We start from the raw sequence: 40,881 nt of genomic DNA on the forward strand, positions 1-40,881 counted from the left end.
TTTCTCGCCGTCTCTCGGGGCGTCTCAGTGTGCATCCGCTTGGCGATGGTTTCGCGCAATGCAGTGATCACCGCATCCGTGATGCTGGACTTGTCGATCTTGGCCAATTGACGAGCCAGCTTGTCAGCATCCTCATTCCGAATGTTCAAAACCATGATTGTGTAGCTCCGAGCGTGTAGCACACTTTACGCTCGCGTGTAGCTTATTACAAGCAATTTGGCGATTGGGCGGATGCTGCGTTATACAGTGTTTTCTCTTTACACTTGACAATGTAATTTTTCCAGCGCCCTTTAGTGAGGCAGGAGCCGTTTTCCGGCCGGAGTGGGCAGTTGATAGGAGGGATTTTCATGGCAATGCGCCCGAATCGCAGGCAATCCGCGAAGTCTGGTAACAGCGAATCGCGGCCCGACCGTCCAGCCATGCTGGGCAATGTCGCTCTCCAAGTCGAGAGCTATTCCGCAAAAGACAACATCGTTACGGTCACGGGAAAGAATGTCGTGACTGGTGCCCCTTTGACAATTGGCCTGATGTCACCGGCTCGCGCCGCGAACATCATGAAGGCCGGAATTGACGATGACCGTGAGCGTGTCGAGATATGGGCGCAACGTTTGTCAAATCAGGTAGGCTTGGACAGATTCGCCGATCCGAAGGATGATAAGTTTTACGTCAAGCCGGGTGGCGTGCTGCAACTGACCAATGTGCGGCTCGATTTTTCTGACAAGAACTACTATGCCCAAACGGCATTCGGCTTGGTTCCAGACCCGGATTCCAAGGCTGTCTTGAGCGGGACGATCAGCTTGCAGAAGTTCGAGAATGGCTCGATGCGTCTCCAAGTCTATCAGCCTGACGCGGCCGTGGCGCTCGATCCCGCCGATCAGGCGAAGACCCGATCCGCTATTTCTGCGGCCTTTGACCCAAAATCACCAGTGGGCGACGGACTGATGACGCGTACTTTGATGGTCACTGTCTCCCAGCCGAATGAGCGTGGGTACATTGATTTCAACACCTATTTCGCACGCTCTTTCAGCTATGAGGTTGGCACCGGGGATTATCGTCTGTCCTCGAATTTCGGTGACACTCTCGACCGGATGACCCTTGATAAAAAAACTGGCATCGCGATGACGGTTCTTGCGTCAGTTGCGGGCGTACCCTTCGAGAAGATCGCTTCGCGGATTGCTGACGGGCCGGAGCGGGGTGATATCGAGAAGACCCTTCGAGATTACTACGAGGGAGTGAAGGCCGAAGGCGTGAAGGTCTCCATTACGCCGGGCTACACAGTGCCCTTTCTCAAGGCGGCAGAAGAGCACATCGCCAAGCGGGAAGAGATGTTCGCGAATGAAGTCTTCCCCGGCGTGGTTTCCGTTGCAACCCGCCGCGCCGATGGGGAAATGATGGAACGTCCGGCAGCAACGTCCGTTATGGCGAGCAAGGCGCTTCCCAAGCAGCAGCCAGAAAATCCGCCCGAGCTGACAAAGGTTGCTGAACGCGCGCACCGAACCTTGCATGGTATCGAGTTCAAGCGGCCGGATGCCCCTGCGGAATCAAAGAAGACTGCCGAGAAGAGCGCAGAAGCGACTTTGAATCGCGGTCCTTCGCTGAACTTCTAACACCGGGAGGCGTCGATGCCTTCGGTGGTTCTCCCCATACTCGCGAAGGACAATATCGGAGCGGCGTATATCCCGCGCGCGTCGCGTATGCACGCGGGCAATAGTGACCTTCTGATCGTCGTGAACACGGATACCGGCGTGCGGCCTGTTGAGGCTGCATTAAAGGAATACAACGTCCCGATCCTGAATATGATCAAGACGGACGTGGCCACGGCCTTTGTCGTTCGGCCCCCTGATGATCTACGTGCCACTGATTTGTGGTCGCGGATGGGAGTCAGCGCCTCCAATCTTGGTGAACGCGACAGGACTGTCGATCTGGACGATCATGTCGTTCTGATGCGCAGATTCCGCGATTGCCTGAACGGTGCGGGGCTGGCGGCGATGGAAACGCCGCGCCGTATCGGCATGAATCTCGCCGGGTCGGTGGTTTATGAGACGATTGGCGGCCGTGTAGCCGTCAATATGGAAAATCAGCCGCACTATGAGTATGACCGTCTTCCAGACGGGCGGGAGAAGGGCGTTTATCGGGATCGTTTCCTGCGGGCTATCAGCCCTGTTGATCTACGCGGCTGCGCCGAGGGGATCGCCCGCGCGATAGCCACTGGTGAGCAATTCGACCGCAGGAAACTCACGGCGCTTCATTCCGACATCGTAGCTAACCCCAACCAGCAGAGCCTCAACCTCTTCGCATTGCAGGAGGAAATCGAAGCATCGCTTGTGGTGCAGGCGGCGAGACTGGCGGGACAGGGGATCGGGCTTCGCGAGATCGCTCGCGAGCTTAATGACCGCGTAGCGGCCCATGCCGAACGGACGGCAGGCCGCCTCCGGCTGCAACAGTATTCTACGCCGCTGCCCATCGGCGCGGTTGCGGCGGACATTCTCCGGATTCGCCGCGATGATCTGGTGCTCGAACCGACTGCGGGCAACGGAGCGCTTGCCATTGGCGCGGCCGTGGCTGGCGCCCGTGTCGAGGGTTTTGAAATCGATGAAGATCGCGCAGCACGCGGGACAAGGACGCTTCGGGAAGCTGGCGCGTCCGCAGTATCGATCAGTGCCCGCGCATTTCCATTCAAGGGGGAGAATGCGGAGGGCAGAAATTACGACGCCGTACTGGCGAACCCGCCTTTCGAAGGCTTGAAGCAAACTGTAGAGACTGATCGGCATGGCCGAAAGCTGGCAATTAACCGGCTCGATCACCGGATCGTCTATGACTCTCTGGAGTTCTTGAAGGCCGATACCGGCCGTGCTTTCCTCGTGCTGCCCGGTGAAATGAAAACCGAAGGCAAGCTGGAAGGTGCGCTCGACAGCTTCAATCGATATCTGCACGCAACTTTCGAGGTTGCCGGTGCGGCGATGCTAGATGGCCGCCTGTATCGGAAATCGGGAGCTGAGTTTCCAGTCATTCTGTATGCTTTGGGACCAAGGCTCGAAGAGCCTATGTCTGGCGAAGCGGTTAAATCGCTTCCGGCAGAGCTGCCTTATCTGCGGACGACGGATGAGTTGTTCGCGTGGGGCGACACCGCCAGAGTGGCCATGGTCGAGATCATGGAACGTCGCGGTGTTTGGTCGGCCGAAGAGATTGCACAGGAAGAAGCGGCAGCTCGTGCAGCGCCGCTGGAGGCGCAGGAGCCGAGCCCAGCCACCCCACCGAAACCGCGACAACGGCGGTGGTTCCCCCGGCCAGCATCTGTTGAATCATCCGGTATTGGACGGAGCAGGTCTGCTGGTGAGCATGAAGGCGGCCGGAAGCAAGAAACGCCTACCTCTCCGGTGTTAGATGGCCCTGTTGCGGGCGTAGCGCCTAGACCATCCCCGGATACGGCGGAGCTTAGCCCGGCATCGGCGGGGTCTTCCGGCAGTCCGGTGCCGGAGGAAGCTGTTTCGCCGCAGCCTTCGGCTGATTCAATTCCCGCAACGGAGGAGGGGCCAGCAACGCCGCCGATCTTTGCGGCGTCGATGCCGGATGATCTGGACGAGGAAGAAAGCTTCGCCATCACACCGGAAGTGCTCATTGATGACATCGTTTTCGATAACGATCCTTTCCAAGTCACTTATGAGCCTGCCTCGAAAGTGGGAGGCCCGCTGCTCAAGATCCAGAAGGCGCTTGCCGCTCCCGTCGCGGAAGCGCTGGCCGATCTTGAGCGAGTACGGGGGCCGATTGATTCCTTTGTGGCAGATCAGCTCGGCGTGCCCGAAGGAGAACTTGGCACTCTCCTGCACGCGGGGCAGGTGGATGGCGTCGGCCTTGCTCTGCACAAGGCACTTACTGCGAAGTCGGTTATCATTGGCGACCTGATGGGCGTGGGCAAAGGCCGCCAGCTCGCGGCCCTGACGCGCGCTGCCTTAAAGGAAGATCGGCCGGTGCTATTCTTCACGGATAACCCGGCCCTTTTCACGGACTTTGTTGCGCGAGACGTGGCGACGGTACTGCGTACCCGTCCCGCCGATCTCGGCGAGCATATTCGGCCCTACATCGTCAACAGCACGCCAGACGCTTCCATCATCGATCCAGAGTTCGAGGGGGTCCGGCGCGGAGCGCACGGTTATGTTTTCAAGGCGGGGAACGCCGCTTCCAAAAAGGGCAAGGAAATCGACAGCTCGATCAATATGATCCTGTCGTCGTATTCTCAGCTAGGCGCTGTTGGTCGAGAGGCAAAGCTCGAAGCTATCATCGAATGGTTGAAGCGGCAGGACAGGCCGCCGCTCCTGATGATGGATGAATCACACAAGGCTGCTGGCGAAGCATCGAATGTCGGGCGCATGATGCAATCGCTTGTCGAGCATGTGACCGAGCTGGGCGGATCGGTTGCCTATTCGTCGGGCACTGCGCTGAAAGGCGCGCGCAATCTACGGGTCTATGGTTCGGCGCTGCCGGATGTCGGCTTGCCGACTGACAGGCTTGTGGAGCTGATTGAGCAAGAGCCACTTGCCCTGCAAGAAGCTCTGTCCTTTGAAATGGCGCGCGGTGGTGCCCTGATTGCCCGCGAGCTGGACAATACGAACGTGGCGCGCGAGACGCTTTCGCTACAGGACATTGATCCTAATCGCTATGCTCAGGTTCTTGAGAAGGTCGATCTTTTTGCGAACCACATGGCTGAGCTTCTTGCACTCGGCCGGGAGGTCAAGGCGTGGTCGCAGGAGCGAGAGCGTGAGCTTGAAAATCTGGTGAAGGAAACAGCTCATTCGGATTCAGAGCGCCAGCGGGCGCTTGGTCTCGTGAATGTTCACTATCAGTCGCCTGCGTCGCGGTTCCACCATCTGTCGAATTATCTCACGCTCGCCATCAATGGCGTGTTTCTGGAAGATATGGTGCTGCGCTCGATCAGCGAGGGGCGAAAGCCCGTGATCGCGGTTGCCAACACAGGGGACGCGCTATTGCGCGATCTGATCAGCCAGCAGATCGAAGAAACACTGTCAGGCGATGACGAGGTAGCGGTTATCGCTCCGGGCGGCGAAGTCCGCCTGTCGGAGAAGCCGCATCTTGGTCATGTCGTCAAGCGGATGGCCGACCGGCTCCTCACGGTAAAGGAATCAAACGGGTTCGGGGTGACAGTCGATATACGTTTGGAGGAATACGAGGGCTGGCTTGTGGACTTTAATCGGCGGGTCGATGAAGCCGACTTCTCGATGTTGTCACTCTCTGTGATCGATGACTTGTCGGCAGCTCTCGAAAAGCACGGCCTCACACTTGGCGAGATCACAGGGCGGTCCTACACCATTCGGCAAACCGATGATGGTGGGTATGTTGCCACCTCGCGGCAAAAGCCGCTCAAGCATGATGTCGTCTCTGCCTTCAACAACGGTCGGGCTGACGTTCTGTTGTTAAACCAATCAGCCGCAGTCGGTCTTTCGGCGCACTCATCACCCGCAGTTGGCTACGATGTCCGGCCTCGTGAGATGATCAAAGCTCAGATGCAGGCGGATGTGGCGCAAGAACGCCAAATCGACGGGCGCATCAATCGGGTAGGGCAATTGCATCCGCCGCTCTATACGATCCCACAACAGGGCCTTGCATCATCAGACCGCTTGGCGCAGCTCTTCAATCGCAAGAATCGCTCGCTCACTTCGGCGAGCACTGCCACCCGCGAGAATGAGTCGAACATAAGCGAAGCACTCGATCTCCTCAATGAGGTCGGCCAGTTTGTCTCATTCGAGTATCTTTCGAACAATCCCGACATCGCGGAACTGCTCGACATCAATATCGATGTTGATATCGATCCAGAGAAAATCAGGAGCGGCTTTTCGGAAAAACTGATGGGACGAATGATCGCGCTGCCCACTGGAATGCAGCGCGCGATCATGGGCGAACTGGATACAGCGTTTCAGATGCGTGTAGGCCTATTGGACGCTCTCGGAGAGAACCCGTTACGACTGCGGGAGTATGACTGGAAAGCGCAGGTCGAAGAAGTTCGTCAGTTGATCGCGGGCGACAAGGCCGCCGAACGCATGTCTGAGCGCTCGCTTGTCCTCAACAAGATCACTTATCGCGAGGCGGTGAAGCCTATCCGGACTGCGGGCGTTGACGAAGCGATAGTTCGCGGCGAGGGCCGCATGGTTGACGAGATCACCAGACGCCGGATCACGGTCGAAGAGCGTATTGACGAGGTTGCCCCCGGCACTCTCGGTAAGGATGTCTCCTTTGCTGACGCCATATTTGATCGCCTGATGAACCGTGCCGCCGATCTGCGTAGCCTCGGAGCACAAGAGCATAGCGTCGAAAAGGCTGCGGAAGTCTGGTCGCGGCGAGCTGCCGTGGAGGCGGCCGGAGATGCCAAGGGCTTCGATAAGATGGTGATCGAGGCCGGTAATAAGGTTCTATTCCTTCGCGAGATCGCTCCGCTCTTAGAGCCAGGTGCTATTGTCGCTGTAAATCCGTCAACCATTGGCCGCCTCCGTGAAACATCGCTGTTTCAAGCAGCAGTAGATTACATCGAGGGCACGAGCTTTGCTGACGGGGAAATCGCGATACCGGCCGTCATAACAGACGTGCGGTTCGATGAAGAAAAGGCGCTGAATCTTGGCGCGTGGGACATTCGTCTGGCTATTCCGGGCGAAGAGCGCTTGATCGATCTTCCTCTGGCAAGCGCATTCGCGGCTTCCGAAGAGGCGAGGCTAAAGGGTGAAGATGCTTGGGTGCTTACGGCGGCCCAGCTCAACGACAATGCTCTCGGTCTGATGAAGGAGATCGCTCCAATGTGGTCGGAGATTCTGACCGAGGCACTTCATTCGACCGGTGGCCAGCTCCATGCCGAGGCCGCCGACGATCTCCTACATCCGGCAAAATTCGGAGACGGTTCCGCCGAAGCCCAACTGATGGAAGCCCTGATCGAGAACGTTGCTGGCGGGCATGTGGCTCGCACCCGCTATGCGGTAGAGGGCAACCTTTTCGCCGCCGTATCGGCCCTTGCCGGAAAACGGATGGGCGAAAAGGCAATGTACACGGACGAGAACGGCACAATCCGCCACTGCTACCTGCTGAAAAAAGACGGGCACAAGAAGGTGATCGAGCGGCTGGGCAAGAGCATCGCGAGCCGCGTTTCCTATGTGAAGCCGGATGAGGAAAGGGTCCGGGCGCTGCTCGATGCATTCAATGCCATGTCGCAGGGCCTCGGACTTGCGCCCATCGAGCAAACCAAGGCTCTGACCGATTATTATCTCCCGCATCTGATACGAGATATTCAGATGCGGCTCACGGACCAGAATGTCACTGTGGAGCCATCCGATCTCAAATCGGCGCTGGAACCTTTAATCGCCGATCTGCATGTAGAGTTCGTCAAGGCAGTCCGCGAGTTGGGAGCCGTGAATACCGGGCTTTTCGTCGGCTCTGATCCCTTTGGCGATCCAAACGAAAAGATGTTCAGCACCTGTTGCGCGTTGCGCGTTCGTGAACGCGGCTCAGACGGGGAAAGCACCTTTTCAAATTATCATGATCCATCTGGAATTGCCCGCCTTGCCTCGGCTGTTAGCGAGGCTGGGGCATTCGCGGCTTACAGGGGCAATTCCTATGATATGGTCGTAAAAGCAAAGAATCACCTTTGCGACAAGAAATTGAATGGCATGGCCGCAGAATGGAACAACCGCGGGATATCGGGAACCACGCTCCGGCACGCCACTGTTGGAAGGACCTCGGGGGATTACAGCGAGATCGCGCGCATGATCTGCCAAGCCTCACTCGATCCAAAGCTTGGCTCGGGGATGGTGGGAATCAAAGGCGCTCTGGTTGCGTACAACGATCTCGCGCAAGTCACGGCACGTCACCTTGCGGCTGAACTGACGGCGGACAAGGCGGCAAAAACGGAGCTGGAAACGACTGTTTCTCGCTCCGCAAAACAGGATAACTCGGCATCTTCTATGATGTCGGTGGGAATGTGAAATGGCGCGAGTATCAGTGGGATTTGACAAATTTCACATTCTCGCGTCACATTCGCATGAATGTGTAACGAGTCTTAGTGATTTGGGAATGTTTGGATGAAATAGGGCTAGAAAAGCAAAAGCCCCTCTCGCGGGTTTAAATCGCGTTCGGGGCTTTGTGTGAGAGATTAAAAACCAATCCGATCTTCGGATAAGCCAAAACCTCTTCCGTTCTGTCACCATGGAAGATAGCGGCTTCTCCGAGGAATGCAAGGGTTTTTGCCTTTCACAGGCTGATTTGGCCCCACAATTTGGTGGGACAGAAATGGACGAAAACCCAGCTTGGAGAGGCCCAGCAGGCCTTTCAAACTTCAACGCGAATGAGATCGTCGGCCGACTGCCAACGATTGCGGCTGTCGATTCACTGATGCGAGACCTTTGGGGCCGCTACACCGGGGCACCCGGTGAAGACGAGATCGCGGAGGCGCTCTCAAGTGCTGCTGCGGTCCGCCGCCAAGAACTGCGGGATCTGGCGCAAGCCGGAGCAGCAAAGCGATTGGCGCGGCGATTTCCGCCGCCGCTGCCGAGCATATCCAAGACACTTCCAGAAAAGCGCGTTGCTGCCGGGCGGCGTAGAGAACTGGCCGATTTTCTGGTGCATCAGATGCCGCTTGCCTTTATCGAGCGGCTCCCTAAATGCTCGTCCGCCCGCGCCGTGCTCGCCGTCATTTGCAGGTTGAGCGCACGATCACGAAACCGTTGCGATGCGTCTATCAACACAATTGCGGAAATGGCGGGGGTTTCCCGATCTTCCGTCAACCAGTCCTTGAAGCTACTGACCGAACTTCGGCTGATCTGCATCGACTCGGGCCGACTAAGAGGAACTGTCTCTGTGATCAGGGTTTTGGCCTCGCCGTTGGAAAAGCTAGTCGCCTATTGCCGTAACCGATTGCGCGGCTGGAAGCGGTATCGCTCCGAAAATGCGCCCGAACAGCTCTCTTTTTTTGAGGGGGGTGTGCAAAAATACAGCCAGAAAGAAGATTCATATAATTCATATCATTCTGGAACGCCTGTGAAACCTGAACCGTCCAATGGGCTTTCGAGAAGGATAAAGGCCTCAGCCACAGCGATAATGTCACAGGTATGTGATGTTGGCCGTCTAAGGCCTTCTGCCCGTAGCGCTTAGCGCAAATCCGGGCATTTTTGGCTGATTAGGCGCTTTTCCAACGGGAAGCGCGTCGTATTCGCTTGCCCTGCGAACTGTCGCGCGCGCCATCGTGGACGGTTGCAAAAGCGATTGGCCTTTTTGGAAATTATGCAGTATTTGTTTGTGTGAAAATCATGTGTATCATCACGAAGCGGTAAATCGTTATGACGCAGAGCAGAAGAGACAACGGACAAATTAGCGAGCTGAGAGCAAGCGTTTTGCTCCCTGTTTTCGAGCACTATGCGTCAGAGCGACGGGAACGTGGCTTAAACGTCGAGGCTACGGTCGCCGCCGATCTGCTTGCCAGCATTTGCTCGCATCAGAACGTGAAGATCGCACTGACCGCTGTGAGCGCGTGGCAATCGCGCGTGGGCTAAATGGAGAGGGTGATGCAACGAATTGGAGTTGTACTCGGGGGCGCTCTGCTGGCGGCTGTTATGTATGCCGCGCCAGCGTCGGCGCAATCTACAGGTTGTGGCATTCAGCAGGCTGCGGATTTGGCCGTCCAACGTCAGATTGCCTTGCTCGATGCGGCCAAAGTGGACTCATCGCAATACTTCAATGGGGCAAACTCGTGCCTTGGATCGAGCCTCCTCAATTCCTTCGATCTATCGAACCTGATCCCAACCAGCTTCGATTTCTTGGGCAATATCGGGTCGCAGTTGATCGACCAGATTATTCAGCAGGCAACCCAACAGGTTTGCCAAGTGTTGAACAATCAGCTCCAGAACATAGTCGGCAAGATCAACAATCAGATGTACTCGTTCGATTCGGCTATCGGATCACAGATGTCGGATTTGCTCGGCGGCTCTGGTTCGAGCATTAGCCCGATCAATATCCCAAATCTTCCGAATATTGGTCAGTACACCTTCACGACTTCGACCGTCTCCGGCTCTGGCTCTCCAACGCAGCCCATCTTCACGCCGCCAGCAGGCAACTCGGGCAGCAACGGCACCAATTCGGGCGGCGGGACAGCACCGGACCTGTTCAACAATATGTTCGCCCCGGCGGGCGCGAATAGAGGCTGATCATGGTTTCGCGCTCGACACTGGCCCTCCTGACAGTGCTTACGACCGCCGTGACGGCGGCCGATACTGCGCATGCCTCCATGGAAACGTGGATCACTTCATTCGAGCGTTTCATGAGCGGCCTGAAAGTTCATGACAAGCAAAGGTCGGCTTCGCAGCGGCAGACCCAGCAAGTCATCAGGAAAAGTGACGAGGCGGCTGTCAACGCTGAGTTGGCGCAAGAGCAAGCTTTCCGGGTCGCCGACATCAAGAACCGCTATGGTTACGAGTACGGACAGGGTGAGCATGCGTGCACTGTCACGGCTAGCCTAAATGGCATGTCGGGAACTGCCAGAAGCCAAGACAAGATGCTCGCAGCATTCTCTACATCAGAGGCGAACTATATCAGCAAAGGCGGCAATGCCGCTGCCAACATGAAAAACTCGATGCTAAAGCGCGTCGGACATTATTGCACCGAGCAGGAACGGGCGGTCCTCGGCGAGACCTACTGCCAAGCGAGCTACAGCAACGAGCGAAATGCGGGCGATTCCAACGCCGGAGCCTTCCTCTTCAATCGCAATTACGGAGCCGAAGAGGTCGTTACGGCTGGTGATTATGTTGATGTGCTCGCTCCTTATCCGACGATAGAGCCGAACCCGCAGGACAGCGGCGCTCAGGTCAGATTGATCGATGCGCGCCGCCGCGCGGCTCTCATGTCAGGTGCGCGTTCGGTGATGATGGGTGTTGCAGTTTCCGGCATGGGAGGCGACAGGCAATGAAAAACTGGCGGAAACTGGCACTGGCAGGATCGGTCCTCTTGCCCAGCCTGATGATGGCAAGCGAGGCATCTGCCGTTGTGTGCGCCGTCAACGCTCACGTGATCCAGCGAACCATAGAGCTGGAGCAGAAGGTCAAGGCGCAGATCGACCTGTCCGAGAACCTTTTGATCATGGAAGAACGGCGGCAGCGCGAGATGCTGCTCAGCGCCTTGAAGGTGATCACGAAGCAAGAAAGTGGCTCGGGTCAGCAGACAGCTATGGTGGTGCGAAAGTCGGCCGAAGCTGCTGCGAACGTAAATACCACTCAGCGACAAGCATATGCGATTGCTGACGCCAGAGAGCGGTATGGCTCGACGGGGTATAATAGCTGCGATTTGCAGTCCAAAGGACAGAAATTTTACGCCGCCAATCAGGCAGCGAGATCGAAAGCACAGGCTGTTTCAGGCGCGACCTATTTCAAGCCGGGCAGCTTCGATTCACCACGTTCTTGGTCGCAGTTTGCTACCAGTAACCGGTCATTCGATGGCGAGAGCCTTTTCAGGGGAGGGCAAGCGGCTCGCGATTACATAAATCTGGTCGTCGGGCCGCCAATTGAGGATACGGTTGGTTCCGGGGCCGAGCGAAATGTTTTCGTTCTGGACAAGAACCGGCGCGATGCTCGCCGGTCAGTTTCCAAAGAGGTTATGGCCTCCATCGCGGCCGAATATGAGCCGGGTGGGGCACGGGCTTCGCTTGAAGAGCTGACAAAGCACTGGACTGGTGATGACGGCGGCGAAAAATGGGCGAGCGCAATGTCCGATAAGCCTTTCCGTGCTGCGCTCCTTGATGCGGTCAGGATTGAAGCTGCCAACATTGCCGTCATGGCATATCAGGCGAAGGGCACTGCGCGCACGGAGTTGGCGCTATCATCCTATGCGCTCGCCCGGATCAACCAGATCGTTCAAGGCGGTTCAAGCCTGCCCGTAGTGGTCTCCAACAGGCCCGAGCAACGGGCGGATGTCAGACAGTGAGGGGGCGGAAAATGCGGAAGAGCTTTCATAAGTGGGTGCTCGCGGCAGGGATCGTTTCAGCCAGCACACTCGCCTCAAATCAGGCTTTTGCTGCTTGGTGCTCCATCACAACGGAATGGATTCAGCAGCACGTCAGAACGGAAACCAACCTGATCAAGGAAGTGAAGGAGCTGGAAACCAACGTTGCCTTTGAAGGGGCAACGACGCTGGAGCAGGTTCTGGCGGCCCTCAAGGTCGTGAACCGACAGTATGCGGGCGAAGAACAGCGTCTCCAGCAAGTGGTGAAGAAGAGTCAGGAAGCTTACGCCAACACTGTAACAGAGCAAATGCGCAATGAACGCTTGGTCAAGATCAAAGAGGATTATTCCTATGAGACTGGTCAGGGCGCTAACGCCTGTGCGCAGGTCGCCTTCCTCGGCCGCGTGACATCCGTGCTTGATGGGACGCCCAGCGATGCGTCGGCGATCTATAAGAACCTAGACGTATCACCGGGCGGTGTGCCCTCTGGTCGTGAACAGGCGCAAGTGCGTCTCGATCCGGCTTCCACGGATGCATCCATTCTCCTGAACGTATCGGCTGACAGGGGCAAAAAGGAAAAGGTCATCGAGCAGCTTGCGGGCTTTGCGATCCCGAAGCCGATGCCGCAGGAAGCGGGTACACCAGCCGGGGAGCTGGCGCTGATGCGTTCGCGTCAGGCAGAAGCATGGCGTTCTCCAGCGCTCGTGTCTCTCTCTGCCGTTGCTGCCATGGGTAACACTTCCTCACTCGGTATAGGCGATGGGGCTGGAAGCGTGACACAAGCGCTCGACGCCCTGATCGACAATTATGGTGGCGGCCCGGCTTATCAGAAATGGACGAACGCGCTCCAAATGCAGTCGGAGCGTGGTTTGATGGTGGAGCTGAACCGTCTGCGCGCGATCTCGATGAGGCTCCGCACCTTTATGAACGATAGTGAGGCACGCAAGGCGGCGACGATGGCCGCTTTGTTGGCCGCCGAAGCATCTGGAAAGTAGGCAACATGACTGGACGACGCCCTGACGAAGAAGCACTTGGCGATTATGTCGCCGATCAGGATGTCGTGTCCGTTGATGAGGATGTTGGTGCGATAGAACCAGCACCAGCGGACGACTATTACGACCCGGCCGATGATCAAGCAGAACTGGAAGAGGCTGATGCCGACCTCGATGAAGGTTGGTCAGACGGTGAGTCGGTAGACGATCTGGAAGCACTCGACCGAATGGCGGACGAAGGTTTCGAGATCGCTGATGGAGTTTCCTACACGGCAGAGGTTGCAGTCAAAGAAACTGCTCTTTCGGAGCGTCGGCGCGAAGTCAGTGAGGCCGCGATCTTCAAGTTCGATCCGGCCGTTTTTGCAGCAGCCGAGCAGCGGCTATTCGAACAGATCGCCAGCGGAGAAACGCTGCACCGTGCGCAGCAGCGTGTGCAAGAAGCAATCAATCAGGGCCTGACAAATCAGGGCTTTGATATGCAGGGATAGGGGCGACCATGGTTGATGAAAGACGCGACGACTTTGGCACCCTGATCGATGACGACAGCCCTTCCATGGATGCGCTGGGCGGATCGATGGATATCATGCCGCTCGATGATGAGGACGATGAGGACGAGGTTCGCCAGCTTTCGGAAACTGATCCAGCGGTAGCAGGGTGGACCGCACAGAAACGCGATTCCGGAGAAATTGCGCTGGAAGCGCGCCCGAAAATTCATGGGGCAACACTATCATCGGCCGAGCTGTTTGCGGAAGGTAAGCTCGATAACAAGCCCCTCGGCGAGTTTTTGAACGAAAGAGGCTGTGACGGGGTAGCGCCCGGCACGAGCCGTCTTTGGTACGTAGGCAATGCGGAGGGCGGTGGCACTTGGATGTACGCAACCGCTCCGGGGATTAAGGGCGCGGTGAAGCCCGGATTCGATGTGATCCTTGCCTACGGCGAGGACCGGAATGATGTCGAGGTTCGCATCTGTGTCCTGTTGATCTCTGAGACTGCCGATGGCCGTTGGCAATCCCTGAAATTCCGCAAGGCAAATGCCATCAAAATGGAGAGCGGCAAGGTGACGGCGGCCGGAGCCATGGAGGAAGCCATGGTTGTCGGTGCTCTCGACGGCAAGGGCTTCGGGCGCTCGCCTTTCCGATTTGACAACGAGCGCGTCTGAAAGGGTTGATCATGAGCCAGCAAGCGAAAAACCAGAAATGGTACGACTTCGGGCCGGAGGCCACAGTCAGCCTGCGCATGGTCAGCGGCAACTATGTCGTCCGGCTTGCTTTTCCCAAGGAGCCAATCAAGGAACAGCTCATTCGGGCCTATGAGGCAGGCTGGTCCCGTTCGCGAGGCGGTGGCGAGCACGTCTTTGATCATCTCAGGCCGGTCAAAGCGCTCTCTGAGGTTTCGACACGTCTGACCGCCTTCTTTCCGAAGGAGCGGATCGCCGCCGCTTTGAGGGATATGGGGCCGCCGGATGTCGAGATCACCAATCCGCTCCCTGAAAATGAAGATGCGGCGGTGATCGCCGAACGGATGCTTTCGCATTTCTCGAATGAATCGCCCGATGAGTTACTGCGCCACATCAGGGATTCCATAGCGAGAGCAAGGGTGATCGTCGGCGACAGAACGGCGGCTGCTAAAAAGCTGCCCTTTGGTGGCGATGGATATGAAATCTATGAGCGACTTCGCCATCGGAGCGACGACACGCATGCTGCGGAATGGTTCAGCGCTGTCCTTTGGGCACTTTCGGAGCAGGTAGACGGCTGGGAAGGTCAGCTAGACCGCCTTATGGACGCGGACGCGAGCGGCAGTACCGCTTTTCCAAAGCCTGATGATCGGATCGTCCGGTATGTCGCTGCTCAAAATCGCATCTTTGAGCGGTTCTCGCAGGAGGGGTTAACCGACAAGCCCCTCTCGGAGGCGCTGTTCGGGGCAATGGTAGAGGATTTGGGCTTTAATGTTCCATACCGGGCTTATGACGGTGCCCGCATCAATCCTGCCGGTGCTCCCGATCTGGCCAAGAACACCTTCATTGCACAAGCTGGCATCAGCAACGCTGTGGCCACGGATGCGAAGGCCCGCTTGACTACCGCTCTGACGGCAAGCGCTCGTGCCTTTGGCATTTCCAGAGACAGGCTGTTCGGAACAAATGAGGTAAAATTCATCCTCGGCGTTGCTGTCAATCGTAAGAACAGCTCGATCAGAGGTCAGGCATCTACCTATCAGGGCAAAGGCGTGAACGTGGACGGCGAAGCCGTTGTCGTTTCCCAGCATGCTATTCAGTTGACGCCAACATCGCCCGGCGCTCTGCTGCATGAGATCGGGCATCAGATCCACAAGGCCGGAGACGAGGAGCAAATCCTACGCGCAGTGAAGGAGCACCCGTTTGCGCGAAAGGCCGCGCGGATCATTTCGATCCTTGAGGAAGAGGGAGCGGCCAACCCCGATCATGCGGCTTATCTGATGAAACCGCAGGAGATTTTTGCGCGCGCTTTCGATGCGCACGTCTTTTCGCAGGTGGGCAGGATAGAGAGTGGTGGCGCTTTCGCGACGGCGGGAGCGCACCCGCTGACGCCGGTCGGAGAAGAGCTGGCAGCATTCATGAACGACATGAGGACGGTAGTCCTCGAGAACAGGTCCTCTGTGGAGCGGGAGGCAACCCGCGAACGGCAGAGCGAGGCAACGCACGGCCAGACAACGGCCTTGGGGGTTTGAATGGAAGGTATTGAGGGAGCCTCACCAGACGGCACTGTAGCCGGTCTCTTTACGCCAGAGCCGAATAGCGCCGCCCTTGTGTTTCTGCGGCGTCTCGTTGGCTGCACATTCGACTATATCTGGACGCCGGGGGGCGGTGGCGGAACGGGAGGCGGGGCTTGCAATGATGTCAATGACGTTCTGGCTCAGCTCGTAGCCGTCATCAATTGGGGCATGCTGGCCGTCATCGCGGCCGTCGCCACATATCTGATTTTTGCGTCTCTAAAAGATACCGCCAACGATGGCGAGTTGGGCGGCCGGAGCATGAATCCGAGCTGGACGCTCGTCATGGCAGGTTTGGCAGCGATTTTGGTTTTCCCGGCCTTCAATGGCTTTTCAGCTTTGCAGATGGCCACGATGCAGGTGGCGGTATGGTCTACCGGATTTGGGGATTCCGCATGGCGTGTAGCGTCCGACAAGATGGCGAACGCCAACACGGTCAATGCGTCTTTCCAGAGTATGCGGACAGACGGCCTGTTTTATTCTGAGCCATCGAGCGAGGCTGCCCTTCGCCAGCAGTTGGCCGAAGCCCTACAAGCGCGTGTTGAGGGGGAGCTTTGCGCCCGGCTGATCGCGAAGGGCGTTCAGAATATGGCGACAACGGGTGATACCTCGATCACGTCGGCGCTCTCGCCCGAGCAGGATACGGCGGGATCGCAGTATGGAAGCCGAATTGTTCAACGAACCCTTTATTACAGGGGCGGCGAGGCATTGAACGAGTCGGCAGGCATGTGTGGCTCCGTGTCTGTCAGCTATATAGGCAAGGTCTATGAGGACCCCGGCTCGCTGTCGGGAGTGATCGTACCCGGCAATGCGGCCGGTCAGCAGGAAATAGCCAAGACCGCTGCCGAGTTTCGCGTGAACGCAGCGAAAGCGACGGCGGCCGAGTTCCTGAACCAGATCGATTCTCAGGCAAAGCAGCTCGCCGATGCGCTGTTTCCTCAACCGGCCAATGGTCCGAGATCGTGGGGACCGCAACAGGTCCAGCAGATCGCTCAGGCCGTCAATAATGTGATCAGCAACACAAAACGAGCTGGTGAAGATCAGCTCAAGAACGCACCGGAGGCTATTCGCCAGCAAACTTCCAGAGCGATGACTGGTCAGCACGACAATGGCTGGTTCTTCGCAATCCTTTACCAGCGCATATTGGTGAATGCGACAACCGTGCTATCCGACATCGGAAATGGGGGCTTTCGCGTGGCGTCGGTGCCTGTCGAGCGTGATTTCCCGGCAGCATGGGGTTGCCGTTCGATGTTCACGTGGGCGACCGGTCGCTTCAATTGTTCTGACGAGCTGCAAACCTACTTCCGGGAATATTCAACCGAACTGGCGGCGCTGGATCAGCTCAAGCCTGCATTCACCAATGCTGGAACCGGAACTATCGGCCTCGGCACCAATACGAGCGGCATGGGATCTGTTCAGGGTGGCGATCCCGGTATGCTCGCACGTTGGGTAAACAATGTTCTGCGGTCGCTGGTCAGAGCCAACGAGCAGAGCGGCGAGGGGTGGAGCGATCCGATCCCTCAGATGCAGGCGACTGGCAACGAGATGTTGATGTACGGCACTGGCGTCTTGGCTGTTGCTGGAGCTGGTGGCGTGGCGTCGGCTCTTCCGAACCCTGTCACCGCATTGCTCGGCGAGCTGGCGTCAATGGTTGCACCGCTTGGATGGGGCCTTGTCGCCATCGGGTTTGTTCTGGCGGTTGTCGTGCCCTTCATGCCGCTGGTCTACTTCTTCCTTGCGGCGCTGTCATGGCTGACGCTGGTGGTGCAGACCATCATCACAGCGCCGTTCTGGCTGATGCAGATGTTCTATGCGAACCGCTCGGGGGGAATTGCGTCAACCAGCCTTGCCCGCGCTCTGACGGTACTGCTTGCCGTGCTCATTCGCCCGGCGCTGATCATCGTCGGGCTGGTCTTCTGCATGTACCTCATGCGAGTGGGCCTCGATTACCTGAACATCCTGACCTTCAACGCCTTGTCGGTCCTTGGTGCGTCAACCTCGTCACTGTCGGCCAGTATTGGTAATGTCGCCATGGCCTTCGGCGGCTTCATGATCTACCTCTCTATGTGCGTAACCTTGGTCGCTATCTGCTGTAGCCTGATTGATGGCGTTGGGGATTGGGTGATGGAGCAGGTGGAGCGCGGTGCATCGCACGTCTTTGGTTCCGAAGCAAAGCAGCGCACCGAAGGCATTCTCGGCAATCCAGCGGCTATCGCAGCCGCTGGCATCGCCCTCCGTTCTCGTGGATCGCTGGCGGGTACAGCGGGACGTTTGGCACAGCGGTCTCAACAGGCCATCCGGCAAATTCGCAATCGGTAAGGGCTAGAGGATGGCTGTTCAAAAACGAGAGTTCGAAGGCGTCGAGCATATTGATGCGGTCAGGCTTTCAACCCGTCGCGAACGGCGGAAAGGCCTGATCGAAAAATTACGGGACAACCACAACGAACCGGGGGAAGTCCTCAAACCGTACATCACCATGGCGGTGCTAGCTTTGCTGTTGAGCTGGGCACCTTTCTGGCCGGAATTACTCTTGGTGCTAACGGTGTTCATGGCGCTCGGATTCGGCGTCTATAAGAACAGGCGTCTATGGGAAGCACCCTACCGTGTGCCGGAGTTCTTGGGAAGAGCAGGGTATAAGGATAGTTCCACTGGTCAGCCGGGTAACGGCGTGATTTATCACGGAATTGGGCGAGGGGCTTACGCCGGGCAGGAAATCTGGTCCGCAGCACGAGATATCCAGACGCACCGCATGGTCATTGGTACAACCGGCTCCGGTAAGTCGGAAGAGATTTTCGGGCTGGTGTTCAATGCGCTTGCACTCAATAGCGGCGCGATCATGGTGGATGGCAAAGCAAGCGCCGATACCCTCAATTCGATCAAGAAGATCGCGCGGCTTTACGGTCGCGACGAGGAGTTCCTAGTTCTCAATTTCATGATGGGATCGAAGGACTTCTACGGCCAGTCGGAAGTCAAGCTAACAAACACCTTTAACCCCTTTGCTATGGGGTCAAGTGATCAGAAATCAACTCTGATGGAGACCTTCATCCCTCAAGCCGAGGGATCGAATAGTGTCTTCACGCAGAGAGCTTTGCAGTTGAACAAGGCGCTTGCCCGGCCTCTGTCGTTTTTGCAGGGGCGAGGGTACGTGGACTATAACCCTCGTCTGCTGACTGAGTTCTTCCAGTTGAACAATGTCGAGAACCTAGTGTGGTTCGGCAGGTTTCGTGACAAGCACGGCCGCGTGGTCGATCTGCCAAACGAGGGCAAGCACGACGACTTTGTGCGTCTCAAACAGGCCTGCGCCAGCTTGCAACAGGTTTTGATGGACTTGCCGGGCTACAGTCAGGTGATGCCGAAAGAGCCGCCGCCTCTGATCGATGCCGACGACCACAAGATAGCGACAGCTTTGCTGGCGGGTGAGAAAGCGGTCGAGAAGCTGTCGAACGACATGATCACCAGTTACAAAAGGCTGGCAGGGGGCAGCAGCTCGGAGGGAGACAAGAACCAGTCGGCGGAATCGACCCGCGCCGAGGTTTACAGGCAATGGGGCTACATGACCATGAGCCTGTCGGAACCGGCCGCGCTGCTGACCTATTCATACGGCCATGTTTTCAATGCCGAGGTCGGTGAGATCAACATGAACGATGTGTTCCTGAACAGGCGCATCGTTTACGTGATGATCCCTTCGCTGGAAAAAGCTCCTCCGAGCACGGCGGCTCTTGGTAAGATTACGGTCGCGGCGGTCAAGCAGGTGCTCGGCAACCTTTTGCATCGCCCCTTGGAAGGGCATCGCCGCCGCATCCTCGACGCCTCTCCGTCCAAGAGTCAGATGCCGTACCCGTTGATATTCGATGAATACGGCTATTATGTCGTGGAGGGTTTTTCCGTGGCGGCGGCTCAGGCTCGCTCATTTGGCGTGTCCTGTACCTTCGGCCTGCAAACTCCGACATCTCTGGAGAAGGCGTCAAAGCAGGAGGCGGATGAAACGCTGATCAACACCACCATGCGCCATGTGGGAAAGCTTGCCGCAAACGAGGACAGCGAGGCTTTCAAGATTGTCCGGGGCTGGGGTGGCAAGAAGCTGACCTCAATGACCCGTTCGCTCAAGGTCGATCACCGGGCGGCTTTCAAGACCACATCGCTCTCGGACGAGATCGTCTACGAGGAAGAGGACATCATCAAATATTCCGATATCCAAGGGCAGGAGTCGGGACAGTTCCATTTCATCGTCGGCACAAACACGAGAGAAAAGGGAATTATCAGAGGCGAGAGCCGGGTGGTTCGCTACAAGGCGTTCTACACCGGGCCGGTGCCGGAAGTGGTGGAATGGAGGCTCAACCATTTCGTTCCGGTCAAAACCCGTGACGAGGCATCCATCGAGGCTATCCGGCAGAAGGATGCGCAACAGCGGCTCTTGCGGGAGGCAAACGCCAACGAGATCAGGGACTGGTCCCGAAATCAGGCCGATGACGGTCTTCGTTATGAGGATCATTTAGGCGGAGACACCATCGCCACGCTCGTACGCGATCTGGCGGTTGCTCTTGCAGAGCTGGTGGATGATCCCGGTACCAAGCCCGGCGCTAGCGCCACCATTGATGACTATGCGGCTTATCTCTCGCAACTGCTGGAGACGCCGGGGCTGGTATCTGACCAACTACTCAATGACGCGCTGTCATGGGTAATCAGCTCTCAGGACAGGGCGCACGGAGAATTGCGTGCCCGTACTGAGATCGGGGAGTTGGAGCGCGACCTGAAACAGCATTTCAAGCAGGTGGTGGCGAGCTGGGCGGCGGACATCGATCCTGCTCAGCACAATCTCATCCTTGACGCTTTCGGCGTGCTGGTAGAGACCCCGATCAAGGAAGCTCGCGATCATGCAATACTGCATCGTAGGGTGCAAAGCCGCGTCAGCGATGCGGCTGCGGCGGTAGCAGCGGCGGCAGAGTAATTAGCCTTGGTTGCCCATTGTGAGTCGTCGTAAAGTGTGCTACAACCTTTGTGCTTGACAATTTTGGGCTATGCCCGGAAAGGAGGTCGCCATGTTCGGTATTGGCAGGAAGACATCTGACGCACGTCGCGATGTTCGCGACCGCTATGAGCCGGAGCTTTTCGACAACAGGAAGCTCAACGGCAATTTCAGCGGGAACAGGGATTCGGGTGCTGATGTAGACCTCTTGGCTGATTTGCTCCTTCAGGGAGAAGTCAATCGCCGGGATACTAAGGAGCTTTTGACAGCCATCCTTGAGACGCAGCAGGAAATCCTCAAGGAACTGCGCAAGCAGAATGCCACTTCGGTAGTGAGTCGAGCCGCCTAACCCCATAGCCCCCCCAAATTAGGCGGCAGACAACCTTGGAAACCCCGGCCAAAGCCGGGGTTTTTCATTTCAGGTTCACAGCGATGGTGAAAATCTTCGCACTGTCGAGCTTGACCCGGCACTCGGAGTTGCACGCCAGCATTACACATAAAAAAATCGCACGAAAAGAATGTCGTTATGCGTTCTTTAGTTGACTTGTGCGGGGAAAATCAGGAAGGGTTTGAAGCAGAGACAACATCGGTTCGAAAGTGAAGCGAGATGGCAGAAAACACGAACGCTTCGTCGCCAAAAGTGCTGAATACGGTCATTTGGGCCGGGGCGGCAGTTGCTATTACGGGAATGGTCGTTTTCGGCGCGCTGCCCTATGTGATGGAGCGGCCGGGAGCCTATCAGGCAGGCCCGCAGCCGTACCCTCCACAGCAATATGCACAGCAACCGGCTCCATACCAGCCTCCATACTATCAGCAGCCGCAGCCGCAGCAATTCCCGCAGCCTTACGCGCAGCAGCAGGGATACCAGCAACCTCCGCAGCCTTCTTATCAAGCGCAGGCTCCGATGCCCGCACAGGCCCCAGCGCCCGCGCCTGTTCGTCCGCAGGTGCAGACCTCAGCGCTCAACGCTGTAAATGGGGTGAATGTAGACAGCGGCTATGAAATCACCGATCAGGCTCTTTCGAAGAACGTCATCGCTTTGTTGAAGCAAGCCAATGCGGTTGCGTCAGCTCCAACGGGAGTGACGCCAACCGATCAGAACACGATCTACGCCTTCGTAGATCCTCGGTGCCCGTACTGCCAAGCCGCACACCGCGCTCTTAATGGCAAATATTCTGTGCGTTATCTCCCCATTAGCGTCCTCGGTGATGAGGCCACTATGAACGGGGCACTGCCGAATATTCGGGGTGTCCTGCGTAGCAGCGACCGGGCTACGGCTTTGCACAAAGTCATGGAGTCGGGTGATGCCAGCGGTCTCGATGTGTCGCCGGACACCAAACTGGATGCCGATGTGAATGCCAACATGGAAGTGTGGGCGGGGCTATCTGCGCGTCTGCCTGATCAGCAGCCAGCGGTGCCGCTTTTCGTCGTGCCGGAAGGGAAGTCTGGCAACGTCGCTGTCATGAAGGGCTGGCATGACGGTATGACGCAAGTGGTGGACGCCCTGTTGGCAAAGTAGAGCGATGTTCGGTTTCGGGAAAAAGCAAAAGTCGGTTGAATTACCAAGGTTCCGGTTTGCCACTCTGCCGGACCCCATCGCTCCGACAATTGCCACCGAGGATATTTTACAGAAGCAAAAGATCATCGTCGGGCTGGGTACGCTTCTCATCAGCCTGACGGTGATCTCTCTCTTCTTCGGTTTTCTTGTCGAGGGCGTTGCGCAGACGGAACCATATGTCGCAGACGGGGGTGTCTTTGGATGCCCCGTGCCGATCTTGAACGTGGGGGCAAAGTGAAGACGAAAGAGGAAATATTGGAGGCCAGCGCCGCGCAGTCGGCGATCCAGCGCAATATGAAGGTTTTCATAGTGCTGCTCGTGATCGGGAACGCGGTGATGGCGCTGCATGTAGGGCAGTTGCTCTATGCGCGATTCGTCAAATTTCCTGACACAGCATTTCTTGGCACGACTGATGCTCAGAGCGTCTGCGCGCCAATCGGCCTTGATGAACCAATGGTCGCTGATGCAGTCGCCCGCGACTTCGCAGTCGAAGCGATCCGGGCAATCTCAACCTATGACTGGACCTCTTGGCGCGACCAGATCAATTCGAGCACAGCGCAGTACATGACGCTCGATGCACGCAATAGCTACCGGATATCGGTGAACGATTGGGGCATCATCAGGGATGTTGTGAACCGGTATCAGAATGCGACTGCTCAACAGCGCGGCCCTGCGACAGTGCAGCGACAGGGCGTGGTACGCCAGCAAGACGGGACAGGGCGTTACGAGTGGGAGATCGTGGTTCCCATGACGCTGATCTATCGCAACGCGACGGATCGACGGACAGAGAATCGTGATTTTTATGCCAAGGTCATCCGAACCGCGAAATCGCCACTCAATCCGAAGGGGATTGCCATCGGCGGGCTGGTCTCTTCGCAGCCAGTGCAGGTCAACAATCTACAGACCAATGCGGCGGTGGGGAGCGTGGGGCAATGATCAATCCGGCCGCACATCGCACGCTATCTGTGGCACTCTGCGGGCTGTTCGGCCTGCTTTGTGTCGCCAGCGTGGTCGTGACGACCGATACCTATTGGCTTCGACCAGTGACGAATTTCGTCTGGCACGAGGCGGCGACGGGTGGAGAGTGTGCAGCCACCGTGCTCAGCACTCCTCACATTAGTCAGGCGCGCATCGTAGACTTTGCGTCCGATGCGGCCGTGACCATCAATTCCTACGATTATTACAATCAAGGGACGGTGATCGGTTCTGCCCTCCGGCAGTATTTCACCGTAACCGGGCGCGATTCGTATATCGAAGAAGTCAGTCGGTCAGGATCGCCACTGGCGTTTCGCAGGAATTACGTTGAGCAGACAGCTTGCAAGAACGGCGTTCCGAACATCAAGGAAGAAGGCTTCATTAAAGGACGCCGGTTCTGGCGTGTCGAAGTGCCTCTGCTGCAATATCGGCGTAGCAACGTCGATGTGACAGAGGCGGGGCTTCTCCTAACGATGCTGGTTGTGAGTGTTCGCCCATCGGTCGAAAACCCGAATGGCATCGGAATCGATAGCATCACTGCAACAACATTATTGAACTATGATAGGTAGAGGGCTGGCAAGTATGTGGAGATCGAGAACAGCGCTTGCGGCACTACTCATGGCGTCTACGGCGGGCATTCTGCCTGTTTTCGCCCAAGAGCAGGAGCCGCCCGCGCAGAACGGGAATCCAACCGGACAGGAAACGAACATTTCGGCTCCGCAGGGGGATAGCGCCGGGTCTCCCATTCCGCGCCAAGCGCCACCGGAAGAGACGCCCACGACTGTTGCTCCGCAGCTCCAACAGGGGCAGGTGGAAACCACGTCCAGACCGAACCTGCCACCACGACAATTGACCAAGGAAGAGCTGGACGCTGTGCGGCGTGGCATGGTCGATCAGTCAGAAGGCATGATCCTTCGCCCGAATGAAGTCGGCCGGATCAGAGATGCTACTCTTGGTTCTCGAAGCGCCGCTGTCCGCCCGACCTATTCGACCGATCCCTACCCGACTGCTCTGCCGCGCGTGGTGAATGCTGCCAAGACACCTATGCAGCAGCCCCCGATAGCCCGGCTCGCTTACGGCATGACTACGCCAGTCACCTTCGTCGACAGTGACGGCTATCCATGGCCGATTGTTAACGTCACGTACAATCCGACTGTGCTTGCGCAGGACGGTGCCGGTTGCGGAGCGTCCGGCAATACGCCTTCCGGCGATGGACAGCGGCCGACGACGATCAATCTCACGCCCTGCTATTTCGAGATATTCTCGAACATCAACGTCAGTCTCGAAAAGTGGCCTTATCCCATAGTCTTGATGACCCAATCGGGTTTCCGGCCACAGCAGGGACAGGGCCAGAAACAGGTCAGCATTGATATGCCGCTGACGGTCATCATTGAGGGAAAATCGCCGCTGGCTGACAAGGTGAAGCCGATTTCCATTTCCAACGCGAAAGCAACGGCTCGAAGAGCTGCGGCGGGAAATTACAAGCGGCCATCAAAAGTGGTGACGGGTGACGGCGATCTGGCCGATTACATTGTCGGCCGCCCGCCACGAGGGGCAAGGGCGGTGGCACTGGACGGTGCTCCCGATCTTCGCGGCTACATCGCGAGCAATGGTGATCTCGTCGTAGTCGGCCATGCAGAGATGTTGTCTCCGGGCTGGAATAGCAAGGCGCAAACACCGGACGGCGAGAAGGCCTATCGCTTTAGCGGAGCGCCTTACCGCGTGCTCTTCGTGGACAAGAACGGGGCAGAACGCCCGGCAACGGTACGCTTTTAAGGAGAGGGGCTATGGCGGTAAACAAAATCGTAGTCGGAGTTGGTGCCTTAGCTGCTGTCACTGTTGGCGCGGCTGCTTTTATCCTTTCAGGGCAAGTAGCGCCTGACACTGGCGCTGGCACGCAAACATCCTTGCCGAATGCCACCAATGTTCCGAGGAACGATCAATTGGAGCCGGTGACGCCGCAAGAGGCCAGCCGGAGAGCAACCGTCAACCAGTCGGATGCCCAGCAAGCCAGAGAACAAGGACGAGACTATCAGGCACCGACGGTGATCACTGGTGTTGGGCCTGCCGACCGTGGTGAGCAACCTCCCGTGCCAGAGCCTCCAAAGCCCGCTCCGGAGCCGCAGGAACGCATCATCAAGGAAACCACCGAGCGAACCGTCTATGTGACGCGCGTACCAGTGGAACAGCCTGTCGATGACGCGGCGGCACGGGCCGCGATCCAAGCGCAGATAGCCTCACTTGGGGCGAATGACCGGGGCGGTTCCGGTTCTGGCGGCATCGCGGCTATGGCGATCAACCGGTATGCAGCACCGCCAGAGGAAAAGAAGGAAGCGCCTGCAAAGCCGAGCGGTCCCAATCCTGCGACGATGAAACTTGTAGCGCGAACTGGCGATGTGGTTTTCGCTCGCCTCGACAGAGGCTTTAATAGCGACGACCCGGCCGCTCCCATTATCGTGACGCTGGATGACGTGATTTATGATCCGGCAAGCGGGACGCGGAACGGCCCCCTTACAGGGATGCGACTGGTAGGAAACATCTCGTACTCGGAAAATCAGTCCGCCATCGCTTTCAATCAGCTCGTGACCGTCTCCGGTCAGCAATATCCGATAAAGGCGATAGCGGTTTCCGAGAATGATGCCCGTACGGGTGTTGCGACTAAGGTGGATCGTCACACTTGGTCTCGCTACGCCGGGCTGTTTGTCTCCTCGCTGCTGCAAGGCGCGGGGCAGGTAGCAAACCAGCTCGTGCAGAACAATCGTGACTACGTTGTTTCAGACGGCGTGGTCGTTTCGAACAGCAATCCGGTTAATTACTGGCAGGCGGGCGTGGCAGCGTTGCAGCCGCTGGGCAATAATCTTTCTACCGCCGCTCGCCAGCACTTCAACCGGCCACCAACGATGTCAGCTCCGGCAGGCACCGGGATGGGGATCGTGTTCCTTGCTCCCGTGGTCATTCCGAAGGGCATCCGGTAGCTCAAGGAGAGAGCGAATGGAAAACACCCTGAAATTGGAGGATGGGGCACGCAGCTTTTACCAATTCCTTTCGGGCTTCGGCGATGTGGTGCCTCTCCTATTTGCCGTAATCGGATTGGCGATGTGCGGCATCACTGGCGTCAACCTTTACCGGATGGTGCAGCGGGAGGCCTACGCCCCTGCTGACTGGAGCAAGACCGGCCAAATCGTCGGGTTCTGCATCGGGGCGCTGCTCGGGATTTCATCTGTTGTTGTCTACGCACTTTCGCAGGTGTGGACAGGCTTGAGCCAGTAGGGGGCGTAGATGGCTGAAAACCGGATCAATCTGAGAGATCGATATGAAGAGGCCGTTGCTCGGTTTGGGATCGAGCAGGTGGAGCGCGGAAATGAAATCATGGTCGAGGTCGAGTTTGCCCGCGAGGCCATCGATCGCGTCAAGGCTGGCAAGCTCCCTGCCGAGCATGCAGCCTCCTATCAAATCACCTACGAGCGGGAGCTGGCACGGGCGGCTATCGAGGCATTAAATCATCAAAATGAATATCTTCTCGATCTGGCACGTGATGACGGCGATCTGGCTGTAGCTATTGGACGCGAGCGCCGGTCGCGGCCGGAGCAAGCACCTATACCCGGTAGCCCGGAAGCACCGATCCATATCGGCCACACTGCCGAGCAACAGCTTCGATATGCAGTGTCTGGCAACAGGGAAGCAAATCCTCTTGAAACGCTGCAAACCAGCGAGGAGGTCTTCAAGGCTGTTCAGGCCGCTGTGGCCGAGCGGCTAAACCATCTGAATGCCAGACTGACTGATCAAGATTCGCCGCACTTCATTTCGGAAGACAGCTATGTGACCCGGAATGAGGCTCGCGCTGAGCGCCAATTCCTCGCAGACATGAAGGACCAACTCGATAAACTGGAGCCGGGTGGAAGCCTCGATCTTTCCCGAACGGAGACCGATTACGGCTACGATCCAGAAGAAGCCGCAACTGATCGGATGAGCGGCCTCGAATACGAAACTGCAACAGCGAGAGCGGAACGGGAGCATGAGAGCCACGTGGAAAGCGTGGCATCGCTCTTGGAACAGTTGAGGGCACGCGGCGTCACCGTTGACACCAGCTTCAAGACGGTAGAGCCGACCGGGCCGTCTGCTGCTGAATGGGCGGCCCAAGACGCAGAGTTAGTGGAAGATCAGGAGCAGGAATACGATCATCTGCGTGATCCGGCTCTTATGGCTAGGTATTATCTCAACGAGATCAAGGAGGCAGATAGCCTACTGGCTTCCGATGGAGCTGATGGCCCATCGCGTAGCGAGGCCAAGGCGGCGTTGGAAGAGGCTATAACTCGCGCTGCCATAGCTGCGGACTACGGCAACGAGTTCGTTCGCGAGGCGGCGAAAACCGACGAGCGCCTTGCCGCCCGTATTATCGAGCTGGGGCAGCAAACACCGGCATCTCGTCGGGAGATCATGGATAGCAAGCCAGATCCTCTGCCGCTCTTCACCGAGCTTTATGATGACGTAGTACGAACGGCAGACGGAGTCCCTGTTGGTGCTCTTCATCGACATGCAGAAGGCAGATTGCAGCAGACCTATGCCGTTTTGGCGTTGATCGAACAGGGCCGCGAAATCGGCCTGCTGCCCAAGGATGGCGAGTTTGTTGCTACAGGGGCGAGAGTGCAGGACAAGCGCACGAGCCGCATGTACCCCGCTGCTCACAGGCTCCCAGCCGACCTTTCTATAAAATATGACGGGCAGCTTGTTCGTCTGACGGACTTCTTCGAAGAAGGGCTGGACCGGACGTGGATAGACAAGAACATTTTCGCTCCAACAGACCGCATTCATAGGCTCGCCAACGTTGCGGACCAGTGGTGTGAGGATGCGGGCATGAAAACGACCTTGGTCAAGGCTGCGAACGCGGTTTTGGACGGCAAGATGTCGGCCAGACAGGCTATGGACGATATAGTGCAGCCCGGTTATGCCGCAGCCGTCGCGACGGCTCGTGAAAAGGTCGAGCGGAATTTCTCGTGGATCGAGCGGCAGGCTCTATCGCAGCGGATTGTCACCATCCAAGGCCAGCCTTTCCGCCTTCCAGAACCTACTGCTCTAAAAGTGAAGGACCTACCGGAGCGCGCGGCAGCCAAGGATGTCATGGAGCGCACCTTGGCGGCTTATAGCGAGGTTTCGGAGCTGTCGCCTTTCCAGCGCATGAAAAGCGCCATGGCGGCGACGGCCATAATTGACAATGAAAAACGGGCCATTGCCGAGGGCGGACGTGACCGGCTTCTGCCGCCCGGAATGGCGGCGATTGAGGCCGAGCATGCACGGCGGGAAGCACGCGCAAGCTTGCAGCGAGAAATGGATGTAATCGAGCAGCTTGCGGGCAAGGCACGCGAAGCTGTCGCTGCTGCCAATGATATTTCCCGACCATTGTCTTCGCGTCAGAGTGCGATGAATGATGCAATGGCCTATGGCGACCGCATGAAGGTTGCATGGACGGCCCTGCAGAAGGAGCGAGGGCCGCAGATCATGGAGAGGATGGAGCAGCGTGTCCGCCATTGTGGTCTTCATGGTCAGAGGCAATTGGCTGAGCTGAGATCGTCTTTTGCAGCGCCGCCCCGAGTTGTCCGCGACGTTGCTGGTACGCTCGAAGACACCAGAGACAACCTCAAGCGCCAAGATCGCCTTGATCAGGACCGCCGTGCGCAGGAGCGACGGGAAAATGTGGTTCAGTTCGGCCCTCGGCCGGAGTTTTGAAGATGAGCGACATGGAAGAAGACAAGCCCGCCAAGATCGCTTTTCTACCGGAGGCGCAAGGGTCTCCAAGGGTATGGCAGGCAATTGAGCGTGCTCGCAAGATGGCCGAGGAGAAGGGCTACGAAAGCATGAATATCGGGCTTGAGCTTTCACTCAAGCGCCGCAGCGACATACTCGACGGTTTTGGAAGAGAATTTTTTGGAACGGGAATGGATGGACTGGAGCCGAAGACAGCTCTTCCGGCTTTCTTGATCCGTTATACCCCGAGGGATTAGCCGATGACGACGATGCTGAACCGACACGCAGATCAGTTCTGCGACCTGAGTGGATTCGATCCGAACAGCACACGCCCTGTCTTATTCGCGCATGACGGCTCGGATATCACACTTATCGAGATCAAGGGTGCTCGCTCGATCATCTCGGAGCGTGATTACGCCGATAGGATGATCGATATTTTTGCGGCCGAAATGGCGCAGGTGATGAAGGCGCCCGGCCATAACATCGTCGTCTCATTCGAATCGTCCTTCAATGCTGAGACCGAGGTTGACGAGCACCTTGAGCGCCAGCGCCACAACGCTGAACTCAAGCAATTGCGCGTCGCCGGCATTCTCGAAGAATCGCGCAATGTGATTTTGCGCAGGGCCGTTTCGGAACGGCTCGTGGTGGCGTTGATCACGCGCCCGCAGGCCGGGCAACAGCGTGAGATCGTCGCGCAGAAGAAGGCCAACGACAAAGCCCGCAGCGAGCTACCTGCCATGAGGGCGGCCATGGACCCGTATGCTGAGCTTCCAGCTTTGGAAGGGCCGCATATGGCATTCGTGCAGTCGTTCATGACCGCTCTGGACCGGATAGGCGTGATAGCCAGCATAGTCATGCCGGGCGAGGATGGCTCAAGACCGGATATCGCCAAAATCCGTCAGGGTATTTTCTTCCATGAGACACCCAATGACTGGAAGCCGCATGAACCGGGTGCTGTGAAATATCCGCCGCTGAAAAACACGTTCGACAGTGACGTGTCCGATTTTTTCGCTCCACCACTGGCGATGCAGATCCTTTCGTCGGCTCCTGTGGTTTCGCAGGATATGCGCCGGATTTCATGGGGACCACGCAGTTTCGCCGTTTGTCAGGTGCTGCGCTATCCTAAGAACCTGCGACCGTTTAATCATCTCGTGGAGCGCCTGCGGCGCTCGCAGATGCCCTACCGCGTAGCGATCTCGCTGGAATCCTTGAACAGCGCAGACAAGTCCTCAATCCGCATCAGGCAGGTCGCTGCGCAATTGCTCGGCATATTCGATGGTACGACCAAGCTGCTCGGCAAGAACCTCCAACTGGTGACGGATGCGCTTGGCTCCGATACTGAGGCAGTGGTCAAGACCAACCTGTCGGCCGCGACTTGGATCGAGCCGGGAGAGCCGGAGGAGAGGCTACGCAGCCGCGCATCAGCTCTACTGGTCGGCTTGCAGTCGTGGGGGGACTGCACGGTCACTGACAGCCCGGCAAGCCCGGTCCGCACACTGGCGGAGACAGTGGCGGGCATGAACGCCACCACACAGAGCTGGCGCGGCACGCTCGCCCCGATCTCGGACCTTTCCGTTGTCCTGCCGTTCCACCGCACCGCTCCCGTGTTCGAGACCGGCGACAGTCTTTTCACGTCGATAGAAGGAAAACTTACTCCGCATCGCGCTTTTGCGCCTGAGCAACCGGCATGGCTCACACTCATTGCAGCCGGTACAGGTTCGGGTAAGTCGGTGTTGATGAACCGGATGAATTTCGATCTTGCGGCGTACCGACCGGGCAGCGAGTTACCTTTCATGATGGTTGCAGACGTGGGGGTATCCTCGTCGGGCTGTATGAACCTTCTAAGTGCCTTACTGCCGGAAGAGCGGCGGCGCGAGGTCATTTATATGCGGCCGAAGAACACCGCCGAATATGCGGTCAATCTCTTCGATATCTCGCTAGGCTCGCGCTATCCGTTGGATCGGGAGCGGGTGTTCATGAAGAACTTCCTGCTGACGGCGATCCCGATGGACCACGAGCTGCTGCCGCAGCTTATCACTCGCGTCATTGACCGTGTTTTCGAGATCAAAAGTGATCTCAGCGTCGATTCAAATGCCAACCGCTGGCAGGCAAATATCGACCCGCAGCTCAATGAGGCGGCTCATGCGGCCGGTATCAAGGTCACGGATCGCACGCGATATTGGACACTCGTGGATGAGTTTATGTTGCGTGGGAATCATGAGATGGCCGTTCGGGCGCAACGCTATGCCGCTCCGCGCATCAAAGATATCGCGACGGTTATCGCCGAGCCGCAGATCAAAGACGATTTCGGCGAAGAGATGATCAGGAATGTCCAGCGCCATCTTGAATCGCTGGAAAGTGCCTATCCGATGTTCACCAACTACACGTCGATTGAGACCGGTTCTGCCCGGATCATGGCAATCGACCTGCAAGATGTTCTGACGGTTTCGTCCATGACGGACGAATCTGCGAGGAAGAACACCCTCATGTTCCTGATGACTCGTCAGGTGTTCATGAGCAAGATCGCGGGCGATAAAGACGATATCCGTGCGATGACGTTCCCTGACGATCCTGAAATACGGCAGGCATATGAACGCTATTGGCAGCGGACCTTCCAAATCATCGCCGAGACTCCAAAGCGTATGGTGATGGACGAATACCATCTGACCGGCACCAGTATTGACACCATCAATGACGTGGTTTGGCATGACTGCCGAACCGGCCGTAAGTGGAACCTTGAGGTCGCACTTGTGTCGCAAGAGCTGGCCGACTTCAAAGGCCTGACATCGCAGGCCACCACGATCATGATCCTCAATTCCGACTCTCAGGCCGCTCGCAGAGCTATCCTCGATGAGCTGGGGGGCAGCGAAGCGGTCGATGAGGCTTTGCAGCGCTACGTGAACGGCCCTGACAAATCAGACCCTTCGAAGGGCGCGAACGTGCTGGCGATGTACAAGCTGCGAAATGACGAGAAGCGGTGGGTGATTTTCAACAATGCGTTGGGGATCAGGCTGCTGTGGGCGCTTTCAACGAAGTCAGAAGATCGCGCTGTACGTGACGAGCTTTACAGTCGCGTTCCACTGGATCGTGCGCTCGATCTTCTGGCGAAACGCTTCCCCGAAGGAACTGCCATTGGTCGATGGGAAGAAATGGCCAGAACGCAAAGGCGTTCTACCGGCACTTCCATTGCTAAGCTGGTAGCAGATGAAATTATGCAATACGAGATGGCGAACACGATGAAAGTGGCGGCGGAATAGGGCTGAAACCTCTTGTGTAGTGTCACAATTGCACATTAAAAAGGTGCAACACTTCATTGTGAAACGTGTGAGCTTGGTGTAAGCATATTGAGCAACGGGCCGTTGGCGGCAAGGAGAGAAGGAAATGAAGGCAACCGCATTAGCTGTCGCCGGTAAGGCGCGAGACAAGTACCTGGCTGCAATCGCTCTGGCGAGCGTGACCTATTTTTCAGCACTGGAAACCGTACTCGGCCAGACGGCCGACCCGAAAGCCCCGCTTGAGTTTCAGAAGCAGGCGCAGGACGCGGCGCGTAATTCTCGAATGAACCCCGACGATGCAAAGTCAGGGCTTGAGAACCTTGCGAGCACCGGCCTCTACCTCTTCGGCGCGCTGAGCCTGATCTTCGCAGGCTACTCGGTCTACAAGTGGTGGGATGCCGTCAACAACGAGCAGAGCCGCAACAATGCTGGCCGTTCGGCCATGGCTGCGGTCATCGCTGGTATCCTCGGGATTGTGGGTATCTTCATCGGTTGGGTCCAGTCCGTTGCTCTCGGCGGGAGCAACTGAGCAGCGATCTTCCGAAAGGGGGATAGGCAAGTGGAGCGGTCCCGAAAGGGGCCGCTTCTTTTTTGGCTGTCACGCTTGCAACACTGAACTGCATTCAGCTCGTCCGGTGCCTATATGTCCAAATTGGATCGAAGAACGAGCTAATCCGCATGCCGCTTCTGGTCGATCTAAAAAGCAGGCAAAAAAAATCCCCGGCTGAGGGAAGCCGGGGAAGGTGGTCCGCCGCATCAATGAAGCAGACTACTGGGAGGAGTCCTGATGAATGGAGGTTTCAAAACAGGCTCTGACCTGATCGGGCGTCCAGCGATTCAGGACCGCGTGATGTACGTCGATTTCGGTCTTGGTAATGCGGCGCGTAAGCTCGCCTCTTTCCCGGTAGAGGCTTTCCAACGGTTCGATGTGCTCTTCCACGAACTTGGAGTCCATGTCGGGCAGATTGCGGAGCCAATGGCGCATTTCAGATGCCTTTCAAAACCGATCAATATGCGTTAGTTATATCTATGTTCCTAACCGGCCCTCTTTGTCAATATGCGTGAGTGATATTAATGTCAGAAAAAGAACGTCGGGCGCGCTCCGGGCGCGAGCCGCGCAAGTACAGTACCGAAGTTTCCCCATGGCAGGAGCGTGCCCGAGCGGCCGGTTTGAGCCAGAAAACGCTCGCCGCCATGACGGGAAAAACAGAGATCAGCGTCAGCAGGCAATTGAGGGGGCAGTTTGGAACGAATGGAGAGCCGCCGCGCTATGTTGCGGCAACGATCATTGCATGGGAACTGATGAGCCTTGAGCAAAGGCAGGAGTGGCTTGCCCGGCTCGGCAGCAAAGACACAATCCCACCTGACGATGTTATACGCCCGCATGGCCACGAGCGGCTTTGCGATGCAGTAAAGCAGCGGCGGGAAGAACTGTCACTATCGCGAGAGCAAGTGGGCAATGCCACAGGCTTTAGTCGATTCATTGTGAAGGATTTCGAGGACGGTAAGGACGTTTCGCTGTCAGTCGCTATCAGGATCGCAGAGGCCGTAGGCCTTACATTCGATGTTGTCGATACGGCCAAAATCAGCGGTGTCATCGTGGCAGACAAACCGACCGAGGAAGAAACCGAGATCGATATCGGGGACAGTCTGCCAGACGATTTGGAGCAGGGTAGGTGAGCAACGGAAATAGCCTGAATGTGGTTCTTTACGACAGGAAGGTTGGCGATCTCGAACGAAGCAAGGACGGCCTGCACTTCGTCTACGACCGTCAGTGGCTTTCAGATGCCAGAGAGGGCCGAGGGCACGCACTGTCGCTCTCGATGCCTCTCACAAAGGTGGAACACGGGCCGGAAGTCGTGGAGCCGTTCATTGCTGGACTGCTGCCTGAAAGCCATCATCATCGGCACAGGATCGCTCAGGCTTTCGGAATGCAATCGGCCCATGAAAGCGATTTTGAATTTCTCCGGCTGATCGGCCGCGATTGCGCTGGCGCTGTTATCTTCGCCGATCCTGCCGAACGAAATATTGCACTGCGCGAGCCGCCCGGCTTCAAGGTTTTGAGTGAGGAGGAGTTGGCACAGCTCCTCCGTGAACTGCCAGCGCGTCCGCTAGTTGACGATCCAGTGCTAGGAACGCGAATTTCGCTCGCTGGCGTTCACGACAAAATGGCCGTGTTGGTGATGGGGGGCAAGGTCGCATTGCCGGTCAATGGCTTCCCATCCTCTCATATCATCAAGGTCGATATCGCTGGATTGAACGATTCCATTAAGACGGAGCACTTTTGTCTCCGGCTGGCGCATGCTTGCGGACTTCGAGTTCCCACATCGCAGATCCAGCAGGCTGAGGATAAGGTCTATATGCGGATCGCACGTTACGACCGAACCCTACAGACCCGGCAGGACGGCCCTGCTCTCCTGAATCGCACCCATCAGGAGGATTTCTGTCAGGCTCTTGGTATCCATCCCTTGAACAAATACGAAGAAAAGGGCGGCCCCTCTTGGAAAAGGATGGCCGAACTTATGAAACTGATGGAGCGCCCCGCAGTTGATCAGGCTGGTATGCTGGATCGGGCGCTGTTCCAGTATCTTTCAGGGAATCCCGATGCTCACGGAAAAAACTACTCGATACGGTATTCACCGAGCGGGCGGCTTTCTCTTTCCCCTGTTTATGATCTGAATAATCAGGCGGCATTTGCGGCAAACTACACGTCCATGAAACCGCTGCTTGCCATGTCAGTCGGTCGTGACAAGGATAATCCGAAACAAGGGGAGTTCTGGCGTACAAGGATCAGCCGTGATCATTGGGCTGAGTTCGCGCAGGATGTCGGTATGCCTGCTACCCATGTGCTGAAACGCCTTGACGAAATGGCGCTCAAGATTAGCTCTGCTGTCGTTTCGGTAAGGGAGGAGATGCGTCACACACTTGCGGACACTCCGCTACTGGACGTGATCGTTGATGATGTTGTTGCTCGCGCGACTGCTATTCGTGAAAATCGGCCGGAGCCGACGCGGGAAATCCATGCTGATCACGGGCGAGGTCGAGGACCGATCATCTCACCTTCATTATAAAATTCATTAGCCTATTTATATGTAGCTTTATGCGTCAATAAAGGTGTATATATGCACCATTATGAAAGAGAAGCCCGTACCGTCCCTTCGTGCGCAAGCCGAGCTTAAAAAGCTCGGTGACGACATCGCGATAGCTCGCAAAAAGCGCCGCTTTACTCAGCAGCGCATGGCTGATGGCGCTGGCGTGAATGTTGCCACCATCAGGCGTCTGGAAAAAGGCGACGGCGGGGTTTCGCTTGGGGTTTTGGCGATGGTTCTAGTTACTCTCGGCGAGCATGGCAGGCTAGCGGGACTGTTGGACATTTCAAAGGATGACATTGGTCTGGCGCTGGGCGTCAACGCGCTCCCCCAGCGTGTGCGGCCGAAACGTGATGGCAAGAAAAAGAAGAGTGACGCCGACACGCAAGAATCGGCTAACGGCAAAGATAAGGTGGCATTCTGATGGTGCAGAGCGCGTATAAAATCTGCATTGGCGATTCCGGGCTAGAGGTCGGAACCCTATGGTTCGAGGCGGCCGGTGGTCGCGAGCATTCCAGCTTCCAATATGATTCAGGATGGTTGGAGCACCCACGAGGTTTTGCCATAGCGCCAGCGCTGACGCTTGATGCGGATAGGAAGTTCTTCCGCGCAGCCAACGAACACGGGACGCCACTGCCTCCTCCTGTTGCGGACACGACGCCGGATTCATGGGGAAGGAATATCATTCGCAAAGATGTCCGGCTCGGGGGCAATAATAGCAATCCACTGACGGAGATAGACTTCCTAACTGCGGTCGATGATTTCAGCCGAGTGGGCGCTCTGCGTGTACGTAGCCTTGAGGAAGGCTCCCCGTTCCTTTCGGCTGCTCCCAACGGCCGACATCCTATTCCCCCCCTCCTGCATCTTGATCAGCTCAGCCATGCTATTGCCAGCGCCGAAAGCAATGATCCTGATGCTGCCGCGCTTCGACGGCTCCGGCAGGTGGGTAGTACGCTGGGGGGCGCTCGTCCAAAGTGTTCTGTGATTGACAGCGACGGAACCCTTTCCATCGCGAAGTTTACCTCGATTCATGACACATATCCCGTGGAAAGAGCAGAGGTTCTTACTCTGAGGCTGGCGAAGCTTTGTGGGATTGAGGCGCCGAAAGCTCGGATCGAAATGAGCGCAGGTTTGCCGGTGGCGATCATCGAGCGGTTTGACCGGACAAGCAATGGCCGAGTGCCCTACATTTCGGCGCAGACCATGCTCGATCTGCCGACCGCCACTGGTGGCACATATCTAAATCTCGCAGATACGATACGGGAGCAAGCTGCCGCTCCCTACGAGGAGCTGCGCGAGCTATTTCGGCGAGTGAGCTTCAATATCCTCGTTTCTAACGTTGATGATCATCTGAAAAACCATGGCTTTCTTTACGCGGGCGATGGGAGGTGGCGTTTGTCTCCCGTTTTTGATGTCAATCCAGCTCCAGAGCGCTTCAAGGAACTGAAAACAGCGATTGCCGATCCGGCCGCGCCGGACGCCTCGATCTCGATGCTTATGGAGTATGCCTTCTATTTCGAGATCGATCCCGACGATGCGGCAAAGACCATCGGAGAAATGGCCCACACAATTTCACAGAGCTGGGAGAGCCTTGCGCGTGAGGCGGGCATGAATGGTGCAGAGATTGGCATATATCGACCTGCCTTTGAGCATAAGGAGGCCGAATATGCCCGCTCGTTGGTCGAAGTCTCGATGTTGAATGGCAATCGATCACCAGCACCGCCACGGGGACCGTCGCTTGGGTGACAATCACCGCTACGAATAAAGGCCGGGGCTTACCCGTCAGAACGACGAGGCAACAAAGGAGGCCCCTGCCATGTTCAAATTCTCTCTGTTCCTGTCCAGCATTGCACTTGCCTGCTCGACAGCTTTCATTTTCCCTGCAAATGCCAAAGATCGCTCCGGCGGATCGGCCGGTATTGAGCGAGGTTGTAAGGTTCAGAATGATGGTCTGGATGAGCCTTGTGGCGAGGCTCCCCCGAAGCGTCTCCCTCCACCACCAGCACCGAATGCTCCGAGACCAAAATGAGGAGCGCTGCTAGCTTATGCTAGCATGTGCAGGCTAGCGCTATCTTATAAAACACATATGGAACTTTATGCAAAATAATGTGTTTCTTTGACGTACTCACGTCGAGGGGACGCCATATGGACAGGAAAGCAATGGCAGTGCTCGTTGTGGAAGACGAGCCGCTCGTGCGGATTGATATCGCCGACTATCTAAGGGACTGCGGATATGTGGTTACAGAGGTTGGCAGTGCCAAGGAAGCGATAAAGGTGCTTCAATCAACCCACGTCGATCTCGTGTTTTCGGATATCCAAATGCCGGGCGAGATGGATGGGGATGGGTTGGCAAGGTGGGTAATGGGCAACCGGCCGGACGTGAAAGTTATCCTGACATCCGGCCGGGTAAGAGATTGCGGTGTTACAATAGAGTTGATCCCGAAGCCTTACGCACAAGGGGCGGTAGCATCGGCCATCAGATACGCCTTGATGTCATCTGGCGATCTGGCTTGATCGACACCATCGAAATCGATCAGGTTTGCCAAACGGGACAGCCAGCCCGGCGTTGATCATTTCTCTTGAAATGTCATGCCCATCGGTAAATGCCCTGACCAGTACACGGCCGTAGCGGTCTGTACCAACGGACTCCAGATTTAAACCGCCTCTGTCGAGCAGTTCTTTAAGTTTGTGAGTTGCTGCATCAGCAAGCTGACGCTCGATCTGGCAATGTGCTCGATCTCCGCTTTCAGGCGCGTCGATATCCACGATCCGATATTTTATGCGGTGATGCCAGAAGGTGTCGCCATCGACCACGCATTGAACACGCCGCGATGAGCCACAGATCGGCCACTCAGAGGCATCCGCCATGGCAGGTAAGGGAATAGCCATCAAAGCAGCGAAAACAGCAGCGGCGCTGAAATTTGGACGAAAAGCTCTCAGAACGGACGTCAATGGACAGCCTGCCTCTTCACATATAATTGTTTGTGTGGATTGCATGTCAAAATCAGATTTCAAGAGGGATGGAGAACATATGAATCCGAAACTGTGGCTTGCTGCATTACCTTTACTACTTGCTGGCTGCGGTGCCAGTGCTCCAACAGATGCGGATGTCAGTGAGGCTTTCAAAGACGCCTTTACGCAGGCATCCCAGCAGATATCAGGCAATCCATTCGCGCAGTCGCTTATCGGTGCCGCCACGGGTGGAGGGGATGTGCACTATGGCGTTACAAACACGACCTGCAATCAGAACGGTGAGGCTTACGATTGCACGTTTAAGCTGACAATGCGCCAAGGCGAGAATGGACCGGCTCTCCAGCCTGAGAGAGCTATGCATGCAGTTCTTGTGAAAATGGACGGCAAGTGGACCTTGCGGCAAAACTGATCAGGCATCGCTTGGCAACTCAAAGCGCGCAGGAACCAGATCGGCATTCTGTAAGGCGGCGAATGTTCGCCGCCGCCTCTGCCTCAATGATGAGTTGTTGCGCCGCATCTGGCGAGGCGACTGGTTGTCCGTAAGCAGCTCGTGTGGAAATGTGAACAACCTGCCATCTGCCGTCACGAGTCTGTTCAGCGGTGTAGTTCATTGATATCAACCCGCAAAGTTATGGCATTAAGCGCCTCAGCAGGCGCTCTCGATAGTATCAGAAAATACGACGGTGTTTCCGTCGATGGTATAGTTTGTCTCACCACTCAATAGGCGGTGAGCAACCTCGTCGGGGACGCCCCATGTCTCGGAGACAATCTTACGAAGCTGGTTTCGGTCCTTTTCGAAGGCATATGCGTTCTTCGCCCAAGCTATGACGCCGGGGGTATGCACCATTTCACTTGAACCGAGGCGGTAGGTTCTGGCCTGCATTTCCAACTCCATTGCAATGTGCGTGTCATTAGTTTAGTGTTTGACACTACAAAGCAGTTTTGACGCGCTGTCAATCCCAAAAGTAATGGCAGCGTAGTAAGGGCATTATCGTATGAAGATTGGCTACATCCGGTTGGCAAAAGCTGCCCCCACGAAGGAGGAGCAGGAAGAGGCTTTACGCGCCTCTGGCCTGCCCGAGGAGTGCAGGATTTTCGTGGAGCAGATCGCCACTCGCAGGAGGACCGAGTATGTGGACCCGACGCCGCAGCGAACGGAAATGATCAGCGGCCTGAAGGAAGGCGATATGGTCTATGTTGCCAGTGCCTCTCGTTTGGGTACGGGCGTCACAGACATCGAAGAGACCTTGCGGGCGATCAACGAAAAGGGCGCAGCGGTGTTTGATGCTGCGACCAACGAGGTCGTTCGGTGGCATCCAGATGCCGGAGCCGCAATTTCTTTTGTTTTCAGAGGCTATAACGGCCTTCGAAACGAGCTGGCATCGCACATGCGTGCCAAGCGGCCGGAGGATAAGAAAGGTGGAGCGCCATCACTACCGCAAGAGCGGCTGGATGAAGCACGCAAGCTTTTCTTCAACCTAGATCTTCACATCAAAGAGGTCGTCAAGCGTACCGGTATAGGTCAGAGGACGCTTTACCGGCATTTTGGGAAGCGGACGGGCAAGAACCCCGCGAAGTAGCTGATTGATACGAGTATTTTGAACGCAACGATTTGGACCCGTAGTTTCAAACGGCCTAGCCGCAGAAAAGGAAAAGTCGATGACGATCAATATCAACAAGGTCATTCTACAAGGCCGATTGGGCTTGGACCCTGAAATTCGGCGTACCAACAATGGAAAGCCGGTGGCCAAGTTGCGAGTGGCTACATCCGAGTTCTGGCGTGACAAGCAGACAGGTGAGCGGAGGGAATCCACTCAATGGCATGATGTCGTTATCTTCAACGAGCATCTGTGCTCGTATGTTGAGAAGTACGGCAAGAAGGGCCGGGAAGTTTACGTCGAAGGCCAGTTGCAGACACGCAAATGGCAAGATCAGAGTGGCAGCGACCGCTATACGACCGAAGTTGTTTTGCAGCTCTATCGCGGCACCGTCCAGTTTGGCCCGCTGCCCGGCGGCGACAAGTCTGAGGATCAGGAGCCTGACGACAGCTACGGCTCCGAAGGTCGCGATTTTGGAGACGAGATTCCATTCTGACGAGGCAAGGAAGGGAAACACAATGGACGATGATAAGGCCGAGCTGATCGGAGCGACATTTGCTGGTGTCGTCATGGTTCTCTATGCACTTCTTTGGCACGGATATGGCCCTATGGGGGCGTCCGTCATCGGCATTCTAACATTCACGGCTGGCTTAGTTCTTTTTAACAATGTGGCGCGTCTCGGCAGGTGGATCGGCCGCCAGTTTGATTGAAGGAAGATACGATGAGTGATGATCGATGGAGAGAAGAGCAACGCCGGGTAGAAGACCAGCGGCGCGAGGAGCAGCGTCGAGCTGACGAACAGCGCCGCGAAGAAATGCGGCGTGAGGAACAAAGGCGACAGGAAGAGCAGCGTCGAGCTGATGAACAGCGGCGTCTTGAAGAGCGAAATCGATTTAAGTGATAATTTTAAAGGGGCCTGTCGCAAACATTTTCGGAGCGCGCGATTATCCCCTGAGCGTCCTCATTTTCATGCTTTGTTAATCTTTTGC

At 56.7% G+C, this 40,881-nt stretch carries 38 protein-coding genes (1 of these 38 running past the window's edge); 35 read left to right on the forward strand and 3 right to left on the reverse strand.

What is annotated here, in order from left to right; translation table 11 throughout:
* On the reverse strand, positions 1 to 155 hold the 5' portion of the coding sequence (locus tag KWJ32_RS22060; RefSeq protein WP_172965739.1) for a type II toxin-antitoxin system VapB family antitoxin. The gene continues 100 nt to the left of window position 1, outside the view; the window shows 155 of its 255 coding nt (coding positions 1–155); the start codon lies at positions 153 to 155; its stop codon lies beyond the left edge, outside the window.
* Between the two features lie 192 nt (positions 156 to 347).
* Between KWJ32_RS22060 and KWJ32_RS22065 the strand changes: the two genes are divergently transcribed.
* From KWJ32_RS22065 to KWJ32_RS22210, 30 genes are all read left to right on the forward strand, one after another.
* Positions 348 to 1,607, forward strand: a complete 1,260-nt coding sequence (locus tag KWJ32_RS22065) for a hypothetical protein (protein WP_125271608.1) — start codon at positions 348 to 350, stop codon at positions 1,605 to 1,607.
* Between the two features lie 15 nt (positions 1,608 to 1,622).
* Positions 1,623 to 7,979: a strawberry notch-like NTP hydrolase domain-containing protein gene (locus tag KWJ32_RS22070; RefSeq protein ID WP_125271609.1), complete on the forward strand. Its 6,357-nt coding sequence runs from the start codon at positions 1,623 to 1,625 to the stop codon at positions 7,977 to 7,979.
* A gap of 220 nt (positions 7,980 to 8,199) precedes the next feature.
* Positions 8,200 to 9,144, forward strand: coding sequence for a hypothetical protein (locus KWJ32_RS22075; protein ID WP_125271610.1), 945 nt, complete (start codon positions 8,200 to 8,202; stop codon positions 9,142 to 9,144).
* 410 nt (positions 9,145 to 9,554) lie between these two features.
* Positions 9,555 to 10,193: a hypothetical protein gene (locus KWJ32_RS22080; protein WP_125271611.1), complete on the forward strand. Its 639-nt coding sequence runs from the start codon at positions 9,555 to 9,557 to the stop codon at positions 10,191 to 10,193.
* Between the two features lie 2 nt (positions 10,194 to 10,195).
* Entirely contained in the window at positions 10,196 to 10,951 is a 756-nt protein-coding gene (locus KWJ32_RS22085) for a hypothetical protein (protein ID WP_125271612.1), read from the forward strand.
* The gene (locus tag KWJ32_RS22090; RefSeq protein WP_256886275.1) at positions 10,948 to 11,961 is read left to right on the forward strand and encodes a hypothetical protein; all 1,014 of its coding nucleotides are present in this window, start codon (positions 10,948 to 10,950) and stop codon (positions 11,959 to 11,961) included. Before KWJ32_RS22085 ends, KWJ32_RS22090 begins: the two co-directional genes overlap by 4 nt.
* 11 nt (positions 11,962 to 11,972) lie before the next feature.
* The gene (locus KWJ32_RS22095) at positions 11,973 to 12,974 is read left to right on the forward strand and encodes a hypothetical protein (RefSeq protein ID WP_125271614.1); all 1,002 of its coding nucleotides are present in this window, start codon (positions 11,973 to 11,975) and stop codon (positions 12,972 to 12,974) included.
* A 5-nt stretch (positions 12,975 to 12,979) separates the two neighbouring features.
* Positions 12,980 to 13,459, forward strand: coding sequence for a hypothetical protein (locus tag KWJ32_RS22100; RefSeq protein WP_125271615.1), 480 nt, complete (start codon positions 12,980 to 12,982; stop codon positions 13,457 to 13,459).
* Between the two features lie 8 nt (positions 13,460 to 13,467).
* On the forward strand, positions 13,468 to 14,130 hold the full coding sequence (locus KWJ32_RS22105) for a hypothetical protein (protein ID WP_125271616.1): 663 nt from the start codon (positions 13,468 to 13,470) through the stop codon (positions 14,128 to 14,130).
* Between the two features lie 11 nt (positions 14,131 to 14,141).
* Positions 14,142 to 15,674, forward strand: coding sequence for a hypothetical protein (locus KWJ32_RS22110; RefSeq protein ID WP_125271617.1), 1,533 nt, complete (start codon positions 14,142 to 14,144; stop codon positions 15,672 to 15,674).
* Positions 15,675 to 18,035 carry a DotA/TraY family protein gene (locus KWJ32_RS22115; protein ID WP_125271618.1) on the forward strand — a complete coding sequence of 787 codons (2,361 nt, stop codon included), beginning with the start codon at positions 15,675 to 15,677 and terminating at the stop codon, positions 18,033 to 18,035.
* Positions 18,036 to 18,045: 10 nt separating this feature from the next.
* Positions 18,046 to 20,664 carry a hypothetical protein gene (locus KWJ32_RS22120; RefSeq protein WP_125271619.1) on the forward strand — a complete coding sequence of 873 codons (2,619 nt, stop codon included), beginning with the start codon at positions 18,046 to 18,048 and terminating at the stop codon, positions 20,662 to 20,664.
* 91 nt (positions 20,665 to 20,755) lie between these two features.
* Complete coding sequence (locus KWJ32_RS22125) at positions 20,756 to 21,031, forward strand: hypothetical protein (RefSeq protein WP_125271620.1); 276 nt, start codon at positions 20,756 to 20,758, stop codon at positions 21,029 to 21,031.
* A 258-nt stretch (positions 21,032 to 21,289) separates the two neighbouring features.
* On the forward strand, positions 21,290 to 22,201 hold the full coding sequence (locus KWJ32_RS22130) for a hypothetical protein (RefSeq protein WP_172965742.1): 912 nt from the start codon (positions 21,290 to 21,292) through the stop codon (positions 22,199 to 22,201).
* 4 nt (positions 22,202 to 22,205) lie between these two features.
* Complete coding sequence (locus KWJ32_RS22135) at positions 22,206 to 22,478, forward strand: hypothetical protein (protein ID WP_125271621.1); 273 nt, start codon at positions 22,206 to 22,208, stop codon at positions 22,476 to 22,478.
* Positions 22,475 to 23,176, forward strand: a complete 702-nt coding sequence (locus KWJ32_RS22140; protein WP_172965743.1) for a DotI/IcmL family type IV secretion protein — start codon at positions 22,475 to 22,477, stop codon at positions 23,174 to 23,176. The genes KWJ32_RS22135 and KWJ32_RS22140 overlap by 4 nt, the downstream gene beginning before the upstream one ends.
* Positions 23,173 to 23,784, forward strand: a complete 612-nt coding sequence (locus KWJ32_RS22145) for a DotI/IcmL family type IV secretion protein (RefSeq protein ID WP_256886276.1) — start codon at positions 23,173 to 23,175, stop codon at positions 23,782 to 23,784. The genes KWJ32_RS22140 and KWJ32_RS22145 overlap by 4 nt, the downstream gene beginning before the upstream one ends.
* A 13-nt stretch (positions 23,785 to 23,797) precedes the next feature.
* Complete coding sequence (locus KWJ32_RS22150) at positions 23,798 to 24,991, forward strand: DotH/IcmK family type IV secretion protein (RefSeq protein ID WP_256886277.1); 1,194 nt, start codon at positions 23,798 to 23,800, stop codon at positions 24,989 to 24,991.
* 11 nt (positions 24,992 to 25,002) lie between these two features.
* The gene (locus KWJ32_RS22155; protein WP_125271625.1) at positions 25,003 to 26,190 is read left to right on the forward strand and encodes a DotG/IcmE/VirB10 family protein; all 1,188 of its coding nucleotides are present in this window, start codon (positions 25,003 to 25,005) and stop codon (positions 26,188 to 26,190) included.
* Between the two features lie 16 nt (positions 26,191 to 26,206).
* Entirely contained in the window at positions 26,207 to 26,485 is a 279-nt protein-coding gene (locus KWJ32_RS22160; protein WP_125271626.1) for a hypothetical protein, read from the forward strand.
* 9 nt (positions 26,486 to 26,494) lie between these two features.
* Positions 26,495 to 28,939: a hypothetical protein gene (locus tag KWJ32_RS22165; RefSeq protein ID WP_125271627.1), complete on the forward strand. Its 2,445-nt coding sequence runs from the start codon at positions 26,495 to 26,497 to the stop codon at positions 28,937 to 28,939.
* Positions 28,940 to 28,941: 2 nt separating this feature from the next.
* Positions 28,942 to 29,214, forward strand: a complete 273-nt coding sequence (locus KWJ32_RS22170) for a hypothetical protein (RefSeq protein WP_125271628.1) — start codon at positions 28,942 to 28,944, stop codon at positions 29,212 to 29,214.
* A gap of 3 nt (positions 29,215 to 29,217) precedes the next feature.
* Positions 29,218 to 32,214: a hypothetical protein gene (locus KWJ32_RS22175; protein ID WP_125271629.1), complete on the forward strand. Its 2,997-nt coding sequence runs from the start codon at positions 29,218 to 29,220 to the stop codon at positions 32,212 to 32,214.
* Between the two features lie 124 nt (positions 32,215 to 32,338).
* Positions 32,339 to 32,761: a hypothetical protein gene (locus tag KWJ32_RS22180; protein ID WP_125271630.1), complete on the forward strand. Its 423-nt coding sequence runs from the start codon at positions 32,339 to 32,341 to the stop codon at positions 32,759 to 32,761.
* A gap of 258 nt (positions 32,762 to 33,019) precedes the next feature.
* On the forward strand, positions 33,020 to 33,253 hold the full coding sequence (locus KWJ32_RS22185) for a hypothetical protein (RefSeq protein WP_125271631.1): 234 nt from the start codon (positions 33,020 to 33,022) through the stop codon (positions 33,251 to 33,253).
* A 53-nt stretch (positions 33,254 to 33,306) separates the two neighbouring features.
* A complete protein-coding gene (locus tag KWJ32_RS22190; protein ID WP_125271632.1) occupies positions 33,307 to 33,912 on the forward strand; it encodes a helix-turn-helix domain-containing protein in 606 nt (201 codons plus the stop codon).
* A gap of 20 nt (positions 33,913 to 33,932) precedes the next feature.
* Positions 33,933 to 35,303, forward strand: coding sequence for a type II toxin-antitoxin system HipA family toxin (locus KWJ32_RS22195; protein WP_256886278.1), 1,371 nt, complete (start codon positions 33,933 to 33,935; stop codon positions 35,301 to 35,303).
* Positions 35,304 to 35,364: 61 nt separating this feature from the next.
* Positions 35,365 to 35,745, forward strand: coding sequence for a helix-turn-helix domain-containing protein (locus KWJ32_RS22200; RefSeq protein ID WP_125271634.1), 381 nt, complete (start codon positions 35,365 to 35,367; stop codon positions 35,743 to 35,745).
* Positions 35,745 to 37,067 carry a type II toxin-antitoxin system HipA family toxin gene (locus KWJ32_RS22205; RefSeq protein WP_256886279.1) on the forward strand — a complete coding sequence of 441 codons (1,323 nt, stop codon included), beginning with the start codon at positions 35,745 to 35,747 and terminating at the stop codon, positions 37,065 to 37,067. Before KWJ32_RS22200 ends, KWJ32_RS22205 begins: the two co-directional genes overlap by 1 nt.
* A gap of 399 nt (positions 37,068 to 37,466) precedes the next feature.
* On the forward strand, positions 37,467 to 37,835 hold the full coding sequence (locus KWJ32_RS22210; protein WP_125271705.1) for a response regulator: 369 nt from the start codon (positions 37,467 to 37,469) through the stop codon (positions 37,833 to 37,835).
* Here KWJ32_RS22210 and KWJ32_RS22215 read toward each other — a convergent pair.
* On the reverse strand, positions 37,815 to 38,135 hold the full coding sequence (locus tag KWJ32_RS22215; RefSeq protein ID WP_172965745.1) for a thermonuclease family protein: 321 nt from the start codon (positions 38,133 to 38,135) through the stop codon (positions 37,815 to 37,817). The genes KWJ32_RS22210 and KWJ32_RS22215 overlap by 21 nt on opposite strands.
* 52 nt (positions 38,136 to 38,187) lie before the next feature.
* On the opposite strand from KWJ32_RS22215, the gene KWJ32_RS22220 reads away from it, so the two are divergent.
* Entirely contained in the window at positions 38,188 to 38,703 is a 516-nt protein-coding gene (locus KWJ32_RS22220) for a hypothetical protein (RefSeq protein WP_172965753.1), read from the forward strand.
* A 237-nt stretch (positions 38,704 to 38,940) separates the two neighbouring features.
* Here KWJ32_RS22220 and KWJ32_RS22225 read toward each other — a convergent pair whose 3' ends face one another.
* Complete coding sequence (locus KWJ32_RS22225; protein ID WP_125271702.1) at positions 38,941 to 39,177, reverse strand: hypothetical protein; 237 nt, start codon at positions 39,175 to 39,177, stop codon at positions 38,941 to 38,943.
* Positions 39,178 to 39,289: 112 nt separating this feature from the next.
* Between KWJ32_RS22225 and KWJ32_RS22230 the strand changes: the two genes are divergently transcribed.
* From KWJ32_RS22230 to KWJ32_RS22245, 4 genes are all read left to right on the forward strand, one after another.
* Positions 39,290 to 39,874, forward strand: a complete 585-nt coding sequence (locus KWJ32_RS22230; RefSeq protein ID WP_125271701.1) for a recombinase family protein — start codon at positions 39,290 to 39,292, stop codon at positions 39,872 to 39,874.
* Positions 39,875 to 39,953: 79 nt separating this feature from the next.
* The gene (ssb, locus tag KWJ32_RS22235) at positions 39,954 to 40,388 is read left to right on the forward strand and encodes a single-stranded DNA-binding protein (protein ID WP_125271641.1); all 435 of its coding nucleotides are present in this window, start codon (positions 39,954 to 39,956) and stop codon (positions 40,386 to 40,388) included.
* A 22-nt stretch (positions 40,389 to 40,410) separates the two neighbouring features.
* Positions 40,411 to 40,602: a hypothetical protein gene (locus tag KWJ32_RS22240; RefSeq protein ID WP_125271642.1), complete on the forward strand. Its 192-nt coding sequence runs from the start codon at positions 40,411 to 40,413 to the stop codon at positions 40,600 to 40,602.
* Positions 40,603 to 40,613: 11 nt separating this feature from the next.
* Positions 40,614 to 40,793: a hypothetical protein gene (locus KWJ32_RS22245; protein WP_125271643.1), complete on the forward strand. Its 180-nt coding sequence runs from the start codon at positions 40,614 to 40,616 to the stop codon at positions 40,791 to 40,793.
* Positions 40,794 to 40,881 lie beyond the last annotated feature (88 nt).

This window comes from Ochrobactrum sp. BTU2 (assembly GCF_024539785.1).
In the GTDB taxonomy this organism is placed as follows: domain Bacteria; phylum Pseudomonadota; class Alphaproteobacteria; order Rhizobiales; family Rhizobiaceae; genus Brucella; species Brucella anthropi.

Excerpts from the sequence above, each read along its gene's own strand:
- KWJ32_RS22065 (WP_125271608.1), top strand. The coding sequence starts at position 348 with ATGGCAATGCGCCCGAATCGCAGGCAATCCGCGAAGTCTGGTAACAGC.
- KWJ32_RS22070 (WP_125271609.1), top strand. The coding sequence starts at position 1,623 with ATGCCTTCGGTGGTTCTCCCCATACTCGCGAAGGACAATATCGGAGCG.
- KWJ32_RS22075 (WP_125271610.1), top strand. The coding sequence starts at position 8,200 with ATGGAAGATAGCGGCTTCTCCGAGGAATGCAAGGGTTTTTGCCTTTCA.
- KWJ32_RS22080 (WP_125271611.1), top strand. The coding sequence starts at position 9,555 with ATGCAACGAATTGGAGTTGTACTCGGGGGCGCTCTGCTGGCGGCTGTT.
- KWJ32_RS22085 (WP_125271612.1), top strand. The coding sequence starts at position 10,196 with ATGGTTTCGCGCTCGACACTGGCCCTCCTGACAGTGCTTACGACCGCC.
- KWJ32_RS22090 (WP_256886275.1), top strand. The coding sequence starts at position 10,948 with ATGAAAAACTGGCGGAAACTGGCACTGGCAGGATCGGTCCTCTTGCCC.
- KWJ32_RS22095 (WP_125271614.1), top strand. The coding sequence starts at position 11,973 with ATGCGGAAGAGCTTTCATAAGTGGGTGCTCGCGGCAGGGATCGTTTCA.
- KWJ32_RS22100 (WP_125271615.1), top strand. The coding sequence starts at position 12,980 with ATGACTGGACGACGCCCTGACGAAGAAGCACTTGGCGATTATGTCGCC.
- KWJ32_RS22105 (WP_125271616.1), top strand. The coding sequence starts at position 13,468 with ATGGTTGATGAAAGACGCGACGACTTTGGCACCCTGATCGATGACGAC.
- KWJ32_RS22110 (WP_125271617.1), top strand. The coding sequence starts at position 14,142 with ATGAGCCAGCAAGCGAAAAACCAGAAATGGTACGACTTCGGGCCGGAG.
- KWJ32_RS22115 (WP_125271618.1), top strand. The coding sequence starts at position 15,675 with ATGGAAGGTATTGAGGGAGCCTCACCAGACGGCACTGTAGCCGGTCTC.
- KWJ32_RS22120 (WP_125271619.1), top strand. The coding sequence starts at position 18,046 with ATGGCTGTTCAAAAACGAGAGTTCGAAGGCGTCGAGCATATTGATGCG.
- KWJ32_RS22125 (WP_125271620.1), top strand. The coding sequence starts at position 20,756 with ATGTTCGGTATTGGCAGGAAGACATCTGACGCACGTCGCGATGTTCGC.
- KWJ32_RS22130 (WP_172965742.1), top strand. The coding sequence starts at position 21,290 with ATGGCAGAAAACACGAACGCTTCGTCGCCAAAAGTGCTGAATACGGTC.
- KWJ32_RS22135 (WP_125271621.1), top strand. The coding sequence starts at position 22,206 with ATGTTCGGTTTCGGGAAAAAGCAAAAGTCGGTTGAATTACCAAGGTTC.
- KWJ32_RS22145 (WP_256886276.1), top strand. The coding sequence starts at position 23,173 with ATGATCAATCCGGCCGCACATCGCACGCTATCTGTGGCACTCTGCGGG.
- KWJ32_RS22150 (WP_256886277.1), top strand. The coding sequence starts at position 23,798 with ATGTGGAGATCGAGAACAGCGCTTGCGGCACTACTCATGGCGTCTACG.
- KWJ32_RS22155 (WP_125271625.1), top strand. The coding sequence starts at position 25,003 with ATGGCGGTAAACAAAATCGTAGTCGGAGTTGGTGCCTTAGCTGCTGTC.
- KWJ32_RS22160 (WP_125271626.1), top strand. The coding sequence starts at position 26,207 with ATGGAAAACACCCTGAAATTGGAGGATGGGGCACGCAGCTTTTACCAA.
- KWJ32_RS22165 (WP_125271627.1), top strand. The coding sequence starts at position 26,495 with ATGGCTGAAAACCGGATCAATCTGAGAGATCGATATGAAGAGGCCGTT.
- KWJ32_RS22170 (WP_125271628.1), top strand. The coding sequence starts at position 28,942 with ATGAGCGACATGGAAGAAGACAAGCCCGCCAAGATCGCTTTTCTACCG.
- KWJ32_RS22175 (WP_125271629.1), top strand. The coding sequence starts at position 29,218 with ATGACGACGATGCTGAACCGACACGCAGATCAGTTCTGCGACCTGAGT.
- KWJ32_RS22180 (WP_125271630.1), top strand. The coding sequence starts at position 32,339 with ATGAAGGCAACCGCATTAGCTGTCGCCGGTAAGGCGCGAGACAAGTAC.
- KWJ32_RS22185 (WP_125271631.1), top strand. The coding sequence starts at position 33,020 with ATGAATGGAGGTTTCAAAACAGGCTCTGACCTGATCGGGCGTCCAGCG.
- KWJ32_RS22190 (WP_125271632.1), top strand. The coding sequence starts at position 33,307 with ATGTCAGAAAAAGAACGTCGGGCGCGCTCCGGGCGCGAGCCGCGCAAG.
- KWJ32_RS22200 (WP_125271634.1), top strand. The coding sequence starts at position 35,365 with ATGAAAGAGAAGCCCGTACCGTCCCTTCGTGCGCAAGCCGAGCTTAAA.
- KWJ32_RS22205 (WP_256886279.1), top strand. The coding sequence starts at position 35,745 with ATGGTGCAGAGCGCGTATAAAATCTGCATTGGCGATTCCGGGCTAGAG.
- KWJ32_RS22210 (WP_125271705.1), top strand. The coding sequence starts at position 37,467 with ATGGACAGGAAAGCAATGGCAGTGCTCGTTGTGGAAGACGAGCCGCTC.
- KWJ32_RS22220 (WP_172965753.1), top strand. The coding sequence starts at position 38,188 with ATGGCAGGTAAGGGAATAGCCATCAAAGCAGCGAAAACAGCAGCGGCG.
- KWJ32_RS22225 (WP_125271702.1), bottom strand. The coding sequence starts at position 39,177 with ATGCAGGCCAGAACCTACCGCCTCGGTTCAAGTGAAATGGTGCATACC.
- KWJ32_RS22230 (WP_125271701.1), top strand. The coding sequence starts at position 39,290 with ATGAAGATTGGCTACATCCGGTTGGCAAAAGCTGCCCCCACGAAGGAG.
- ssb (WP_125271641.1), top strand. The coding sequence starts at position 39,954 with ATGACGATCAATATCAACAAGGTCATTCTACAAGGCCGATTGGGCTTG.
- KWJ32_RS22240 (WP_125271642.1), top strand. The coding sequence starts at position 40,411 with ATGGACGATGATAAGGCCGAGCTGATCGGAGCGACATTTGCTGGTGTC.
- KWJ32_RS22245 (WP_125271643.1), top strand. The coding sequence starts at position 40,614 with ATGAGTGATGATCGATGGAGAGAAGAGCAACGCCGGGTAGAAGACCAG.